The organism is Gottfriedia sp. NPDC057991 (assembly GCF_042886615.1).
In the GTDB taxonomy this organism is placed as follows: Bacteria; Bacillota; Bacilli; order Bacillales; family Bacillaceae_G; genus Gottfriedia.
On sequence record NZ_JBHVQN010000005.1, the window covers coordinates 110,494 to 168,164 of the forward strand.

Annotated in this window: 47 protein-coding genes and 2 riboswitches (1 of these 49 running past the window's edge); of the genes, 14 read left to right on the plus strand and 33 right to left on the minus strand. The window is 32.7% G+C overall.

Features of this window, described 5'->3' with window-relative positions; translation table 11 throughout:
* The 3 genes from ACFVR2_RS17180 to ACFVR2_RS17190 all read right to left on the minus strand — a co-directional run.
* Positions 1-2,137, minus strand: a 2,137-nt coding sequence (locus ACFVR2_RS17180) for a DUF4430 domain-containing protein (protein ID WP_387364226.1), incomplete at its 3' end; no start/stop codon positions are given.
* A 276-nt stretch (positions 2,138-2,413) separates the two neighbouring features.
* Positions 2,414-2,608, minus strand: a riboswitch (cobalamin riboswitch).
* 217 nt (positions 2,609-2,825) lie between these two features.
* Positions 2,826-3,020 (minus strand): hypothetical protein, encoded by a 195-nt coding sequence (locus ACFVR2_RS17185; RefSeq protein WP_098861503.1) that lies wholly within the window; start codon positions 3,018-3,020, stop codon positions 2,826-2,828.
* A 165-nt stretch (positions 3,021-3,185) separates the two neighbouring features.
* On the minus strand, positions 3,186-4,091 hold the full coding sequence (locus ACFVR2_RS17190) for a phosphotransferase enzyme family protein (protein WP_387364231.1): 906 nt from the start codon (positions 4,089-4,091) through the stop codon (positions 3,186-3,188).
* A 139-nt stretch (positions 4,092-4,230) separates the two neighbouring features.
* On the opposite strand from ACFVR2_RS17190, the gene ACFVR2_RS17195 reads away from it, so the two are divergent.
* Positions 4,231-4,473 (plus strand): DUF2584 family protein, encoded by a 243-nt coding sequence (locus tag ACFVR2_RS17195; protein ID WP_387364234.1) that lies wholly within the window; start codon positions 4,231-4,233, stop codon positions 4,471-4,473.
* Between the two features lie 190 nt (positions 4,474-4,663).
* On the opposite strand, the gene ACFVR2_RS17200 is transcribed toward ACFVR2_RS17195, so the two are convergent.
* The 3 genes from ACFVR2_RS17200 to ACFVR2_RS17210 are packed head-to-tail and all read right to left on the minus strand — an operon-like array spanning position 4,664 to position 6,926.
* Positions 4,664-5,260, minus strand: a complete 597-nt coding sequence (locus tag ACFVR2_RS17200; protein WP_387364237.1) for a GDSL-type esterase/lipase family protein — start codon at positions 5,258-5,260, stop codon at positions 4,664-4,666.
* 5 nt (positions 5,261-5,265) lie between these two features.
* Positions 5,266-6,741 (minus strand): sodium:solute symporter family protein, encoded by a 1,476-nt coding sequence (locus tag ACFVR2_RS17205; protein WP_387364240.1) that lies wholly within the window; start codon positions 6,739-6,741, stop codon positions 5,266-5,268.
* Positions 6,738-6,926, minus strand: coding sequence for a DUF3311 domain-containing protein (locus tag ACFVR2_RS17210; protein WP_056471680.1), 189 nt, complete (start codon positions 6,924-6,926; stop codon positions 6,738-6,740). Before ACFVR2_RS17210 ends, ACFVR2_RS17205 begins: the two co-directional genes overlap by 4 nt.
* 138 nt (positions 6,927-7,064) lie before the next feature.
* On the opposite strand from ACFVR2_RS17210, the gene ACFVR2_RS17215 reads away from it, so the two are divergent.
* On the plus strand, positions 7,065-8,426 hold the full coding sequence (locus tag ACFVR2_RS17215; protein ID WP_387364243.1) for a sigma-54 interaction domain-containing protein: 1,362 nt from the start codon (positions 7,065-7,067) through the stop codon (positions 8,424-8,426).
* Between the two features lie 76 nt (positions 8,427-8,502).
* Here the strand turns inward: ACFVR2_RS17215 and ACFVR2_RS17220 are convergent, their stop codons facing one another.
* The 7 genes from ACFVR2_RS17220 to ACFVR2_RS17250 all read right to left on the minus strand — a co-directional run bounded on the left by ACFVR2_RS17220 (position 8,503) and on the right by ACFVR2_RS17250 (position 14,538).
* Positions 8,503-9,597 carry a tartrate dehydrogenase gene (locus ACFVR2_RS17220; RefSeq protein WP_387364246.1) on the minus strand — a complete coding sequence of 365 codons (1,095 nt, stop codon included), beginning with the start codon at positions 9,595-9,597 and terminating at the stop codon, positions 8,503-8,505.
* A 24-nt stretch (positions 9,598-9,621) separates the two neighbouring features.
* Complete coding sequence (locus tag ACFVR2_RS17225) at positions 9,622-11,064, minus strand: aldehyde dehydrogenase family protein (RefSeq protein WP_387364249.1); 1,443 nt, start codon at positions 11,062-11,064, stop codon at positions 9,622-9,624.
* Entirely contained in the window at positions 11,064-12,149 is a 1,086-nt protein-coding gene (locus ACFVR2_RS17230; RefSeq protein ID WP_387364252.1) for an aromatic ring-hydroxylating oxygenase subunit alpha, read from the minus strand. Before ACFVR2_RS17230 ends, ACFVR2_RS17225 begins: the two co-directional genes overlap by 1 nt.
* Before the next feature lie 340 nt (positions 12,150-12,489).
* Complete coding sequence (locus tag ACFVR2_RS17235; protein WP_387364255.1) at positions 12,490-13,035, minus strand: 2'-5' RNA ligase family protein; 546 nt, start codon at positions 13,033-13,035, stop codon at positions 12,490-12,492.
* Positions 13,036-13,057: 22 nt separating this feature from the next.
* Positions 13,058-13,558, minus strand: a complete 501-nt coding sequence (locus ACFVR2_RS17240) for a GNAT family N-acetyltransferase (protein WP_387364258.1) — start codon at positions 13,556-13,558, stop codon at positions 13,058-13,060.
* Between the two features lie 201 nt (positions 13,559-13,759).
* Positions 13,760-14,062, minus strand: a complete 303-nt coding sequence (locus ACFVR2_RS17245; protein WP_387364261.1) for a hypothetical protein — start codon at positions 14,060-14,062, stop codon at positions 13,760-13,762.
* 182 nt (positions 14,063-14,244) lie between these two features.
* On the minus strand, positions 14,245-14,538 hold the full coding sequence (locus ACFVR2_RS17250; RefSeq protein WP_387364264.1) for a hypothetical protein: 294 nt from the start codon (positions 14,536-14,538) through the stop codon (positions 14,245-14,247).
* Positions 14,539-14,972: 434 nt separating this feature from the next.
* Here ACFVR2_RS17250 and ACFVR2_RS17255 point away from each other — a divergent pair, with 434 nt between their 5' ends.
* Positions 14,973-16,298, plus strand: a complete 1,326-nt coding sequence (locus ACFVR2_RS17255) for a C40 family peptidase (RefSeq protein ID WP_387364267.1) — start codon at positions 14,973-14,975, stop codon at positions 16,296-16,298.
* Between the two features lie 448 nt (positions 16,299-16,746).
* Here ACFVR2_RS17255 and ACFVR2_RS17260 read toward each other — a convergent pair whose 3' ends face one another.
* From ACFVR2_RS17260 to ACFVR2_RS17275, 4 genes are all read right to left on the minus strand, one after another.
* Positions 16,747-17,313: a 5' nucleotidase, NT5C type gene (locus ACFVR2_RS17260; RefSeq protein WP_387364270.1), complete on the minus strand. Its 567-nt coding sequence runs from the start codon at positions 17,311-17,313 to the stop codon at positions 16,747-16,749.
* Positions 17,314-17,328: 15 nt separating this feature from the next.
* Complete coding sequence (ribD, locus tag ACFVR2_RS17265; RefSeq protein ID WP_387364273.1) at positions 17,329-18,426, minus strand: bifunctional diaminohydroxyphosphoribosylaminopyrimidine deaminase/5-amino-6-(5-phosphoribosylamino)uracil reductase RibD; 1,098 nt, start codon at positions 18,424-18,426, stop codon at positions 17,329-17,331.
* Entirely contained in the window at positions 18,419-19,180 is a 762-nt protein-coding gene (locus ACFVR2_RS17270; protein ID WP_387364275.1) for a GTP cyclohydrolase II, read from the minus strand. Before ACFVR2_RS17270 ends, ribD begins: the two co-directional genes overlap by 8 nt.
* Positions 19,181-19,270: 90 nt before the next feature.
* Positions 19,271-20,365: an FAD-dependent monooxygenase gene (locus tag ACFVR2_RS17275; protein WP_387364278.1), complete on the minus strand. Its 1,095-nt coding sequence runs from the start codon at positions 20,363-20,365 to the stop codon at positions 19,271-19,273.
* A 177-nt stretch (positions 20,366-20,542) separates the two neighbouring features.
* On the opposite strand from ACFVR2_RS17275, the gene ACFVR2_RS17280 reads away from it, so the two are divergent.
* A complete protein-coding gene (locus ACFVR2_RS17280) occupies positions 20,543-20,857 on the plus strand; it encodes a winged helix-turn-helix transcriptional regulator (RefSeq protein WP_025671317.1) in 315 nt (104 codons plus the stop codon).
* A gap of 160 nt (positions 20,858-21,017) precedes the next feature.
* Here the strand turns inward: ACFVR2_RS17280 and ACFVR2_RS17285 are convergent, their stop codons facing one another.
* The 6 genes from ACFVR2_RS17285 to ACFVR2_RS17310 all read right to left on the minus strand — a co-directional run bounded on the left by ACFVR2_RS17285 (position 21,018) and on the right by ACFVR2_RS17310 (position 38,253).
* Positions 21,018-22,268: a CynX/NimT family MFS transporter gene (locus ACFVR2_RS17285; RefSeq protein ID WP_387364281.1), complete on the minus strand. Its 1,251-nt coding sequence runs from the start codon at positions 22,266-22,268 to the stop codon at positions 21,018-21,020.
* Positions 22,269-22,437: 169 nt separating this feature from the next.
* On the minus strand, positions 22,438-23,007 hold the full coding sequence (locus tag ACFVR2_RS17290) for a helix-turn-helix domain-containing protein (RefSeq protein WP_387364284.1): 570 nt from the start codon (positions 23,005-23,007) through the stop codon (positions 22,438-22,440).
* A gap of 282 nt (positions 23,008-23,289) precedes the next feature.
* Positions 23,290-27,429, minus strand: coding sequence for a S8 family serine peptidase (locus ACFVR2_RS17295; protein WP_387364287.1), 4,140 nt, complete (start codon positions 27,427-27,429; stop codon positions 23,290-23,292).
* Positions 27,430-27,960: 531 nt separating this feature from the next.
* Positions 27,961-32,100, minus strand: a complete 4,140-nt coding sequence (locus tag ACFVR2_RS17300) for a S8 family serine peptidase (RefSeq protein WP_387364290.1) — start codon at positions 32,098-32,100, stop codon at positions 27,961-27,963.
* A 394-nt stretch (positions 32,101-32,494) separates the two neighbouring features.
* Entirely contained in the window at positions 32,495-36,661 is a 4,167-nt protein-coding gene (locus tag ACFVR2_RS17305; RefSeq protein ID WP_387364293.1) for a S8 family serine peptidase, read from the minus strand.
* Positions 36,662-36,996: 335 nt separating this feature from the next.
* Positions 36,997-38,253, minus strand: coding sequence for a helix-turn-helix domain-containing protein (locus ACFVR2_RS17310; RefSeq protein WP_387364295.1), 1,257 nt, complete (start codon positions 38,251-38,253; stop codon positions 36,997-36,999).
* A 324-nt stretch (positions 38,254-38,577) separates the two neighbouring features.
* Between ACFVR2_RS17310 and ACFVR2_RS17315 the strand changes: the two genes are divergently transcribed.
* A complete protein-coding gene (locus ACFVR2_RS17315) occupies positions 38,578-39,480 on the plus strand; it encodes a LysR family transcriptional regulator (RefSeq protein ID WP_387364297.1) in 903 nt (300 codons plus the stop codon).
* A 117-nt stretch (positions 39,481-39,597) separates the two neighbouring features.
* Here the strand turns inward: ACFVR2_RS17315 and ACFVR2_RS17320 are convergent, their stop codons facing one another.
* Positions 39,598-39,741, minus strand: a complete 144-nt coding sequence (locus ACFVR2_RS17320) for a GGIII-like transmembrane region-containing protein (RefSeq protein WP_387364300.1) — start codon at positions 39,739-39,741, stop codon at positions 39,598-39,600.
* 265 nt (positions 39,742-40,006) lie between these two features.
* On the opposite strand from ACFVR2_RS17320, the gene ACFVR2_RS17325 reads away from it, so the two are divergent.
* Positions 40,007-41,464, plus strand: a complete 1,458-nt coding sequence (locus ACFVR2_RS17325) for a BglG family transcription antiterminator (protein WP_387364303.1) — start codon at positions 40,007-40,009, stop codon at positions 41,462-41,464.
* A gap of 40 nt (positions 41,465-41,504) precedes the next feature.
* Here ACFVR2_RS17325 and ACFVR2_RS17330 read toward each other — a convergent pair whose 3' ends face one another.
* Positions 41,505-42,518: an alpha/beta hydrolase gene (locus ACFVR2_RS17330; protein WP_387364306.1), complete on the minus strand. Its 1,014-nt coding sequence runs from the start codon at positions 42,516-42,518 to the stop codon at positions 41,505-41,507.
* Between the two features lie 118 nt (positions 42,519-42,636).
* Complete coding sequence (locus ACFVR2_RS17335; RefSeq protein ID WP_069032911.1) at positions 42,637-42,918, minus strand: DUF3892 domain-containing protein; 282 nt, start codon at positions 42,916-42,918, stop codon at positions 42,637-42,639.
* Positions 42,919-43,140: 222 nt separating this feature from the next.
* Between ACFVR2_RS17335 and ACFVR2_RS17340 the strand changes: the two genes are divergently transcribed.
* The gene (locus ACFVR2_RS17340) at positions 43,141-43,353 is read left to right on the plus strand and encodes a hypothetical protein (RefSeq protein WP_387364309.1); all 213 of its coding nucleotides are present in this window, start codon (positions 43,141-43,143) and stop codon (positions 43,351-43,353) included.
* Between the two features lie 282 nt (positions 43,354-43,635).
* Here the strand turns inward: ACFVR2_RS17340 and ACFVR2_RS17345 are convergent, their stop codons facing one another.
* Positions 43,636-45,615, minus strand: a complete 1,980-nt coding sequence (locus tag ACFVR2_RS17345) for an acetoacetate--CoA ligase (protein ID WP_387364312.1) — start codon at positions 45,613-45,615, stop codon at positions 43,636-43,638.
* Between the two features lie 371 nt (positions 45,616-45,986).
* A riboswitch (purine riboswitch) is annotated at positions 45,987-46,088 on the plus strand.
* A gap of 399 nt (positions 46,089-46,487) precedes the next feature.
* Between ACFVR2_RS17345 and ACFVR2_RS17350 the strand changes: the two genes are divergently transcribed.
* Positions 46,488-47,114 carry a dienelactone hydrolase family protein gene (locus tag ACFVR2_RS17350; RefSeq protein ID WP_387364315.1) on the plus strand — a complete coding sequence of 209 codons (627 nt, stop codon included), beginning with the start codon at positions 46,488-46,490 and terminating at the stop codon, positions 47,112-47,114.
* A gap of 237 nt (positions 47,115-47,351) precedes the next feature.
* Complete coding sequence (locus ACFVR2_RS17355) at positions 47,352-47,816, plus strand: hypothetical protein (protein WP_387364317.1); 465 nt, start codon at positions 47,352-47,354, stop codon at positions 47,814-47,816.
* Positions 47,817-48,112: 296 nt separating this feature from the next.
* On the opposite strand, the gene modA is transcribed toward ACFVR2_RS17355, so the two are convergent.
* Entirely contained in the window at positions 48,113-48,922 is an 810-nt protein-coding gene (modA, locus tag ACFVR2_RS17360; RefSeq protein ID WP_387364320.1) for a molybdate ABC transporter substrate-binding protein, read from the minus strand.
* A gap of 156 nt (positions 48,923-49,078) precedes the next feature.
* Between modA and ACFVR2_RS17365 the strand changes: the two genes are divergently transcribed.
* A complete protein-coding gene (locus ACFVR2_RS17365; RefSeq protein WP_387364323.1) occupies positions 49,079-50,014 on the plus strand; it encodes a substrate-binding domain-containing protein in 936 nt (311 codons plus the stop codon).
* Between the two features lie 121 nt (positions 50,015-50,135).
* Here the strand turns inward: ACFVR2_RS17365 and ACFVR2_RS17370 are convergent, their stop codons facing one another.
* Positions 50,136-50,441, minus strand: a complete 306-nt coding sequence (locus tag ACFVR2_RS17370) for a LysR family transcriptional regulator (RefSeq protein ID WP_387364326.1) — start codon at positions 50,439-50,441, stop codon at positions 50,136-50,138.
* Positions 50,442-51,024: 583 nt separating this feature from the next.
* Between ACFVR2_RS17370 and ACFVR2_RS17375 the strand changes: the two genes are divergently transcribed.
* The 4 genes from ACFVR2_RS17375 to ACFVR2_RS17390 all read left to right on the plus strand — a co-directional run bounded on the left by ACFVR2_RS17375 (position 51,025) and on the right by ACFVR2_RS17390 (position 53,403).
* Positions 51,025-51,174, plus strand: coding sequence for a hypothetical protein (locus ACFVR2_RS17375; protein WP_179887080.1), 150 nt, complete (start codon positions 51,025-51,027; stop codon positions 51,172-51,174).
* A complete protein-coding gene (locus ACFVR2_RS17380; RefSeq protein ID WP_387364329.1) occupies positions 51,171-51,986 on the plus strand; it encodes an SPFH domain-containing protein in 816 nt (271 codons plus the stop codon). The genes ACFVR2_RS17375 and ACFVR2_RS17380 overlap by 4 nt, the downstream gene beginning before the upstream one ends.
* 488 nt (positions 51,987-52,474) lie before the next feature.
* Complete coding sequence (locus ACFVR2_RS17385) at positions 52,475-52,810, plus strand: hypothetical protein (protein ID WP_387364332.1); 336 nt, start codon at positions 52,475-52,477, stop codon at positions 52,808-52,810.
* 17 nt (positions 52,811-52,827) lie between these two features.
* A complete protein-coding gene (locus tag ACFVR2_RS17390; RefSeq protein WP_387364335.1) occupies positions 52,828-53,403 on the plus strand; it encodes a VanZ family protein in 576 nt (191 codons plus the stop codon).
* An 83-nt stretch (positions 53,404-53,486) separates the two neighbouring features.
* Here the strand turns inward: ACFVR2_RS17390 and ACFVR2_RS17395 are convergent, their stop codons facing one another.
* From ACFVR2_RS17395 to ACFVR2_RS17410, 4 genes are all read right to left on the minus strand, one after another.
* Positions 53,487-54,959: a sodium:solute symporter family protein gene (locus ACFVR2_RS17395; RefSeq protein WP_387364338.1), complete on the minus strand. Its 1,473-nt coding sequence runs from the start codon at positions 54,957-54,959 to the stop codon at positions 53,487-53,489.
* Between the two features lies 1 nt (position 54,960).
* On the minus strand, positions 54,961-55,155 hold the full coding sequence (locus tag ACFVR2_RS17400; protein ID WP_387364341.1) for a DUF3311 domain-containing protein: 195 nt from the start codon (positions 55,153-55,155) through the stop codon (positions 54,961-54,963).
* Positions 55,156-55,267: 112 nt separating this feature from the next.
* Positions 55,268-56,443, minus strand: a complete 1,176-nt coding sequence (locus ACFVR2_RS17405) for a M20 family metallopeptidase (RefSeq protein WP_387364344.1) — start codon at positions 56,441-56,443, stop codon at positions 55,268-55,270.
* Positions 56,444-56,457: 14 nt separating this feature from the next.
* On the minus strand, positions 56,458-57,671 hold the 3' portion of the coding sequence (locus tag ACFVR2_RS17410; protein WP_387364347.1) for a Zn-dependent hydrolase. Its footprint extends 16 nt past the window's final position; only the last 1,214 of its 1,230 coding nucleotides appear in the window; its start codon lies off the right edge, out of view — the gene reads right to left on this strand; the stop codon is at positions 56,458-56,460.

The following is a 57,671-nucleotide window of genomic DNA, read 5'->3' on the forward strand; positions in this document are numbered from 1 at the left end:
CTGAAACTACTGCTGCTTCATCTGATAATGTAATTGTTGTCGGTAACTCATTTATTTTGTTTATTACTGAATCGATTAGTTTAGCTTCGTCTTTTAATCTATTAATTTCTGTTTCTGCTTCAACTAATTTATTCAATACAGCTTCCGTTACTTTCTCTTTTTGAGCTTGTGTTAGACCATCATATGCTTCACGGGATGAAACTACTGCTGTTTCATCTGATAATGTAATTGTTGTCGGTAACTCATTTATTTTGTTTATTACTGAATCGATTAGTTTAGCTTCGTCTTTTAATCTATTAATTACTGATTCCGCTGCAACTAATTTATCTAATACAGTTGATGACACTAATCCCTTTTGTGCTGCTGATAATCCATCATAAGTCGTACGAGCTGTCACAATATCAGATTCGTTTGAAATTGTAATTGTTGTAGGCAATGCATTAATTTGATTTGCTACCAAAGTTACTGGAGCATCCGTCATTTTATAAAGACTATTTTCTCCTTTTAGAAACCTGTCATAAGATACAAGAGCGTATGTTGCTTGATCAGTAGCCATTCCATCCGCATTTCCAGTTAAAACATGCTTGAATCCTCCACCATTTACATAAAATCTAAGTAGAGCAGTCACTAAGTTTCCATTTGGTTTTACAAATCGACTGTCAGTTGCTGGATTTACCCCTACTGCTGTTAAAGCTACGATAACTTGTGAAATACTTTCGCTAGAAGTCGAACCGAATGCAGTAAATCCTCCATCTGCTTTTTGAATAGTTGAAATCGCTGTTAATGCACGATTAATTGCTGCGTTTACATCTGGCATAGATTGATATGGAGCCAATGCCTGTAATGCCATTGATGTAATGTCGGGATCTGGTGTTGTGCCAAATAATGCAAACCCTCCTGCTTGGTCAGTTCCCTTTTTTACTTCTTTACTTAATAGATAATTAATATATTTTTCTCTTGTTGCTTGTTTTGCAGAATCTGTAATAGTAGGGATCTGATAATTATTTGTATCAAGTGCAATTAAGGCAAATATACCACCGTTAATCCCTTGGCTGACTGTCTTATCATAATCTGCAAGTGGTGTTAGTAAATTGTAACCACCTACATCAGTAGAATCTTTACCTAGTGCACTAAGTGCTAGTGTTAACCTAGCGTATTCTGTATTCTTTGATGTGGACAAAACGCCGTTTGCTGACTTTACTGTATCGACAACTCGATTATAGTAATTAACAAAATATTGATCAGGTACATTATAATTACCTCTCGCTAGTGACAGAACTGACCATTCACCTGAACCTGTTCCAAAACTAGGATTAGGTACTTTATTCAATATATAGCCTAAGGAATCATTTAATTGTGTACTTATATCAACATTGTTTAAAGCATCATTTAAAGTAGTTAACGCGTTATTAACAGTTGTTTGATCAACCGTTAAATTACTAAGTGTTGTATTTGCATGATCATAAGCAGTTCGAATAGATGACTTCGCCAACAAAGCTTCTTTATCAGGTGAAGAATTTACTTCAGCAACTTTTTTTAATAAAGAATCTTTATTTGCAGCTGTGTAAAGAGCTTTATCTCCACCAAAGCTTGAATTGTCTTGTCCTAAATCTGAGCCGTATCCATAAAGTGTAAATTGCCATCTACAAACATCCCCATCTTTCGGCAACTTATCGGAAGCCCCAACGTTCGGAAACTCATTATTGACTGAGTACATCCAGCCGGACATATTAAAATAGTCAAATTCTCCTAAATATCCTGCCTTTTGAACTCCATTAGCAATAATTTCTTCATTATTTAAGTTCATCGCATTTTTTATAACTGTAGGAATATTAACATCAATATTCCCATTTTCCAGTTTAACTTTGGACAAATAAAATCCAGAATTCAATGATCCATACCTATCATAATTACTTGTCCCATTTAAAAATCGGTCAATAACCTTTGCATAATTTTCTCCCTCATAAAAAGGAACTTTAACTGGCTGACGGATTAAACCAGCACCTAAAGTATTTGCTTCAACTGACATCGTCACATAGCCAATCGGACTATCAGCGTGTACAGAAACGGACTTCGTTGGAATTGTTATTGAAAAAACTAAAAAAATTGCTAGTAATAACCCTACTATTTTTTTCATCTAAATAATCCTTTCTTTTCACTCAATATTAAAAACGATCAATCTTAGAAACTGCCATTCTCCCTCCCTTTTCACTGCGAATTTTCCGGTGTTTTTAGTGACAAAAAATCTATATTGCCAACAAAAAAAAGAGCCTTGCCTAATTGGCAAGACTCATAGTTATCCAAAAATTTAACTGCTCCAACAGCATACTAAAAAACGCGCGTCGCAGCGCTCTTATACATCTTTTAGCATAAGAACGGAATTTTTCTGATAACAAAACTTCCCTCACCGAAAGACTTGTATAAGCAAATGGCAGGTCTCCTGACTTAAAGCTTCAAGCCTACTCCATTCATCTTCCCAGTTTCCCAGTGATTAAAGTGCGGGTTGCACTCGAATGTTTCGTAGCTTTTTACAGTAGATGTGAGCTGTTTTGGTATTTCACCAAATTCCCTATTAATGCAAACTGCAACCATATACTTTTTCATTTTAACAAATAGTATACATCTGTACAAAGTTATTTTTAATTTTTCTAATATTCTATAATCTTTTTTCTATAAAAAAATAAATCCATAATTAAGCTTACTTTAATCTTAAATTGAAACAAGTGACTTTATCCTCATTAAAAGTGAACCTTTTTATTCTCTTCTATTTAATGGTTACATATTAAAAGTCTACTCATCACAGGAGTAATTTTAGATCATTATTTCTATCTCCGCTGCTTCGACCCTCTTACATAAAGGATAATAATCGCAAAAATAATCATTCCACAAACAATAAAAGGCATTAAGCCTGAACTGTAAACCATATATACTCGAATATGACGTATTGCATTTACAACTATAAAAAGCACCATGCATAACCATAAAATTACAATAAGAGCCGCATTCTTATTTCTTCGCATAAACATCAGCCCCTTCCAATAAAGCAACTACAAAAAATACTGTTTGTTTTAGTATATAGTCGAATTAGCGAATCAATGACCATACGTTTTTGAGTATATGTAAAAGTTTAAAAAAATTAAAAGGATAGCTAGGTTATTATAACTAGAGCTATCCTATGGCTTCCATTATTGATAAATCGAAAAATCTTTCATATCTGCATATGGCACATCATTTTTAATCTTATTTTCTAAATCAATAAGTGTATATTTTTGCCACTCCTCTAATCGATTCATTTCCCATTTTTGGACAAATAAATGGTGCAAAAATATTTCTCTCAATTTAAGAAAAATCGGGATTTGTTTTACTATGTCATTATGAAGTAAGTTTTCTAGTTTATAGCCTTTAAAGAAGTTCACTATAAAAGTCTCAATAAACTGTTCACTTATTTTATTAAAAGAGTTCTGTTGCCAATACGCATGATAAAAAGCTGTAGCAATATCCTGTGCGAACCAATTAAATGCACAATCATCAAAATCGATCGTAAAGAGAGTATTACCGACTAAAATTATATTCCCTTGATGAAAATCATTATGAATAATTCCAAATGTATCGGTTGTCACACTAAATTCTGAGAGCTTTTTCATGTGTTTATCATAAATCACTTTCATATTAGGAACTAACTGATCTCTAATTCCAAAAACATCAAAGTTATCAAGTGACCAGACAGGACGATGAACCATATTTAATTTATAACGCTTAGCTAAAGAATGCATCTTCCCCAATTTTTTACCCCATTGTTCAAAGAGATGTATATTCCAAAGGTTAGGGTTTGTAACATCAATTTGTTCGCCATCAATATACTCAAAATAAGTTATGACTCTTCCATCTACTTCTCCTAAATTACGATCTACTCTAGGAACATTTACCCCTTGCATATGTAAAAAATTTATAAATTCAATTTCCTGTAACACCATTTCTTTTGTTCTACCTAATTTAGACTGCCTAACTACCCTATGATAATCTTCATCATAAAATACATCATTTTGAAGTCCGCCGCTTAAACGGACTTGATTATTATGCTTCTTATTCATTGAGAGTCCCTACTTATCATATAAAATTTTATTCACTCCCCTTTTTGTGTTTAGAACAAAAATATATTAAGATATTTTCAAGGGTTATTCTTATCTATATTAAATATTCTATCTATTCAATTTAAGGAGTTTTCAAAATATGAGTATGCCATTTGAATTTAATTGGTTAATTGTGACGAACGATCACGCCGTTAGACAAGAAAACAATCTATTCACGCTAGAACAAATCGGATACCATTTATATCCTATTGACACACCAATCAATGTCTCGAGAAAGACTGATGAAAAACCTTTTGGAGTAGCTGTTATACAGAAAATCGAATGGAGAAATAAGAATACTTATATTGTTTATGAACTAAAAGCAATTGATACAGTTAATTAAAAAGACACCACTACTTATATTAGAACCTAAAACGACTGTCAAAAAAATACAGTCCTTTTTTTAGTTAAAATAAAAAAAATTTGAATTAACAGCTAAGAAAAAGATTGTTGTTTGCGCAAATTTGCACATTATTTTGTAGGTTCAAATAAACGGATAGCTTTATTTCGCTATCCGTTCATTTGAAACCTTATTAATAATCATTATTTAACTGTATAATCGTTTGATATGCTTGTTTTGCTAAAGCATTATGTCCAAGTTCGTTTGGATGTACTCCATCAGTGCCTTCAAAAAACTTTGATTTTAGATTCTGATGATGTTGAAATGGAATTCGAAAATCAATAAGTTTAAATTGATTTACTTTTACCATTTGCTCGATTCGATTGGCTAACTCTTGTGCCTTCAACACGAATGTTTCAAAACCAGAAATCGGTTCCCATACTTCTTCATGATTGATAAGATCTATGTGAATTGGTGGATGGATTGCTACAATAGGTTGAATTCCATTGTGAATTGCTTGTTTTACCATCGAATAAATATTTGAAAGTATATATTTTATTTCAACTTCCCACCACAAATCATTTCCACCTGCACAAATAATAACATGTGATGGATTGTTTAATACGACATCATGGTAAAATCGTGACAACATTCCAGTACTTGTATCACCTGAAATTCCTTTATTAATAATTTCAACTGATAATTCGCTTTGAAGAATATTCGGCCATGCGACAACTTTTGATACTCCTAAACCTTCTGTAAGACTATCACCAATACATACAATTTTCATCTATCTCACCATTGTTCCTTTATAGCTTCTTGACCTACTCTTGGTCTTATTTTTACTAAATAAGTAATTCCACTAACACCAAACATAAAGACAATATTAATCGTGAATGCAATAAAACCTGAATCAAAATCTTTCAAAAATTGCGGTGCATGAGGGAATAATGTCCCAAATGTTGTATTTTTTATTGTTACGTATGCAACTGTAGTAAGTCCAGATAGTATCCCTGCTACTGCTCCAATTTTTGTGACCGGATTACGTTTTAAAAACGTAACAATTAATGCAGGGAACAATTGTAAGACAAAACTATATGCCATCAATAAAAGAGAAAGCATTGTCTTACCACCATAGAACGTAAAGACTAATGCTATTAAAGCTATGATCGGAACTAAGATTCTTGTAAGTCCCGCTAATTTCGCTTCACTTGTATCAGGTTTTATTACTTTATAAATATTTTTAGAAAGTAATGTTGAAGCCGTTAATAATAACAACGAACTAGGAACTAACGCTGCAAGTAGACCAGCTGAACCAATTACACCAATAAACCAAGGTGGAAGTGTCGCTTTAGCAATTTCGAATAAAACTAAATCAGTTCGTCCTCCTGGAATATGTGGCATTTGTAAAAGTGCAGTAAAGCCAATAAAAAGAATAAAAACCATCAGAATTTGATAAAGAGGTATTAGTGCTGCATTTTTACGTAATGTTTTTGAATCTTTTGATGATAAACTCGCACCGAAAACATGTGGCCACATATATTGACCGAGCGCAATAATTAAACAAACTGACACATACCAAGAAATACTATAGCCAGCCTTAGGTAGTAATAGGAAACCAGGCTTAGCAGCATCTAACGTTCTAAACATCGGTTCTACACCACCGTAATAATGGAAAGGTAAATAGATCCCTAAAAACAAAATCGTTATGAGCATCAAAATATCTTTTAATATAGCAGTGAATGCTGAACCATGAATTCCTGAGATATAAACAAAGATTGTCACAACAATTACACCAATCCATACTGCTAAATTTGGAGAAATAGCGCCGTATGAAGCTTCAGATACAATAATTTTTATACCATTTAGTTGAAGTACCATATATGGAATAATGGAAACTACTCCAACTATTGCAACGATCAGTCCTAAAGATTTACTATTATATTTTTTAACAAAGAAATCTGGTTGAGTTAATAAATTATGTTTTTTCGCATAACGCCAAATATGAGGTAAAATCCAAAATGGAATAATATAAGTAACAGCACAGAAAATATAGATTACTGGTCCCCCCATTGAATAGGAGGCACTACTAGCACCTAGGAATATAAAAGTTGTAAACATTTCACCAGCCATTAGGACAAACATAATAATACTACCAAAATTTCGATCTCCCACTACCCATGATTCCAAATTCATTTCTCTTCCTCTTTGGGCACGTATACCTAAAAAAAGTGCTAACAGAAACGTAATTCCAATTAATAGAATGCTCATTGATTTTCCTCCTGCTTCTCTAAAATTGCATTACTAATAAAAAGGCAGACAGATGTAATGACTAACCAACTCGCTGACCAAAATACAATAAACGGTAATCCTAATATGTAAGGCTCCACCCGATTCACAATAGTTAATGATCCTATGAAAGCAAAGATAGTTAAAAAAATTGCAAAATATTTCATTCTATTTCCTCCTTACCTCTCAATCGGTTGATTTTTTACAAAATTCTGTTAATAATTCATAGACTTATGTTAAACTCGTTTTATAAAATAGTAAAATATTAGCCTCTTATTGTAAGCGCTTAAAAAGGAGCATACATTATGAACAGTTATTCTAATCTTTCAGAAATACTAGAATTCGATAAAGAAGTGTTGTTAAACATTTTAAATTATTCTTCTGATGAAATTTATATTTTAAACCGAAATCTTGAAATCATTTATGTTAATAAAATGTGTGAACAACATTACGGTTTACGACAAAACGAGATTATAGGAAAACATAATGAAATTTTTTTGGAAAAAGGATATTGGACCCCTTCAATTATTCCAATTGTTTTAGAGAAAAATAATACAGTTACAATTAATCAAACCACACATACAGGTAAAGAATTAGTCACAACTGCCATTCCGATTTTCAATCCTATTAATAAAAAATTGGATTTCATTTTCATTACATCTCGCGAAAAAAATTATATTTCTATTATTCATAATAACACTCATGAAATGCCAAATTTGAAAGAACAATTTGATTCGCATGGATTTTTAACAATTGATGAGGAAATGACCAATATCATTGAATTTTGTAAAAAGATTGCCCCTGTTGATACAAATATTTTAATTCAAGGTGAATCTGGCACCGGAAAAGGTGTACTTGCTAAATATATTCATGATTTAAGTAACCGGAAAAACGGTCCTTTTCTTGCCATTAATTGTGCTGCAATCCCAGAAGATTTATTGGAATCTGAGCTATTCGGTTATGCTACTGGTGCATTCACAGGAGCCTTAAAAAATGGAAAAATCGGCTTACTCGAAACTGCAAATAAAGGTACAATTTTCTTAGACGAAATCGGGGAGATTTCCTTAAAATTTCAAGCAAAATTACTCCAAGTATTACAGGATCGCAGCTTTTTTTCAGTAGGAGGCAGAGAATTAAAAAAAGCAGACGTTCGTATAATAACGGCAACGAACCGTAATCTTTTGGAAATGGTAAAATCAAAACAGTTTAGAGAAGATCTATTTTACCGTTTAAATGTAATTGATATTCAAATTCCACCGCTTCGAAAAAGAAAAAAAGATATTCCTTTATTAGCGAATCATTTCTTAACTAAGTTCAATCATAAATACAAAGTTAACCGTTCATTTTCATCAAATGTAAAAAACGCTTTTGAAGCTTTTCAATGGCCAGGTAATATAAGGCAGCTTGAAAATATTATTGAGAGACTTGTAATTACTAGTGAATCAGTCATCCGATTATCTGACTTGCCGTCACAATTAATTCCTGATGATGATACAATCACAATCCAAGAGGAAAGCTCATTGGAAAATATTTTAGAAGAAACTGAGAAAAAAATGATTATCGAATCTTACGCGATTCATAAGAGCTCTCGAAAAGTTGCAAAAGATCTTGGTTTAAGTCAAACAAAAGCGAACAACTTAATCCGAAAGTATTGCAAAAGCGAGTAAATATAGAATAATTAAATTAAAAGGGAGATACTTCTGTAGTATTTCCCTTTTAATTATTAAACCCTATTACCATTCGTTAATTCTTGTGTGTCTGTAATACATTTAGTTTAGAAGCTATCAATTCGACGATACGATTCCCTACTTCTGATGTAGTTGATTCTCCACCTAAATCAGGTGTTAAGAATTTTTTTTCAATTAATAGTTCTTCAATTGCAGTAAGAATTACCTTACCATACTGTTCATAGCCTAAATAATCAAGCAATTGGCTAGCGGACCAAATTGCTGCAAGTGGATTCGAAATCTGTTTTCCTGATATATCTGGTGCTGAACCATGAATCGGTTCAAACATTGAAGGATATTCTCTCTCGGGATTTATGTTTGCTCCAGCTGCAAGACCCAAACCTCCTGCGATGGCTGCACCTAAATCAGTTAAAATATCACCAAATAAATTAGAAGTCACTACTACTTCAAACCGTTTCGGGTCTTTAATCATAAGCATAGCAGCTGCATCAACAAGATAAGAGTATGTTTTTACTGAAGGATATTCTTTGCTCACTTCTTCAAATATTTGATCCCAAAATACCATAGAATAGTTTAAAGCATTACCTTTACTAATACTTGTTAATGTTTTTCCTTGTTTAAGGGCTACTTCAAATGCATAACGTATAATGCGCTCAGTACCTTTGCGTGAGAAAACACTATTTTGTAAAACTACTTCATGTTCTTTTCCTTTATATAGCCAATCACCTGCTCCTGCATATTCACCTTCTGTATTCTCTCGGATAAATAACATATTAATGTCTTCGGTTACCATATTACTTAGAGGACACGGTGCTCCTTTTAATAGGGTTACAGGACGTATATTTACGTATTGATCAAAGCTTTTACGAATTTTTAATAACAAGTCCCACAATGAGACATGATCAGGTACACCAGGAAATCCGACAGCTCCTAAATAAATTGCTTCAAACTCTTTTAATCTTTCAATTCCATCATCATCCATCATTTTTCCAAATTGAGCATAGTATTCACATCCCCAAGGAAAAGATGTAAATTCGAATTTAAATGAATCATCGAGACTAGCAATTTTATTTAATACTTTCACACCTTCATTAATCACTTCTGGACCTATTCCATCTCCTGGGATAACTGCTATTTTATGTGTTTTCATACCCAATCTCCTACCTTACTTAATTCAGTTTTGATTCCAGACAATTAGCTTCAACTCGGTCATTTCTTCTACTGCAAACTTTATCCCTTCTCTTCCAGTACCACTTTCCTTTACACCGCCATATGGCATATTATCAACTCGAAAAGTTGGAATATCATTAATGATGACCGCACCTACATGAAGGTCTTTTGAAGCAAGTAGTGCATTCGATACGCTATCAGTATAAATTCCAGCCTGTAATCCATAGCGTGAATTATTTACTTTAGAGATAGCTTCCTGGATTGATTTCACTTTGTTAACTGTTACAATTGGAGCGAAAACTTCCTGACATGAAACTTTTAAGCTAGATGTACAATCAGCAATTATTGTAGGCTCTAATATATTCCCTTGCGCTTTACCACCAGTAAGTATATTTGCATTGCTTTGTTTTGCTTCTTCAATCCAACCTAACGCCCGATCTAATTCAACAGGTGAAATTAATGAAGAAAGATAGGTTTCATGGTCAAATGGATTTCCAAGCTTTAACTTTTTAGTTGCCTCTACGAATTTGTAAGTAAACTCATCGTAAATCTCTTCATGCACAAAAACTCTCTGCAATGAGATACATACTTGACCTTGATTTGAAAAAGCACCCATTATACAGCGATCAATAATTTCATCGACATTAATATTTTTATCAATAATGACTGCAGCGTTTGATCCAAGTTCAAGCGTTGTTTTCTTTAACTTTGCTTTATTTCTAATATTAATCCCAACACTAGTACTACCGGTAAATGTAATCATGTTTACTCGGTCATCTTCTACAATCGTGTCTCCAACCGTGCGACCTGGACCCGTTACAACATTTAATACTCCGTCTGGTAAGCCAGCTTGCTTGAATAGCTTAGCAATAAAAAGTGCTGAAAGTGGTGTTTGAGAAGCCGGTTTTAAAACTACCGTATTGCCCGACGCAATAGCTGGCCCAACTTTATGTGCCACTAGATTCATAGGAAAATTAAACGGAGTAATTGCTCCTATGACACCAATCGGATTTCTCACTGTATATCCTACTCTTCCTACACCGCCAGAAGCAGCATCAAACGGAATTGTTTCTCCCTGGATTCGTTTTGCTTCCTCCGCTGCAAATTTATATGTTTCTATTGTTCTTGTTACTTCTCCCCTTGAAAACATTATTGGTTTCGCAGTTTCCTTTGTAATTATTTCAGCAGCTTCATTAAAATTATCTTTTAATAACTGAACAACATTTTCAAGAATTTGTGCCCTCTCAAATGCTGGCATTCTAGCAAACTCATCTTTTGATTGGTATGCTGCTTCAATTGCCTGTTCTGTTTGTTCTTTAGTTGCAACAGCAATCTCTGATATTACTTCTCTAGTATAAGGAGAATACAAGTTTGAATACTCATTTGTTTGTACTTCTTCTCCACTAATAAATAAATATTTTTTTATCGGGCTTATTTTGTTTATCATCATTCTTCCTCCAGTGCCTTTAAGACCGTCTCATGGAACTGAACTATTGCTTTCTCTGAAGATGAATAAAAGCCTTTATTAAATGCTCGTGAACGAAATCCAACTTGTTCTAATTCAACAAGTTCAACATCTTCATTTCGTACTACTTCAGCAAATTCAACTAAGTCTTTTTCTTCCTGTGTTAAATTTTCATCTCTAAAGTAGTAAGTGTAGATTCCAATTGTTGTCTCATGATCGATAGGGACCATTTGGATTGTAGCAATATTTCCTGGGCCAGGATAAATGGTCATCATTAAATTTGGCCATAGCCAATAGAACGTGCCACCTTGCATTTCTACTTCATTAAAGTCTATTGAGCCCATCTTCTTATTTGCTTTCACAACTGATCCTTGAACAGAATAATTCTGACATGTAATAATTTGATAGTCTTTCATATCTAAAGTAGCAACAAAACTTGGGTGAGCTACATGACAGTGATCACATTCTAAATAATTATCAATAAATGCTTTCCAGTTTGCTTTAATAATTCTAGTTTTACTGCTCGTTCTTTTTAATTCACTTAAAAAAGGAAATTTACTTAGCTTTTCAAAAAAGTCACCGTATGTCTCAATTAATGAGGTAGCATGATCATCTAAATTAACGAAAATAAATGACTCAGCAATTTCCATCCTTACAGATCGTAAACAAGCATTTGATACACAGGCTAAATCTTCCCCTCTAAAATTAGGAGCTTTATTCAATTTACCATCTAAATGAAAAGTCCATCCGTGGTAAGCACATTGTAGAATTTTTTTATTTCCACTTTCATTTTTCTCTAGCTTAGTTGCTCGATGTGGACAAACATTATAAAAAGCTTGAATAACCTCATTCTTATCGCGTGTTACAATAATCGGTTCACCAGCTACTTCGGCTGTAAAGAAATCCCCTATATTTTCTAACTGACTAACATGTCCAACTAACTGCCAAGACTTTGAAAAGATCTTTTCTTGCTCTTGCTCTAAAACCTTTGGATCAGTGTATAAATCATAAGTTAGCGTTCTCTCGAAATTTTCAGTCGTTGCATTTTGTACTTTGTTAAAAGTCATTTGTTTTAACCCCTCTCATTTCCCTATTTTCTACCCCTGTATCTTTTATATAGCAATATCCATGCCAAAATTTAAAAATACCTATAAATCAACATTTACTGATTCAAAACGACTCGAGCTAATAAAATAATCGAACTGAAAACAACTCGAATGAGTTGTTTCCAGTTCGATTATTTGAGTTTTTTTCACTCACTCTTCGAACGATTATGAGTAAGACTATTTAAAAATAAGCATCTGTTGTCGTTAATAGTTGATTTTCGGGCAAAAGAAAACCACCTTTTATAAAGGTATTAATAGAGCCAAAAATAAAAAACTCGTTATTTTTTACGAGTTTTTCAGCTTATCTTATTGGGTTTAAAGACTTCGAATATATGATTGGCGCATTATTATTACTTACCATTTCGATAATAGCAATCTTTTGTAATTTCCCAACAATCGTATCATTTCGATATAAACAATAATTATACGCTTCTACTAGTTTATCCAGTGATAATCTATTAGCTAAAGTACAATGTGGTACCCACTTTTCAGGAAGATATACAGACTCTGGATTATCATTAAAATGTTTAAACTGAATATGAAAATTCTCATGAAACTCAATCAAATTTTTTGTAACATTTGGTGAAAAATACAATATGCCAGTATTTAAAAACGATCCAATTGAATGAAAACGAATATCTATTTCCGGCTTATTTTCATAAAAATCATCTAATTGTTCAATAAACTTTAGCTTATCTAAACTATGATAACTTGCTAAAGTAATATGCGGTTTACGATCTACTACTTCATCAGCATAGAAAGAAATCGATTTTTCTCTTAACTCTGTCCAAATATCTTTAATGATTTGTTCGGTTTCTGCATCAAATAACGCTACAACTCCATACATCATCTCTTCCTTCTTTCTAAACTTAAACTAGTTCCATATGCAGAATAAAGAGCTCACCTTTTCTCCCCATTACTCTAATTCCTTTATCAATAAATCCACTTTTTAAATAAACATGCTGTGCAGCAATATTTTTATGATTCACGCCCAAAATAATTTCATCTCGCTTGGGGAAATTCTCTTTTATAAAAGAAGGCAATAGATTTAAAGATTGTTTCGCAATCCCTTTTCCTTGAAAATTTGTATCAACAGAATAAGCCCTTAATAGAATTGCATTTTTATTATCACTATATTGACTAACGCCATCCCAACCATGCAAAACAAAAAATCCTGCAACATCATTATTACTCAAAATTAAAATCGCATGACGATCAGCCTCTATTGCACATTTTTCTATATTATCTATAGGTAGACCAGTAAATTTAAGATGTTCATCACCAAGAAAATAGTTTTTTAATTGATCATCATATTTATCATTATAAAATTGTAAAGAAATAGTATTTGTCGGTAATAAAGAATTAGACATGAAAATATCCTCCAATAAAAATAGAATTATAAGAATAGTACAACAATTACCATCGTATTTCCATATTGTTTTTTTACTAAATTATTACGATTCTTAATCAACTATTTTGAATTCATGGAGGGTTAAAAAATAATATGTACTCATTTTATAAACAAAAAACCACTTCTCTAGTGGTTTTTCCTCGACAGTTTTCTTTAAAACCTATATTTGCTCAAATGGTTCTGGATACTTTTGCTGAAAATACAATAATAAATCGCTTTTCTTAAGAAGGAGATTTAAACAAATTTGCTGGCTAATCGCAGATTTAAATACAAGTTTATTGCAAAACTGACACTTTTCCTTTTCAATAAATGCATGTTTAATAGACAAAGGGAAAATCGTCTTTTGTTTTCCAGCTAATAATATGTAACCTTGATGATTAACGAAAAAGCTTATTTTATAACCGTCGTATCCTCCAAGCTTACTAATTACCACGTTTTGAATATCTAAGTCTTGAATCACCATGTGATATAGCACCTCCGTTTTCAACAAAATATATGACGAAATGCTATTTTTATGACTCATTATCGTTAAATATTTTCATAAAAAAATAAAAACTACCCAAAAAGTAGTTTTTTATCACGATTTCTTTATTAATTTATTATTTTACTTAGGTCGACGATTGTCAAAAACCATTTTATAGCTGATTAAAATTGTTCAGAATAATGTTCTTGGAAATAAGCTAATATTTCATTTCTTCTATTAAACAATGTTGGACAAACTTGTTGACTAATATTTGATGGAAAAACTAGTTTATTGCAAAGCTCACATGTTCCTTTTTCATTAAAAGTGTGAATTAGAGACAAAGGAAATAATATATTTGTTTTACCGACTAAAAGTACATACTGTTGTTGATTAATTGTAAATCTAATTTTATAGCCTTTATAATCCGTATGTTTTGCAATTTGTATGTTTTGAAGATCAAGTTCAAGCTTTGTCACTTTGACTAGCACCTCCAATTAAAGGGTAGGATTAAGATTTTAATAGACTTTTTTACGCTTGTATTTCCTGACAACTTGTATAATCTATATTATTAGTTTACTTAACAAAACTTTCATAAAGCAATAATCTTATCTGTATTTACTGAAATAAAAAACTATTACGTTTTTTCACAAGTTGCTGAATAGTGAAAATATCTTGCTTCTTCTTGGTTTTTTTTAATAAATTTTGAACTAATTTTACTTTTCCGGAAAAATTTGACACTAAATAAGTGAAGACATCTATGTACTTATGTTAGAATTTAAACTAAATGTGATCTCACATTCTAAATAATTTAATTACCAAATTCATGTAATCTAAGATTTGCCCTTACTATCAAAAGAGGTAAGGGATTTTTCTTTGTTATTTCTGTTATTGGTTAGAGGGAAGGTTAGTAATGAAATCAAAATCAGCAAGTACCTTAATTAAGTTAAATTTGAAAGGAGAAAGAAATAAAAAGCGAGCATTAAACTCAATGGCATTAGTTGGACTTGCATCAACATTAACAATTCAAATTCCATATAATACTACTGCAGCTGCAGCCTCTATTGATTCCAAGAAAACTCTGCAATCTAGTAAACTTTATTCAAATAATGAAATTAGTACATATAAATCAATCGGTAATGGTGTCCACGTAAGATCAGGAGCTGGTACCTCTTATAAGATTTTAGGTAGTGTTAATAAAAACCAAAAACTTGATATAATTTCATTGTCTAATGGTTGGTATAAGATAAAATTTAATGGGTCAACAGGATATATTAGTGCATCTTTTGTTGGAAAAGTGACCGAATCGAATAATAGTAATAATAATCAAGTGGTCAGTTCGGGGAACTACATTTCTACTGGTAATGGTGTCCGCATTAGATCAGGGGCTGGAACTTCTTCTCAGATTTTAGGTAGTGTTAATAAAAATCAAAAACTTGATGTAATCTCATTGTCTAATGGTTGGTATAAGATAAAATTTAATGGGTCACTAGGCTATATTAGCGCATCTTATGTTGGAAAAGTTACCGAATCGAATAACAGTAATAATAATCAAGTAGTCAGTTCGGGAAACTACATTTCTACTGGTAGTGGTGTCCACATTAGATCAGGGGCTGGAACTTCTTATCAGATTTTAGGAAGTGTTAATAAAAATCAAAAACTTGATGTAATCTCATTATCTAATGGCTGGTATAAAATAAAATTTAACGGGTCAACAGGATATATTAGTGCATCTTATGTTGGAAAAGAGACAGGTTCAAATAATACTGATTCAAATAAGGTTGATTCTAATCAGGTAGATTCAAGTATGTCAGATTCAAATAAGACAGATTCTAATAAAGTAGATTCTAATAACTCTCAGTCGTTTGATGTCCAAACTTTAATCAACTTATCGAAAAAGTATTCAGGTGTACCTTATATTTGGGGTGGAGCAACTCCATCTGGCTTTGACTGTAGTGGGTTTATTTCTTATGTATTCAAAGAATCTGGCATGTCACTTCCTAGAACAAACGTTGCAGGTTATTGGTATAATAATTCAAATTTAAAAACCGTAGATGACTTTCAACCTGGAGATTTAATCTTTTTCGAAAACACTTATACTTATGGACCGTCCCACATGGGTATAGTGATTAATAGTAATGAGTTTATCCATGCAAGTAGTAGTTCAGGAGTAACTATTTCTAAAATAAACAATTCATATTGGAACCAACACTTTTTAGGATATAAAAGATTTAAATAAGTTTTCAACATCTTACTTGAAAAAACACCTATCATGGGTGTTTTTTTTTTCGGCTTGTCGACATAACTTTCTCATAACGGGTTCATGAGTATCTATCATTGAAAATGTTGATTTTTCCTTACTCAAATCTTATTTGACCCACAAACTGATTAATAAACACCTGTTAGGATACTCTAAGTAAAGGCTATTTGATTAGGTTTTATTGAAGATTGTTTTTTGATGAATTAGTTGATTGGAACGAAAGGGGTGCTCGACTCCTAAGGGATTAGCGGGAAGGCTGAGACCCCGCAGGCTTCCAGGAGGCTAAAGAATCTCGCCCCATGGAAAGCGAGCATCCTGTATTGGAAATCAACATCACTCTACTCCTTTTACGAAAATTTGGTAATTTAATTGACTAGGTTGTTTTTCAACACCGTGCAAAAAAACACCTTTCACAGGTGTTTTTTTATTAATTACTCTCAATGATCTCTTTTAATTCAGACCAACACGTAATACGTGGGATGTCCAACCCTCGATTATATGAAGTGTCTTTCACATATGCTTTTAAAGTTAATTCTGAGAGTGTGTTCAATATTTCTGGTTTATCATCAAAATAATAATCTAAGCCTAATTCTTTTATAATATGAATTTTTTCCAAATCTTTCATACCGCAATAAAATCGATCTTGATGAATTGGAAATCCATTTTTTAATAGCCATTCTTTTGTTCTTTCACCATATTCTTTATTTCTAGCTGTCACATAATAAATTTCGTGCCCCTGCTTTTCCAATTCTTGTAATGTTTCAACTGCATATGGAAATGGAGGACAAGTCGTAAAGTATGTCTCTTCTAGATTACTCTTCCACATTTTGCTTCCTTCTTCTGCCGTTAAGCCAAAAGGTTCATGAATTTCAACAGTTTTTAATTCATTGTAAGCTTCTATAGGGATATTTTTATTTAATTTTTTATTATAAATGTGAAAAGCATGCTGTCTTAAATCAATTAAAGTATCGTCAATATCGAAACCGAATTTCATTCTAAAAGTCCTTCCTCATGAAGTAATATATTTTGGATAGCCTATGAATTTATAATCAGGACCAATTTTCGTTAATTCAATCTCTTCAAGTTCAATCGCTTGTCCCATTTTATCAAGCCCAGTACCTTCTAAAAATGTAGGTGCATTTTTTCCACCTATTAATTTAGGAGCTAAATAGACAATCACTTTATCAACTAAATTTTGATTCATAAAGGAAGCATTCACTTCTCCACCACCTTCTACTAATAAAGAAGAGATTGAATGATCACCTAGAATTTTTAGCATTTCGTTTAAATCAACTCGACTTAGATCGCTCGTAACAAATACTTTTACACCTAAGTTTTCTAATTCTATTCTTTTTTGTTCAGAGTGTTTTTGACTTGTAAATATCCATGTTTCTGCTAGTTGATCAGTTACAACTTTTGATTCTAAAGGAATCTTTAAAGTTGAATCTAGTATCACTCTAACTGGATTACGCCCGTTTGGAATTCTAGTTGTTAATTCTGGATTATCTTTTAATACTGTGTTTACACCAACTAATATCGCACCAATTTCATTTCTTAATTGATGAACATCATTTCGAGCTTCCGCTGAAGTGATCCATTTACTATCAGAAGAATGGGTAGCAATCTTTCCATCTAATGTAGACGCTGATTTCATTACAACAAAAGGAATGTTTTTAACAATATACTTATTAAATACTTCATTCATTTTGATGGATTGCTCTTCACAAACTCCGATGATTACTTCAATTCCCGCATTTTGAAGAATTTTTACTCCTCTTCCTGCAACTAGCGGATTTGGGTCAAGTGTAGCAATTACAACTTTTTTCAAACCTGCACGTACAACCGCCTCTGCACAAGGACCAGTTCGTCCATGATGAGAGCATGGCTCAAGGGTTACATAAATTGTTCCACCTTCAGCTTTATCTCCTGCCATTCTAAGTGCATTAATTTCAGCATGAGGTTCACCAGCTTTTAAATGAGCACCAATTCCAACAATCCGATTATCATTTACGATTACAGACCCTACTAATGGGTTTGGATCGGTTTGACCTTTCGTAGCCATGGCATTTTGAATAGCTAAATTCATATAAAATTCATGATTACTCACTTGTACGTCCTCCTTTAAAATGACCAGAACGAACAATTTTAGTTTCTAAATACTTTTCGTTATATTTTGATTTGTCTCCCCATAATTGAATTCTTCCAGATACATTAGCTCCAGAGCTTTGAAGAGCATCCAATTTTCTTGGGTTGTTTGTAATTAGAGTAACTGGTTTTGAACGAAGTGTTTTTAATACTCGAATAGCATCTTCGTAGTTTCGTGCGTCATCTACGAAACCTAGCTCTTCATTTGCTTCAACAGTATCAAATCCTTGCTCTTGAAGTACATAAGCCATTGCTTTACTGAATAAACCGATTCCTCTTCCTTCATGGTTTGCTAAATAAAATAATGCACCTGATTCATTTGAAGAAATCATTTTCATTGCTTCTTTTAATTGGAATCCACAGTCACAGCGTTTACTTCCAAATATATCACCCGTATGACAAATACTATGCATTCGAATTAGAGCGTCCTCTGAATTTTCAAAGTCACCATAAACTAATACGCTTGATTGTTGCATTTCTGCTAAATTTGATGAAGCTAATTTACTAATAATTTTTTCAGTGTTATATGATCCATCGCTACAAAAATCTCCTTCGATATCCTCACAGCGTAGCCAACAATACCATTGAAAAATGACTGTTTCTCCATCTAAATTTACTGGTAGTTTAATTGGTCCAACTAAATAAATTGATTTATCGTTATTTTTTATTACATTAATTTTCTCTTTTAATAAAGAAACTACTTTTTCGTTGATCATGAGGCTTCCTCCTGTTTACTTACACTATTTCTTATTGATAATATATTTTTAAATTTTTACTTGTCCATCTTTAAACGTTTAAGGCATTCTTTATATAGTCACATCAAAGTGATGTTTGAATGTACTTTCCTGTGTTAGTTGTTGCTTTTGTAAGCTTTCAACTTCTCCTCGTCTAGCATATTCAAATTTCTTTAACACTATTGTACTAGTATCTTTGTTTTGAATAGCATCTTGAATGATTTCTGCTAAAGTATCCGCATCTTTCATTGCAATATTTACACCAAGCGCAGCAGTAGGACTCATTGTGTGTGCCGCATCACCCATTATAATTAAGCCGTCTTTTACCCATGTTTTGCTACGGCTACTTTGAACATTTAATAATACAAAATCGTTCCAAGATTTTATATTATCTTGAACAGTTTCAGTCAGTTCTGGAAATGCTTCAATTAACTGATTTACAAAAGGATTGAAAGATTTACTTCTTAAGTTCGGAAAAGAACCTTCCTCTATGTTCCATCCAATTTGAATAAACCCTCCTGCTTGAGTAAACAAAGCCAATTGTTGTTTATTAATCAATGTTAATCTAACTGTTGGATCCCAACTTGCTGGTCTTGGTACTTTAGCCCAAAGTAGATCGTACCCATGTTTTATAATATCCGTGTGTATATTTGCTAATTTACGAATCGTTGAAAATCGACCGTCGGCACCAATTATAATCGAGCTATTAATTGTTATTTCAGTACCATTCCTTATTGCTTTAACACCAATATAGCGACCATTTTGATCTTCTATTAATTTAGACACACGTGTGCCCATTACAAGTTTAAAGTTTTCATATTTATTTGCTTCTTTTAAAATAACATTTAATAAATGATTTTGTGGAACATGAATACCAACGTGTTTTGAACCTTGTGATGGAAAAATACTTTTTATTATTTTATTATCATTCCAATATTCAACACGATCCATTAGCAGGAGTCCGTATTCTTTAACTTTTTCATAAAGATGATGTTTTTTTAATATTTGTTCACCTTGAGAATTTAGATGCTCCCCCCTAAATTCTTTATCAATTCCACTATGTCGTTCCACAAGAACAGTTGAAATATTATTTTTTGCAAGCAAATATGCTAGTAGTGCACCACCTGGTCCTGCACCAACAATACATACATCTGTATTCATATTCATGTTGTTTTGCCACCTATTTATAGACATTTATTATTTTTCTAAAAAAATTATTTAGTTACTTTATGTAAGTAAGTTTAATTTAGTAATAAGCTTACGTCAAGTAATAAATTTATGTATCGTAATCTTGTTATTAATACAAATTTAGTTATAATATGGATATAGGTGAGGTGGTTTTAAATGGATTTTTCTTTATTATGCCCTCGGTTTGAAAAAAGCGTAGAGTTAATTAGTAAACGCTGGGCAATTCTTATAATTTTTCAACTGCTTTCTGGATCACAACGATTTTGTACAATCGAATCAACTTTGCCAATTAGCGGGCGCGTCCTTTCAGAAAGACTTAAGGATTTAGAACAAGCAGGTATTGTAAAACGAGATGTATACCCAGAAACTCCAGTTCGAATCGAATATTCTTTGACAGAAAAAGGACTGGCTTTAGAACCAGTTATTAAGGAATTAATGAAATGGTCGCAAGATTGGACAACAATCGATTAAAAATGGTTTTTGTTTTTTGCTTCGCCTTTTAATTATTTTTTAGAATTCAATTACAAATAAAGGGGATGTCTTATAAGTTAAATTTCTAACTTGTGGACATCCCTTTTTTATTTTGGCTCAGTTTTGATTTTTTTGAGCAAACGATCATTTCATTTCCAATTTATACGTTTTCCTTTTGGGCAGAACCAATATATTGCGCTTTGGACGCTCCAAGACCAAATATAAAGAGTAGAATCGATGCACCAACTAATATTAAAAGTGGAATCTTCCAGCTATTGGTTACATCATGTATAAACCCAAATAGGGTTGGGCCAATTGCCGCAAGCAGGTATCCAATCGATTGGGCCATACCAGATAACTCCGCAGCCTGTTGCGCATTCCTTGTACGTAAGCCAAAAAACATCATGGCTAGGCTAAATGCGAATCCTCCTCCTATGCCTAAAGCGCTGATCCACAAGACGATTAAATTTGAACTACCGTATAGTAACCCAAACATCCCAATTAAAAATAAAATTGCTGCAATAGTCACTAACGAACGTTGACTGGACATGCGCCCTGCGATGACTGGGACGATGAAGGTAAATGGCAGCAAAGCCACTAGCATAACAGAAAGCATCAAGCCAGACTGACTTGAATTCAATCCCTGTTGTTTAAGAATTTCTGGCAGCCAGGCGACAAGTACATAAAAGATCATTGACTGCAGTCCCATGAACAAGGTTACCTGCCACGCTAGTGCCGAACTCCACAAATTCACATGACTATTAGCCGTTTTATTATGAACAGTATCCCTTTTCGCGTTAAGATGTTTCAACTGTGGTAACCAAATTAAAATAGATATAAAGCTTAAAATCCCCCAAATTACCAGTGCGCCTTTCCATCCAAATCCCACTCCAAGTGCAATGGGAACACTCACACCAGAAGCTATTGCTCCAAATAAGTTCATAGAAATGGAATACACGCCCGTCATCAAGCCAATTCGTTCAGGAAATTCACGTTTAATCAGGCCAGGTAACAATACATTACCAACGGAGATAGCCAAACCAAGAATAGCCGTACCTATATATAAAGCAGTAACGCCTGATAGAGAACGTATAGCAATACCAACAGTCAAAAAGACAATAGAACCAAAAATTATTCGTTCCACCCCAAATTTTTGCCCTAATTTAGGTACAATAGGTGAAAAAAACGCAAAAGCTAATAATGGCAACGTAGTAATCATTCCTGCCAATGTATTTGAAATATCCATATCATTCTTAATAAGACCAACAATTGGTCCTACTGAGGTTAAAGGGGCCCTTAAGTTAGCAGCAATAAATACAATACCGACAATCAATATCCAAACCGTTGATTTGCCAACAGTTGAAATGGCCCCTTTATTCTCCTTTTTAATTACTTGATCCATTGAATTCATCCTATTCCTCCTAGCTTTTAAAAAATTCATGTATTGTAGTTTGTTCAATATGTTTTACTGTAAAGACGAGTTTCTATCTATCCATGAAGAGAGAACTGTTTTAAATTAGTAAAGGAATACCTAATCTATTAAGTTGATTGAAGTATACCTTAGGTTAAGCTATAGAAATTCAAATTCTATATTTTAATATAATATGGAGAACAGCGACATCGTTGGTATGATTGGCATATGAATGAGTGCCGTTTGTAGAAAAACTAATCGAATCATATTGATTTAGTGTAAATGTTTCATTATTGTCTGTAATTGTAAGGGTTCCAGACATAACAGTTGCGATTTCTGTTGAATTCTGATGATGTTTTTCCGGATGGTAGGTGCTATTTGGCTGTAAATAAGCACGATACATTTCCATATTATTAATTACATTTTGAAACATCGGCTCAATTGCCCAGTTATTTTCGTCCCCAACAATTCGTAGTCCCTCACCGGCTCTAGATAGATTCACATTACTTTCAGATGAGAATAAAGCCATGAGTGGTATGGATAAGCTATTTGAAATTTTCCATAACATTCCTATTGTTGGATTTGTTTCTCCGCGTTCAATATTTCCTAGCGTAAGCTTACTCACACCCGATAATTCTGATAAGTTTTCAAGACTTAAACGCCTTTCTTTACGAAGTTTTTTTAGTACTGTTCCTACTTGTAAAACAACTTGTCTTTGATCATCAGCTTCTAAATTCATTTTGAGCCACCCTTTGCAATATCATGGGAAAATATAACGTAAAATAATTATTAACGTTTTACATATTATAGTGAATAAAATAATAATAAACAAACCACTTTGTATATTACAATATATTAAATTTATAATTTAATCTAATAAAACATACTTTTTTACAACATTTTTCTTTCTATTCTACTGTACAGTATCCTTTTCGAACTTAATTTGATCTCTTGTTTAGAGAAAACGCACAAAAACCACAAGGAAGAAAATATTCCTTGTGGTTTTTCCTCGGCACCCTAATTATTGAATGCCTAATTCACTCTTAATCGTATCAATTGTCTTACCTTTTGATTTCTTAACCGGTTTTGGCGCATTATCTACAGCTGGGTTTTGCATTAAGTAGTTCTTCTCAACAAATGCAAAGTCTTTCGCATCTACCGTTCCATCAAAATTGATATCTGCTGAACGTTTGTTTGTTCCCCAATATGTTTCAATTGCTAGAGCATCATTAATATCAATTACATTGTCTTTATTGATATCTCCTGCAGTTGCATCATCAATTGTTTCTACACCGATTCTCTTAGCAATACCGTACATAGAACCATCCATCGTGTTATAAACTCTGTCAAATTTGCCGTACGTATTAAAGTGTCCAGGAATATCTGTGATGACTGTAAATGCGTCCTTAGTAATCGGTAATCCAGGAATATAAAATTGTCCAATACTATCCATTGTACCTGTGTAAGATTTTCCATTACGATCAACAATCGTTACATTTGCTCCAATTTTTGTATAATCCGCTTTTTTCAATGTTCCATCTGCATTTTCGAAGCTTTCAGGATGAATATAACTAGTTACACTTGAGAAATTTGGTAAAACTGCGATTGGTGCAATATAAGTTAATGGTTTCGTCACCATATTGTCAACACCTGTAAAAGTTGATGTAACAGTTCTAAAGCTAGAAGAAGAAATAACATCTTTCATTTCTGGAACTTTAATTGTGACGTCAACCATTGGAATATCACCTGATACATCTTGTGAGCCATCAAATGTTACATTCACATCAGATTTAACGGTCGTACTAGATGGATTTGTCGTTGTTACATTTAATTGTCCACCAAGTTTTTTGGCTGCTGGATTTAATGCAATACTTACGATATCAGTATCAGCTGTTTTCGTAGTAAAACTGTATCCTGCTTGCTTTAACTTATTCGCATTATTAGCAGTAAGTGTAATTGTATTTGTATCACCAGGATGTGTAATCAGTTTGTTTAATCTTGTTTTAGAGTTTGGTTGACCGTATACATACTGAGTACCTTCTTTAACGAAGTAGTATTGCTTGTCACCAAACAAGTTTGAAGCTTGGTCGCCTGCAACGAAACGAAGAGAAGATGCTGCAATACTCGGTACCATTTCAATTTCATCATTGGCAGAATTTCCATTTTCGTCTAAAGTAAGTTTTCCACCCATGAAAGGACTATTATAGTAATAGCCAATTGTATTCTTAGACTGATCTGCATTTATACCTGCTGCCTTCATGATGTCAACTGACTTGTCATTGATTGAAGCAGTATATGGGACGGACTTTTGATCTGCTTTATATTCAATAAATGGATTTCCTTCTTTCTCGCCTTCTACGTGAATATCGAATTTATTTGGCATCGTATTATCAACTAATAAATCCTTTGCTATCGTATATGCCTTACCAGCATCATCATATCCAATTAATTTCACTTTATATAATCCTTCATTAGCTAAAACCGATTTTGAACTAATTGGATTAGTAGGGTCATCTGTAAAAGGATAATAAACTCCTACTCCTGCCGAAAATTGATATTGTACACCTTCATCAAATCTAACACCATCGTAACTGTTCATTAACCCTAAGTCCTGACCTGTCACTGCATCAGTTAGAACTACATCGATATATCTCATGTGTGACTTTAACGAGAATTTAGCGAATATATATGGGTCAAATAATGGATTACTTAAATTATTACGGTCAGTTGAAATAGACTGGCGTAGTAGACTCATATCTTGGAATCCTTTTTCCACAAAATGTACGCCAAATGGTACACGATATGTTTCAGATGAATTATCTTTATTTGTATAAACTACATATCCTTCGTAAATTCCTTTTTCAGCTGTTTTAGGAATGTTTAACGTAATGTTTGTTTTCTTTTGACTTATTCCTTTAAGTGTTACTGAAGATGGAGCTTGAACTGTTACACCATTGGCTGCTGCATCTTTTGAACCGCGTAGATTTGATTGGAAATTAACTTTCACATCAAACGTTTTCGTCTTTTCTCCTCTGTTCATTAAAGTGACAGAACGTGAATCTGAGAAGTCTTTTCCGTCATATGCTACATTACCAAAACTTAGTGCTCCAGTATCCTCATTTATTTGTTTTTCTTTTCCATTGATAATCATTGGTGTTTTTTCTTGTACTTTAATTTCAATTGTGGAATGAATTGCATTATACGGATCAATTCGTCCTGCACCTTGTTCAAACACGCTGTATGGCTTGCTTAATGAATCTGCTGAATTCATTAAAATTGCTTTTATATCTTCTGGTTGTAAGCTATGGTTAGCTTGTTTTAATAATGCGGCAACCCCCGTTGTAAATGGAGTAGCCATTGATGTACCTGACATACGCTGATACGCATTTTTATAATCTGTAGGGTTATTTGGGTTGTTAATAAAGCCTGGTACTGTTGAAAGTACGCTCACACCTGGAGCAGTAATTTCTGGTTTAATATCATAAGTTAATCTTGCAGGTCCTCTTGAACTGAAGTCTGCTAATGTGTCGCCTTGTGTTTTTACTTCACTCATATCTGAGATCGTAAAGTTAGCTGAACCTGTTTGTAGTTTTTGTTTTAATGCAAGTCCTTCTGCATTTGATAAAGAGAAAGATGGAATGAAGTTTACGCCTTCTCCTAAATAACTTGGAATTAACCCTTCAGTTGGATTATCATTGTACATTAGAACTGCAACTGCACCTTGTTGCTTAGCTACAGCTATTTTAGAATCCAACGTATAAGTTCCGCGGCTCATTAAGACAATTTTACCTTTAACATCTTTTCCCGTATATGCTTCTCCTAAATTCACATCTACTACTGGTAAAGTTTGCCCTTTTAGTTTTGTAATGTCATCACCGTAGCCACTTGCCATTAATCGTAAATCCGCAGATACATTATCCATCGAACCTTTAGCAGACATCGTTGTAATTGGAACATCACTTGCTCCAACTGTTAACGCTAAAGCTGCAGTTCCTGGAGATCCTAATGTATACATTTTATTTCCTGAGTTTCCAGCAGCAACAACTGCTGTTACTCCATTTAGTACTGCGTTATTAATCGCAATACTTTCGGCAATTAGTGGGTCATTGTAATCAGCTCCTAGTGAAAGGTTCATAACATCTATTCCGTCAGCTACAGCTTGGTCAATACCTGCTATGATATTTTCAGTCGTACCACTTCCACCTGGGCCTAATACACGGTACACATAAAGATCAGCATCAGGAGCTATACCAGTTGTCGCATATTCACTTTCATTTTTCCCTTGACCTACAATTGTACCTGATACGTGAGTTCCATGTTCTGTTACATAACTTGCTGCACCTGAAGTTCCTCCTGGCTTACCAGCTTTTACCCAATCAGCATAACTAGTTTCCATCGGATCATTGTCATTATCTACGAAATCGTATCCACCTTTAAATGCTGCCTTAATGTCTGGATGGTTATAGTCAACACCTGTATCTAGAACTGCTACCTTTACACCCTTACCTGTATAACCTTCTTGATGTAATTTATCTATTTTAAGATAAGTTCGCTCGTCTGCCATTCCTTTACCAGTCGATTTCTCTGAAACATCTTTTCCTTCAACCGGAAGCTCAGATTTTACAGTTACATCACTATAAATTGCTTGTACAGCTGATGATTTCATTAATTTTGATAGTTTATTTGCTGGCACTTCTAGAGCTACACCATTAAAAGCATGTTTATATTCTCGTTTTATTTTATAATCGCCATCAGATTTCGTTTTAAATAAAGCACCCAAATCTTCTTTAAAAGTTGAATGTTCAGCATTTGCATTACTTTGTGCTTTTTCTTCTGATAAGACTTCTCCTTTTAAAGCTGCTTCTAATACAGCAATTTTTTGTGGCTTTTGTTTAAATGAAACGATTACTGAAACATTTTCTGCACTATTCAAGTTCACGCTCGAATCTAGAAAAAGCCCTGTTTGATCAGTACTTGAAAGCTTTTGTAATGCCTCTCTTTGTTGTTGCGTTAATTTAGCTAAAATTGATTCTGCAGTTGAAGCATTTTCAGCTTTCGTTACATTTGATACATGACCTAATGAACCTAACACAAAACTAGTTGATAATACTGCAACTGATAGGCTTTTTACTAGTTTACGATTACCCGTTCTTTTTAACATGCTCTTCCCCCAAATATTCTAGTTATCAAATGAAGTTTCTAATGTTAGAGTTATATGAATCTAAAATGATCTGTTTTTATATTCGAATATCGCTCTTCATTAAATGATTCCTTTGTAAAACTAATTATCTAGAATATTCTAATAATTAACAATCGGGTTATTAAATGCTAATAAAATCAATACTTTTACAACTCAGGCCATCTTTTCGACAATTTTCTACTAAAAATTCGGTTAAAATTTGGCATTTTATTACCTTTTAATGATTTAATTTAAAGCTTAATTGATTTTCAGAAAAATATTTTTGCACTTTTCTATAAAAAAACGATTTAACAGTACCACTTCAGTGTCAATCTTTCAGTGTAATTTATGAATATATGTTACTATTTTTTCAATAGAAAAAAACACAATTTGAGAACTAATTATGAAATCTATAGAGAAGTAGGTTTCTATACTGAATGACGCGAAACTTCAAAGGCTAAACAGTTAAAGTAAAAAGCCTGTCCAAAATATGAACAGGCTTTTACATTTTTATTATAATCCTAATTGACTCTTAATTGACTCTAATGTACTTCCTTTATAATTTTTAACTGGTTTTGGTGGTGCTGGAACCCAAGGATTTTGCATTAAGTAATTCTTTTCTACGAATGCAAGGTCTTTCGCGTCAACAGTTCCATCGAAATTGATATCAGCACTACGTTTATTTGTTCCCCAATAAGTTTGGATTGCTAATGCATCGTTTAGATCGATTACATCGTCTTTATTTACATCTCCTGCAGTTGCATAAGGAGTACTTTCTACACCTACTCTATATGATACACCGTATACACCGTCATCTAAACCAAAGTATGCGTTAATTCTCGAATATCGCGTTGTAAAATGACCCGGTATATCTTGGATTAAAGTATAATCATCTTTTGATGGATCCAGTCCTGTAATATCAAATGACCCATTTTTTGCAACTATATTTGTTTTGACTACTTTACCATTACTATCAATTACTGTTAAAGTTGGCGAAATCTTTGAGTAATCCTTTGAATAATCATAGTTACCTTTTGCATCTAAAAATCCTTGAGCATGAATATAACCTTGGAATTCAGTTTGATTATTTAAGATACCGATTGGCGAAACGCTTGAAAAAACATTAGTTGATACATTATTTATATCTGTAAATTGTGATGTTACTGAGTTAAATGAATAAGCATTTTTCGGATCTAGTGGATTTGGAATTTCAATTGTTAAATCAACCATTGGTAAGTCCCCATCTATTCCTGAAGTTCCGTTAAAGTTAACAGTAACATCTGATGAAGTTGTACTTCCCGATGTAGTTTGTTTAACATCTAGTGTTCCACCAAGTTTTTGTGCAGCAGGATTCAATGAAATTTTCGTAATTTTTGTCCCTGGAGTATCTGAGAACTTATAATTTGCCTTCGCTAGTTTACTTACATTATTTGCATTTAATGTCATCGTAAAAGTTTCACCTGGTTTTACAAAAGCTGCATTAAATTTTGTCGGTTTATTTGCTTCAACAGAAACATATGGTGTATGTTCATTTACAAAATAGTATTGTTTTTGAAGATAACCATTTGTTGCTTCGTCCATCCCTTCAAATTTAACACTTAGAACACTTTGGCCCGGTAACATAGCAATATCATCGGATGCATTACCCTCTTTATCTAGCTTCAAGTTACCATTTGGTAACCAAGAGTTGTAAGAATAGTAAATTTGATTTTGTGTTTGATCTGCAGCCATACCAGCTGCTTTTTTTACATCTACATTATCATCAGTAATCTGAGCTGTTACACCTAAAGTATCCTGACCATCTTTATACTCAACAATTTGTTTACCCGGTACTTCCCCCTCCACATGCATATTCCATTTAGGTTTTGTACCATCCACAAATAAATCTTGACTAACAGTATATTGTTTTCCATTATCATCTGTACCAATCATTTTTAATACATATTGCCCCGCTTTTGGTACGACAAGATGATCTTGGTTTGTATCAATTGGATTTTCTGGATCATTTGTAAATGGATAGTAAAATCCAAAATAGACGAAAGGAAGTGAAATATCTACACCTTCATTAAATGCTACTCCATCATACGAATTAACAACACCAAGGTCTTTGCCAGTTTTTGCATCTGAGATAACGACATCAATTGATCTCATATGTGATTTTAAGGCAATGTTAGCCGCATCTGTTCGATTCCATTTTTGACTGCTCTGACTAAGCGATTCAGGTACTGATTGTTTATACAGTTTGAAGTAATCAAATCCTTGCTCAACGTAGTGAACGCCAAATGGAATACGATATGTTTCTGATGGATTATCTTTGTTTGTATATACTACATATCCTTCGTAAATTCCTTTTTCTGCTGTCTTTGGAATAGTTAATGTAATAGCTGTTTTCTTTTGGCTAATTCCTTTTAATGTAACTGTCGATGGAGTTTGAACAGTTACACCATTTGCTGCTGCATCCTTTGAACCACGTAAGTTTGATTGGAAATTAACTTTCACATCAAATGTTTTTGACTTTTCTCCTCTATTCATCAAAGTGATTGTGCGGCTATCTGAATAGTCATTTCCATTAAATGATACATTTCCGAAGCTAAGTGCACCTGTTTCTTCATTGATTTGTTTTTCTCTTCCATTAATGATCGTTGGTGTTTTTTCTTGCACTTTAATTTCAATCGTTGAATGGATTGCATTATATGGATCAATACGTCCTGCACCTTGTTCAAATACACTGTATGGCTTACTTAAAGAATCTGCAGTATTCATTAAAATCGCTTTGATATCTTCTGGTTGTAAATTATGATTCGCTTGTTTTAATAATGCTGCAACACCTGTTGTAAATGGAGTAGCCATTGATGTACCTGACATACGCTGATATGCATTTGAATAATCTGAAGGATTATTTGGGTTGTTAATAAAACCAGGTACTGTTGATAATACACTTACACCTGGAGCTGTAATTTCTGGTTTAATATCATAAGTTAATCTTGCAGGTCCTCTTGAACTGAAGTCAGCTAACGTATCTCCCTGAGTTTTCGCTTCACCTATATCAGTGAATGTAAAGTTAACAGAACCTGATTGTAGCTTTTGCTTCAAAGCAAGTCCATCTGCGTTAGATAATGAGAACGTTGGGATGAAATTTACACCATCTCCTAAGAAGGTTGGGATTTGTCCTTCAGTTGGATTGTCATTATACATAAGAACTGCTGCAGCGCCTTGTGATTTAGCAACCGCAATTTTAGAATCTAATGTATACGTTCCACGACTCATTAGAACAATTTTACCTTTTACATCTTTACCAGAGTATGCTTCTCCTAGATTTACATCTACAACCGAATTCGTTACACCTTTTAATTTTGAAACATCATCACCAACGCCTTTTGCCATTAAAAGTAAAGATGCAGTTGCATTGTCGATCGCACCTTTCCCTCCAAGTGTCGTAATTGGTACACTACTTGCGCCTACTGTTAACGCTAAAGCTGCCGTTCCTGGTGAACCTAGCGTATACATTTTATTCCCTGCATTTCCAGCAGCAACTACTGCAGTTACACCATTTAGTACAGCATTATTAATCGCAATACTTTCAGGAAGTAGTGGGTCATTATAATTTGCGCCTAGTGAAAGATTCATAACATCCATTCCGTCTGCAACTGCTTGATCAATACCCGCAATGATATTATCAGTTGTACCGCTACCACCTGGTCCTAATACTCGATAAACATAAAGATCAGCATCTGGAGCAATACCAGTTGTTGCATCTTCACTTTTATTTTTTCCTTGCCCTACAATCGTACCTGATACATGAGTTCCATGTTCAGTTACATAATTTGCTGCGCCTGTTGCTCCATACGGTTTACCTGCTTTTACATAATCAGCATAAGTAGTTTCCATTGGATCATTATCATTATCGACGAAATCGTATCCACCTTTAAATGCAGCTTTAATGTCTGGATGGTTATAATCAACACCTGTATCAATAACAGCTACCTTTACTCCTTTACCTGTATAGCCTTCTTGATGTAATTTATCAATTTGTAAATAAGAACGCTCATCTGCCATTCCTTTACCTGTTGAATTTGTAGATGAATCTTTCCCTTCAACTGGAAGTTCCGATTTCACTGTTACATCGCTATAAATAGCTTGTACAGCTGTTGATTTCATTAAATCATTTAGTTTATTTGCAGGGACTTCTAAAGCTACCCCGTTAAATGCATGTTTATATTCACGTTTTATTTTATATGAACCATCAGATTTTGTTTTAAATAAAGAACCTATGTCTGATTTAAACTTAGTATGATCTGCATTTGCATTGCTTGCTGCTTCTGAATCTGATAAAGCTTGTCCTTTTAAAGCAGCTTCTAATACAGCGATTTTCTGTGGTTTTTGTTTAAATGAAACAATTACTGAAACAGTTTCAGGACTATTTAGATTTACATTTGAATCAAGAAAAAGACCTGATTGATCAGTCGTTGAAATCCTTTGTAAAGCATCTCTTTGCTGTGGAGTTAATTTAGCTAAAATTGTTTCTGCATTTGAGACAGCATCGGCTTTTGTTACATTTGAAACATGACTTAAAGAACTTAAAATAAAACTAGTAGATAAAGCAGCTACTGTAAGGCTTTTTGCAATTTTACTTTTACTCGTTCTCTTTAACATACTCTTCCCCCATTTATAGTAAGATTCGCAAAATGAAGTTATTAATAGTAGAGGAACTTTGAATCTAAAACTCTAGCTTTTATATTCTAAAAATCCATCAACCTAATAATCACTCCCTAATACTAATTATTAAAAATATTCGAATAATTAACAATCGGGTTATATTTGGTGGATTACTTCAATGTTTTTCCTTTTCTTTTACTTTTTTCGACAATATTCGTAAAAAAAGTTTATAAACTTTTGATATATTTATAAGTATTTCTTATATTTTTATAGATTTGATTTGTCGAAAAATTTAGTTTTTTGTATGTTTTTCAGCTTTTTTAGGGATTCCAACTCGTATTACTTTATATAAAAAAAAGAGAAGCCGATATCAGCTTCCCCTCATTCTTTGTTATTGTAATCCTAATTGAGTTAATACATCATCTAATGTAACACCTTTATAAGCAGTTTTTGCTTTTGGCGCATTTGATACAGTCGGATTTTGTAATCCAAAGTTTTTAACAATATAATCCATATCTTTTTTATCTACAACTTTATCAAAATTAAAATCTGCAGTTGCTTTGTTTGTACCCCAATATGTTTGGACAGCTAATGCATCTAGAATATCGATTACATTATCTTTGTTTACATCTCCTGCTGCTGCAGTTGGTAAATTAAAGGCCAATCTTTTTCCTACTATTTCACCACGTACATTATTAGATAAAACAATTTGTTTGTTCATAGTGAAATGACCAGGTACATCAACAGTTAAAGTATAAGGTGTTACGTCAGCTTTTAGGCCTTCAATGATATACTGACCGCTCTTATTTAAACTTGACGGAGTAGCTGTTGTTTTTCCATCATAAGAAGTAACTTTTACATTTGCCCCAACCTTACTTAAATCAATTGAATAAATAGATTGACCTGAGGCATCTTTTGCCCCTTCAACTTGTACTGACCCATCTAATCTTGAATACGTTGGTTTATATTTGATACTTTCCATGTAAGAGTAGACATTATTAGTCTCTACATTTGATTGATCAATCGTAGAGGCTGTCATTGTATACCAATTGAATGCAGACCCTCCATAAAGTCCATCCGTAAACTTTTTAGCCGTTTTAAGGTCGAAATTAAATAATTGTAAGTCTTCTGGTAATGTTTTGTTCCCTGAATAAGTGAATGTAATTGTATAGTTCGTATTAGACGGATTTGTTTGAACAGCAGCTACAGAAACTTGCGCATCACCATACTGCTTAACTGCATCATTTACTACTACATTCTCAATTGAAGCAAGGTTAGGATCAACTGGTATTGTAATTTTAGATGTTTTTAAGTTTTTAACATTATTTGAACGAACACTATAATTTACTGTGTCTCCATTTGATACGATTTGTTTATTTGCTTTTAAATAGTAATAAGGTAAATTGTGATCCACAAACACTACTCTTAACATATTAAAAGCATTTCCTATAACGTTTCTTGCATAATCCATTCCATAAAACTGAACTTGTAAAGGTGCAGCTTGTTTTCTAACTACAAGTTTATCTGTGTAATTCCCATTTTTATCTGTATAAATTGGTGCTTTCGGCCATGGACCATTATAGAATGTAACAACTGAATTGTCTGATTGATCAACTGGAAAACCTAGTTTACTTGCTTCTTCTGTTTCAGGATCATTTAAGTTAATGTTAAAGTCATATAAGAATTGTCCATTTGAATCAAATTGACTATCATTAGTTTCAATTACTTTTTGATCTAATGAATCAAAGCTAGAAGTCATAGTTGGCGCACCTTGGTCATAGATGAACTCAGAAGATTTTGTAAATGTTTTACCTTGTTCATTTGATCCAACCATCTTTATTTTATAGCGTCCTGGTTGTGCAATTTCTGGTTGATAACTAATTGGATTCTTTGAATCACCAGTAAATGGATAATATGATCCCGTAAATCCTTTTGTAACATAATAAGTTTGATTTTCGTTCAATAAAATTGGACTCAAGGAGCCTAATAAACCTAGATCTTCACCTGTTATAGCATCTTGTAAAATAATATCTAATGTTTTCATATGCGATTTTAATGAGAATGTAAACGATTCGAAAGGCCAAGCATTTTCCGGCCATGCTGTATCAGTTGAAAACATTGGTAAGGCGTCAACTGAATCAATGCCTTCATTTATTACTCGTCCACCAAACGGAATTTGATATGTTTCTGATGAATCTTGAGTATTCGTAAACGTAATATACCCTTCATACGTACCTTTTTCAGCTGTCTTTGGAATGTTTAAGTTAAATTTAATTGATTTTTGACTAATACCATTTAATTTAACTGTTGAAGGACCTAATAAAGTTACATTGTTCTGAGCTGCATCCTTTGAGCCTCTTAAGCCAGTTTGGAATTTCACATCTACATTAAATGTTTTTGCTTTTTCGCTACGGTTTTTTAATGTTACAGTACGTGAATCAGCAATATCTTGATTATCAAATCCAAATGATCCAAAACTCATTCCACCTGTTAATTCTTGAATTGATTTTTGCTGTCCATTAATAATCGTAGGTGTCTTGTCTACTACCTCTAATTCTACATTTGAGTGAATTGCTTCAAAAGCATCTACTCGTCCACTTCCTGCTTCAAAAACACTATATGCTTTTGAAAGTGGGTCTGCTGTGTTCATTAAAATAGATTTAATATCTTCCGGTTTTAAATCTTTATTTGATTGAAGTAATAATGCAGATACGCCTGCTACATAAGGCGTTGCCATTGAAGTACCTGATAAACGCTCATACGCATACTTGTAATCCTCTGGTTTTGATCCATCAACTGTTTTGTCGTTTACATAGAATGGTACAGTTGAAAGAATTGACACACCAGGTGCAGTTACTTCCGGTTTAATATCATAGTTCACTCGAGATGGACCTCTAGAACTAAATGACGCTAATTCATCTGAAGCAGTCTTTAGTTTTGTGAAATCACCAAATGTAAAGTCTGTTTTTCCGGCTTTAATTGCAGCAGCGATTGTATTACCTTCATCATTTGAAACTGAGAATGCAGGAATCGCATCGACTGATTCACCAAGGAATGATTGTATTGCACCTTCTGCTTTATTCGTTTCATCGTTATACATTAAAACGCCAGCAGCACCTTTTGCTTTTGCATTTTTGATTTTGTCTATCAATGCAATTGAACCACGTTTAATGAACGCAATCTTACCGTTTAGATCTTTTCCATTAAAATCTGATGGATTAGCTAGTCCAACATCAACAAGTTGATATGTTTTACCTTTTAATGTTGTTAAATCATCTTTATAATTTCTTGCTAATTGTCTTAATGAGTAATTTTTATCATCTTGTACACCTGCGTATTGATAGATATCAAGTGCGATAGATGATGCACCAACTGTTAAAGCTAATGCTGCAGTACCAGGTGAACCAACCGTGTACATTTTGTCCCCGCTATTACCCGCTGCAACAACTGTCGTTACTCCACTTAATACTGCATTGTTTACCGCAATTGAAGTCGCATATAGTGGGTCATTTAACGTTGCACCTAATGACATATTAATAACATTCATACCGTCTTTTACTGCTCTGTCAATTCCTGCAAGAATTGCATCTGTTGTCCCGCTACCGTAAGGACCAAGTACTTTATAAGAATAAATATCCGACTCTGGAGCAGCACCAACAGTTTTATATTCACTATTCGCTTTACCACGACCACCAATGATTCCCGCTACATGTGTTCCATGTTCAGTATAATATGCACTGCCACTTATGAATTCTGATTGTCCTGACTTTTTCCAATCTGCATAGGTTGTTTCCATTGGGTCATTATCATTGTTTACGAAATCATATCCACCTTTATATGCATCTTTCAAATCTGGGTGGTTATAGTCAATCCCTGTATCTAATATCCCTATTTTAATTCCTTTACCCGTAAAACCTTCCGCATGCAAACGATCTAGAGCATCATAAGGTGTATAGTTTCCAACATTCGCTTCGTCTGCTTTTAATTGTTTATTGTCCGTAGGGGGATCAATTGAAAAAGTTTGGTTACTCCAAACTGTTTTTACAGCTTTTGATTTTAATAGGTTTTTAATTTGATTTGCTGGTAGACTCATAGACACACCATTAAAGGCATTTTTATATGAACGCTTTATCGTATAATCTACTTTTTTTGTTTTGCCACTATCTAATACTTGCCCAACATCTTCAGCAAATGTCTCATGATCTTGATCGACTAAATTTGCTGCCTCTGATGCAGTTAATGATTTACCTTCTACACTTGCTTCGATTTGAGCAACTTTAGCAGGTTTATTTGCAAACTCAACAATAACACTTATTTGTTCCGTTGAGTTTAAATTAATATCTGAAGAAATTTGCAGACCTGATTCTTCATTAGTCGAAAGCTGTTCTAGTGCTGCTCTTTGCTCTGAAGTTAAGTTTGCTAAAATATCTTCTACATTTCTTGGACTTGCTGCTTTTGTATTATTGGTTACATGACCAAGTGAGCTCAAAATAAAACCCGAAGTTAAAGCTAAAACGGTAAAGCTTTTTAAAAACTTTTTCTCTGTCTTTCTCCCCATTTCTCTTCCTCCTAGATAATTTACAACAAGGTAGATTTCTACATTGTAGTACAAAAATTGTTATTCTTTGACAAAACTCTGAACTATTTCCCAAAAAATAAACAAACAATTTGTCTATTTATTTAAGTTCATTATTGTGAATTTCCACTCTTTTATCAATCGGGTTATCGAGTCCCTATATCACAGGGTTTATAGAATAACCCGAGCAAATTCCGACAATTTTCTTGTCTGAAGTTTATAAACATTTGTTATAAATTTTGATATTTTGAAATAAATTCCATTTACTGATAACAAAAAAAGTCTATAGACAACGAATACTCGTTATCTATAGACTTTTAATTTAAAGCTTTATGCATCAATTTAAAGTTTTTGTCTACTTCAATTGCTTTTTCATATTCTTTTTGCTCGATATAGTGATTATATAAGATCTTTCCATACTGCTCAAAAAATGAGGTATTATTAGTATCTATAAGCTGTGGCACCACTACTTCAGCTAAAAATTGATAATATTGACTTGAATTTTTTTTACTTTTCAAAGCTAATAATTTATACAGATTAAAATAGATTGGACATGATTTTTTAGCTAACTTTGTCCCTGTTTCTATTTTTTCTAAAAGAATTTTTTTTTTCAATAACTTTGCATCTAAACATGCTTCAGTAAAATGATATAATCGCCTTAAATATTTTATTGATGATTTATCAGTTAGTAAAAATGCTTCTTCAAAGTAACTAACTGCTTGGTCAAATTCATTTCTTTTATAAAACTCTTCTCCTAAGTTAAATAAAATATTTATTTTACTTTCATGAGCACCTAAAATGAAACAATTATGAATCAAATCCTTATAGTTTTCTACTAACACTAAAAAGTCAATGTCTCTTTCACTGTCCAATTGCATTAGCATTAAGATTTGAGCATTCATTGCACTCACATGATTATATGTTTTATTAAAAAATTGAAGAGCTTTTTTTGCATATGTAAATGCGGATACTTTCGCTTTTGCATGATGATATGCTACTGCTAAGTGATAGTAATACTCTTCATTATTATACTCTGCTATTTTAATTTGTTTTAAAAGGTTCACAGCAGTTTGACATTCTTCACCGTGGGCAGTTCTAAATGTACTGATACAGTATATTCCTTTAATGTGTAGAAGAACATTCTTCTCATAATTAGATAATGTCTGAAACTCTTTTTCTACGTAATCAATTATATTTTTTGCTTCTGTAAACATATTTTTATGAAGATAATATCTCCCTTTTAATAGCAGATAGTTTGCAGCATGTTTAGAAGCCAGAATGAACGGATTTTGATCTAATACTACTTTTACTCCTTCAATCTGTGGTGTTCTTTGCATAATAATTGCTTGATTCCACTCATTTAAATGCTTCTCTATAAGATAAAATGATTCAATTTCTTTGTTTATATCAATTTCTAACTTTTGAGCCAATTTGTAAATAATTTCTTCTGACAAAGTAACTTTTCCACTTTCAAATCGACTAATATACGCTTTACCACAAATTCCTTCACCTAAGTTAGACTGACTAATTCCTTTTTTCTCTCGATAATATTTGATGATTTCCCCAACTAACATATTTAGCCTCCTCTATATTAGGCAGCGTTCAAATTAAACAAAAATGTATCATTTATTGTAAATTTTTCTAAATATAAGAAAGCACTTGATAAATCTAATGTTTTGATTCAACATTAGAACGTATTATTTTTCAATTACATTAGACTCAATCGCGAAAAATAGAATAATACTATTAGTTAAACCCAATTCTATATTTGCAAAATGATTAAGTAAATTTACAATTTTTAAATATAACTTCACGATTTGTAATATAAAAACTGAAATAAAAATTCTATATTGGAAAAGTTTTAGTTCGTGTATGAAAGCATAAAGGTGGTCAATGGAATGCATTTAGAAAAACTAGAGATTTTAGTAGAAGTCGCTAAAACGGGGTCGATTTCAATCGCTGCAGAAAATCTTCATGTGAGTCAATCCGGTATAAGTCAAGCGATTACTAAAATCGAAGAAGAGCTAGGAATAAAAATCTTCAATCGATCTAGATTAGGCGCTAGATTAACAGTGGATGGGGTACAAATCGTGGAAAAATCACAAGAAGTACTCTTAAAATACGCAGAATTAAAAGAAATAGCACAGAAAAGTAAAGATACCCAACTCAGTGAACTTAGAGTTTCCATGGTACCTGCTTTTATTAATTACTTATTAACACCGTTAGTTGATTTTAAAAACCAACATTCAAATTTGCATATAGACATATTAGAAAACACTACTGAACGTACAATTGAAATTGTTAAAAAAAATCAAGTAAATATAGGAATCATCTGTCTTTACGAAGGCATTATGAAAGAATTAGAAGAATTTCATTCCGAAGGATTAGTACCTGGAATGATGAAAGTATATGCAAAAAAAGATTCCCCTTTTGCCATCTCGAAAAAAATAACACCTGAAGAAATTCTTCAGCAAAAATTCGTTCTATATAACGGTGACTATATAAGATGGTTTACAAATAACTTCCAACACAATATTGGAAAATTAGATATTTTATTTTCTTCCAACCATCCTGAAGAGTTATTACGAGCAATTTTAAATGGCAATGCCATAACATGGGGACCAAATTTTTCATTAAAAAATCATCCATATTTATCGAATGGTGAGCTCGTTGAAATTGATATCGTAGATTACGAACCTGTGAAGTCAGAACTTGTGGTAATCACTTCAAAAAAGAAAAAGTTATCGAAGGTTGAAAAACAATTTATCAATTTCTTGAAAACTGAAATCATTTCATCTTAATAAAAAAGGCAACATTTCACAATGTAGAAATGAGCCTTTTTTATTTTATCAATATATCATTTACTTTAAGATTAATTACTTAAGGCATCGGATTAATCCAATTCACTCTTTCAAAAATCATTCATTATTATTCAATTGTTCTTTTTCCTTCTTTCTTTTTAGGAAAACAATTAACCCAATGATCCCTATTAAAAGTAATAATCCGCCTCCAATATAAATCCAATAATGATTATTTTTAATTCCAACTGCTTTATTATTCAATTCTTTTGCTTCTCTTCTTTTCCAATCGTAAATAATTCAGTTTCAACGATGTCATTATATCGTTGTTATAAAGTCATTCCCATTATGTTTTTTACCTTTGTTTTAGGTAAAAATAATACTTTGTCTTCAAAAAAAATTCACATTTAACACAAAAAACCCCATTAAAAGGTGCTTCTCGATCTGTGAAATTAATTTTTTCTGAATTAAGACAGAACATTAGTAGCAATAATAGTAATAAAATGGACAAAATTTATGGGGATATTGAATGGATAAATCAACTAAACGGAAATTACAAATAATCAATATTTTAAGTAAACAGGATAAGTGGTTTAAAACAGGAGAATTAGCAAGTGAGTTATTATGTACTGAAAAAACTATTCGAAATGATTTACAGTCAATTAATTCGAGCTTACCTTCAGGATGGCAAATAGAAACAATAAAAGGTAAAGGAATTTATATTAATAAACCAATTTCTTCATCAATTAATCAAATTCGTTCAATTTATGTAAAAAGCTCATTGAGTTTTCAAGTCATTATGCTCATACAATTTAAACAAATTACAACTATAGCAGAATTAGCAAACGCTCTTTTTATACAACAACCTGCTGTCTATTCTATACTTGACCGAGTTGAAGAATTATTGGGGGCCTATCATCTAAAATTAAAACGTGGCCCACTTGAAATAGTAGGAAGAGAATTTGAAATTCGCCTATTATGCCGTGATATTCTTGATGCTTTATACGCTCATTCAAATCAAGAATGGCCAATAGAATCATTTACATTCCAAGATATAAAAGAAATTGTTATAGCCACTACAGAAAAATTTAAATTATTTTTATATCCTTCAACAACTAAAAAGTACATCTATTTGTTAGGAACAATGTTATATAGAATAGATAAAAAAATGCAAATTGAACTAACTGATCAATCGATAAATAAAATTTTAGATTCTGTATTTTTTAAGATTTCTAATGAAATTTGTGATCAATTAGATCATCAATATAAACTTCATATTTCAATGAATGAACGAATTGCGTTCTCTTTATTAATGTCAACGCTTCCTTTTTACAGTTTTGATATTATGGAAAAAAATGAATTTTTTTACTTATATCGAAATCAAAATACACGATATTATAAGGAACTTCACAATTTAATTGAAATATTAGAGGAAAAGACAGGTATATCTCTAAATGAAGATGAAGAATTTCTTTACACATTTCAAGACCAATTTAAAAGGAACTTTCTAATTTTTAACTCAATCGATATAAAAGAACCATCATATTCAATCGACCGATATGTTCAAAATCAGTATTCTGAATTATATAGAAATGTATCAGATGCCTTACAAATCTGGACTAAAAAATATTCCTATCCTGAAATTACAAGAGATCGGATTGCAAAAGTTACATTAAATGTTCAAGCTTCCAAAATTAATTTCTCATCTTCAAGGAAGAAGGTTTTATTATTAACAAGTAATGGTCCAGGAGTTCATCGTTATATAGAAACGAAATTGGTTACTGCTTTTGGTCATAAAATTGATTTTATTCGTCCTAAATTAGGTGAGTTTGAATCAGCAATTATAAATGAACTAAACATTGAATTAATTATTTCTGATTTCTTACTCGAAGGAGAAATCATTCATTCTGTCATTATAATTGATCCTGTACTTACAGAAAGAGATATTGATCAAATTTCAAACTTCTTAAATTCAAACTCGACATAAAAAAGTAAGGCATGATAAGCCTTACTTTTTTGTATTTTGACTATCTATTCTCCAAGTGGTGTTTAATAAACTGTGCAATCTCAGTATTCGCTTGTTTACTAATATTCGAAGCATTGTCCATTAATTGAAAATCATGGAACATCCCTCTCCAAACTTTACATGTAACTTCTACGCCTTTAGCATTTGCTTTTGCCGCATATGCTAAAATATCATCGATTAACTCTTCCCTTGCGCCAGCATGGATTAGCATTGGAGGTAAACCTCTTAAATCACCATATAGTGGTGAAATTAAAGGATTTTCCCGATTATTATTACCTACATATGTATCAACAATATTGATATCATTTCCATGATAATTTGCATGAATACTATCAAAATCTGATGTATATAATTGACTTTCTTTCGTTAAGTCTGTCGCTGGAGAGATTCCTACAACAGCTGTTGGATCGATTCCATTTGAAGCTTTTATTTTATTTAACAAAGCAAATGCTAAATTACCACCAGCACTATCTCCTACAATAACAACTTTTGACTTTAGTCCATTATTTTTTACTAAATAATTATAAACTTTCTCCACATCAGTTAAAGCCGCTGGAAATGGGTTTTCTGGTGAAAGTCTATACTCTATCGTAAGTACTCTATAACCTGTGTCTCTTGCTAAAATCGTTCCTAAATTTCTTGAAAATCCTAACCCACCTCTAGACCAACCTCCACCGTGTACATAAAAAACAATCTTATCTTCTGGAGAACCATCTGGAATTAACCATTCCACCTTTGTTCTTTCAATATTTTCTCCTTTCATTTTAATATTTGAAGGAGTTGGCACTATTTGTTTTTCAATCTCGATTCGTTTTTGCTCTAATGATCCCGTTCTTCCTTCTTTTACTTTTTTTATATTTAATGCTCTAAGAGCTTCTGTTACTTTGTCAGGTTTCTCATTTTGATAAATAAGGGAAGAATTACTTTCACTTTTTACAGTTTTATTTGAAGCAACTAAATAATTTCCGATTAACAAACAAATCACTAGTGAAAGAAATAATAAAGTTTTTTTCAATTTTGCTCCCTACCTTACTGGTATTTTTTGTCTTCTAATATTAAATTTTCCATTTTATCATTAATTACTCGGAAATAAAAAAGGTGCACATAACTTGTGCACCTTTAGCGTGTAGACATTAAAAAGTAGGTAAATTACTTAAATTATTTGTAGGGTCACCGTCAGGATAAGAACGAAGTGTTTTATGTGGATTATCTCCACGAGTTAGACCGGTGTTCACATCCTCAATTTGTTCAAGTTCTGCCATCGCAATGGCTTGCTCAATCCCAACTATTTCACCATTTTGAAATTTTACATCTGTAATATCACCATCGCCATTTTTTCGTACTGCGACGATATGTAATTTATTTGGATCATCTTGATGTTCAGGATGTCCGATACCACGATTTTGAAACGACATACCAACACACCTCCATTTTTTTGACACAAAAATAGTATGGCGGGATGAAAATATGTTTATCCTTCCAAATTCTTACAAGACGAATTATTAAAGGAAGATTCAACTAGAATCACATTAACTTTGTTAAACTTTTCACAAATTATACACAGACAAAATTGAACAAACAATATACGATAGTTATGTAATCATTAATCCAAACAACTTTCGAAAGAAGGGAAAAATATGACAAGCGTTTTAGGCATGACAAGAGAAGGCAGATTAATTCATAAAATTGGAGATGGTTATTTCCGATATACAAAATTAAATAAAGACGAACTAAAAACATTAAATACACTTGTCAGTGAAGGTATGGCGACTGTCGTAAAAAAAGGTATTGGTTATGCGGCACTCATTAAACTGACTGATCAAGGTAAAATTATTAATAATGAGTGTTAACTTCAATTGAAATATATGAATTAATACAACCTTTAAAAGTCTTAATCGTTAAAAACCCCCGTTATATATTTTTTACCCCTTTAATTAAAAGCTGATATAAACTTATGTTTAAAATTAAAGGGGTCTTTTTTATGAGACAACTATGTTTTTTGTTTCATTCTTTGGTGAATCATTTGTCTATGCAAATGGCATAATAGAATTTATAACGCTTGTTACGATAGCAAGTTTCTATAAAAAATTAAAAACGCTATCTCATAATGAAAATAACGTTTTAAACTGATTTCAACTTTGTTCATTTAAAACTTGTGCCAACCCAGTGAAAAACTTTAATGACTCTGGATTAGCCATCGAACCTTGGTTAACTACTTTTTCAGGAGAAAAACCTAATAATATTTTACGGATTGGAACTTCTAATTTTTTGCCACTTAATGTTTTTGGAATTTGCTCAACTTCATAAATTTCATTAGGAACAAATCGCGGTGAAACCTTCTGCTTAATTTCTACTTTTATTTTTTCCTTTAATTCATTTGTCAAAGCAACCCCATTTTTCAGTACAACAAATAATGGCATAAATGACTGACGGCCAAGTAGTTCTAAATCAATCACTAAACCTTCCATTATCTCATCAAGTGATTCAACAACTCGATAGATTTCACTTGTACCTAGACGCACTCCATGTCTATTAATAGTTGAATCTGATCTCCCATAAATTACACAACTACCTTTTTCATCAATTTTAATCCAATCTCCATGTCTCCAAATACCTGGGTAATTTTCAAAATAACTTTCAAGATAACGTTCATTATTCAAATCACCCCAAAAATAAAGCGGCATGGAAGGCATAGGAGAAGTAATCACTAGTTCCCCTACCTCATTAATTACTGAATTTCCCTCATCATCAAATGATTGTACATGAGCTCCTAATGAACGTGCTTGTATCTCTCCAGCATAAACAGGAAGAATTGGTGAACCTCCAACAAATGCTGTACAAACATCGGTACCACCACTAGTTGAAACAAGCCAGATGTCATTTCTTATATTTTCATATACCCAAGAAAATCCTTCCACTGATAGTGGCGATCCCGTTGAACAAATAGACTTTAATTTAGAAAAACGATGTCTATCTTTTAGCTTTATTGCGTGCTTTTCACAAACGCTTAAGAATCCTGCACTTGTACCAAAGAATGTTACACCTACTTCTTCTGCAAGGTCCCATAATACATGTAGACTAGGATAAGAAGGGCTTCCATCAAACAATAAAATCGTACTGCCAGATAACAAGCCTCCAACTAATTGATTCCACATCATCCAACCAGTAGTAGTAAACCAAAAAATTACATCATCTTGATTTATTCCTTGTTCAACTACTAATGTCTTAAGTTGCTCAACTAATATTCCACCTTGACTTTGTACAATTGGCTTAGGCAAACCTGTTGTCCCCGAAGAAAATAAGATCCATAGTGGGTGATCAAAAGGAACATTTTCAAAAGTAAGTTCACTGCTTCCCACTAATAATTCATTCCAAAAAATTGTTTCGTTTTCCATTTTGTATTTATCAAAATTCACATATGGTACTAAAATTGTCTTCTTTAATGTAGGTAATTCAGACTGTAGCTCTTCAACGCTTGATAACCTATTTTGAACTTTTCCATTATAAGAATAACCATCCACTGCAATTAAAATAGTCGGTTCGATTTGTTTAAATCGGTCAATTACACTACTCGTGCCAAAATCTGGTGAACAGCTTGACCAAATTGCTCCAATGCTTGCACAAGCTAAAAAGGCAATAATCGTTTCAGGGATATTAGGCATATATGCTACAACTCGTTCCCCAGGTTTAACACCTAATTCTCTTAAAGAATTTGCGACCAAGCCTGTCTTTTCCTTAAGCTCTCTCCAACTTATTTCTGTTTTTGGAGTAATTTCTGATTGAAAAATTAATGCAGATTGGTCTCCTTTATCATTTCGAAATACATGTTCTGCATAATTAATTTTAGAGCCGGTAAACCAATTTGCGCCTGGCATTTTTCGCTCTTCAAGGACTTGATCATATGGTGCATGTGAAATTACATTACAATATTTCCAAACGCTTTCCCAAAAGGACTCTAATTCATCGACTGACCATTGCCATAACTCACTTTGTTTATTGAAAAATAGATTTTTTTCATTTTCGAGCCAGTTCATAAAATGGCTAACTCCAGCATTTTCAATTTGCTGCCTAGTTGGTTCCCATAATAAAGCACCTTCAGTAATCGCTTTCATTATTACTCCTCCTAAATTAGCAATCTACTTATTTTAATAAGACAGTAACTACTTATAGCTCGAACCTTTCAATGAAAACCCTTATAATCTTTCCTTTATGTATTAGCTAAAACCTTTTTTCTAAAAATACTTAATATTTAAAAATTAACTATTATACTATTACACACTAAATTTACTGTCAATATCGAAAATGAATTATCGTTCAACTAAAAGCACACTTTATTACTGTATATTTAACTATTAATATGTGAAATTAACCCAAAAAACTTCATACTATATCCTCATAGAGATACCGTTGATATTTAATTTGATTAAATGTAATATATTAATTGATAATCCTTTAGGCTATGATTTTCAACTTTACCATTATATACCATAAATATATTATAACTCGTATATACCCAGAAATATGGTCTGGGAGTCTCTACCTAATTCCCGATAAGAATTAGACTACGAGGTAATTTTTACTTTATTAGTATAAAAAGCTAAATTTAATAAAGGTTAACTATGTGCCTTTGAATAGATAAACTTACTTTTAAATATTCTATTAATCATAGAATATTTAAAAGTTCGTATTCTTCACCTATTTGAAGGACTTTTTCTACCTTTTAAATTTCAACTTTTTTTGCGAACCAAGATAAAGTAGGACTTATCTCTTTAGTGGAGAATACGTCCTACTTTATCTTGTTTTTTTTATGTCACTTAAATGTTTTCTTAAATTAAAGTTTATAGAAAGGGTTTATTGATAAGTAATAACTCGTATTGATCCAGATGCAAGTAAAAATCTATTTTTACTGAGTATTTATAGGTTGAATGATAGGAATAGAACAAAATTCTATTCCTATTTTTTCTAAGTTAGAGGTGTTTAAAGATTGAATAATTGCGAGTTTCATAATACCACCATTTTAGTTGTTCATGAAATTTATGGAATTAACAAACATATAAACGATATTTGCGGTAGTTTAAATAAGTTGGGATTTACAGTTGTATGTCCAAATTTATTAGGTAATATAAAAAACTATTGCTATAAAGATGAGAACAAAGCTTATAACCATCTTGTTCATGAGATTGGGTTTGAGTTAGCTACTAATAAAATCATCACTCTTGCAAAAGAACTTCGAACTAAGTGTACTAATTTGTATATTTTGGGGTTTAGTGTAGGTGCAACGATTGCATGGTTATGCAGTAAATATGAGGGGTTATTTGATGGAGTAATTGGATTTTATGGTTCGAGGATTAGGGACTACTTAGAGGTTAGTCCAAAATGTGAGACCTTACTAATTTTCCCAACGAAAGAAAAATCATTTGATCCCGAAATTCTCGTAACTAAATTGAAAACAAAAGATATGATTCAAATCATTAAAGTAGAAGGAAGTCATGGTTTTACCGATCAATTAACTTCTAATTACGATCAGTATTCTACTGAACACTGTTTTCGAAAAATGCGTGATTTTATTATGAAACAAAATCATCAAAAAAATAAATTTTCCGAAACGTGAGGAATCAAATGACCGGTCAAAGATGGTTGTCTTTACAGTTTTTTAAGTTTTTCTTCACTTTCGTAAAATACTCTAGTAGCTTTATATATGTTTTTAATGTTTAGGAAGAAGAATGAATGGTGGGTTTACTTAATCCAATAATTGTTCCTTTGTGTCTATTTTTGGAAAGAATAGGAAAAACTAAATTGAGATTCGATATAGTAAACTCTTGTTCAAAATAGAAAGTAGGTATAAAACATGAATGAAGATTTTTTTGCTGATTATGAAAAATTTGTTGTTCCACCTTTATATCAATACAAAGGTGAGAAACGAAAATTTAATCCTAAAGACTTTGCATCGTATTACATCTTAACAGTCTCATTATATGACTCTCTCATATCAAATTGGAACGATGCGGCTAAATATAAAATTGACGTCCGAAACTGTATAGATCACGTATTAAATGATTTTAATGAAAAAAAAGGTGGTAAATATCATCTTCAATTACTTGAATTTGAAAGTGATAAATCCTATTTTGTCATTGCATTGTCTATAAAAAATAAAATTGAAAAAGAAAAAATCAATGGAATTATTTCAAAATATATTGAACAGCTTGTATCAAACTCTTTTTATATTGGACAGAGCTGGTACTGGCTAATTGGTCAAAAAGGAAAAAGAGACCGAAAACTCTTCAATATATCAATAAAGGAATACATGCACTAGCCTAATAATTATTCGGCATTTTATTTTTCTTTTATCTTATAAAAGGAATTTATTTGATATAATTTTTTCTACCCAATTCCTTTCCCATTTTTATTATTTAAAATAATATCCTCCTTTCTTAAATTTCCCCTTCTAAACCAGCTTTAACAAATCCACCTGAACGTTCTTTATACAGAACGGACGAATCCTTGTATTTATTAAAGATGTATTTCCACAAAAAGAAAAATGAGCCAATCAACTAATCGGCCCATTTATTGATTTCTGTTACTCAAAAAACTTAAGTCAACTAATATAAGTTAATTTAGTCCTTTAAACCCATACTTCTCCAATATCTTCATAGACTTGTCATTTTGAAGATACTCATAGAATTGTTTAGCTTCTTTAGGTTGCTTGCTATTCTTTATAACGCCTAACGGATAAATAATTGGATCATGTGTATTTTCAGCTGCTGTTGCTACAATCTTAACCTTTGTAGATGTAATGGCATCTGTTTTATAAACAATCCCTGCGTCCACATTATTTGTTTCTACATAAGAAAGAACTTGTCTAACATCCTTACCGTATACTACTTTTCCTTCAACCGCTTTCCAAACATTCAAATTTTCCAATGTTTCTTTACCATATTGTCCTGCTGGTACAGCTTCTGGCGTACCAATTGAAATTTTATCTGCTTTCGCAAGATCTTCAAAAGTTGTAATTTGTTTAGTTGAATCTTTTGGTACTACTAAAACTAATTCATTTCCAACTACATCTTTGCCTTCACTCTTATCAATCAGACCTGCTTGTACTAAATTATTAAATTTGTCCTCTGCAGCCGAGAAGAATAGATCTACCGGTGCTCCTTGAGAAATTTGTTGTTGTAATGCTCCCGATGCTCCAAAGTTAAAGTTTATTTTCACATTAGGATTAGCTTTTTCAAAGTTTGCTTTAATATCATTTAGTGCATCTTGTAAACTAGCTGCTGCTGAGATTGTCAATTCCACATTCTTTTGGGACACTTCTTGTTTCTGTGTTGTTGATTTTTTAGCTTGTTCATTTGTTGAACAACCAGATACAACTAGTCCTAATAACATCATTGAAAAAAATAAAGAAAAAAGTTTTTTCATTCCTCATCTACCTTTCATATTAAAATATAACTAATCATATCTAATTATATTTAGTTATAACTAAATAAGAAATATTTTTTTAAAATTTACATTAAATTTATTAGGAATATGCTTTTTAAAAGCCATTGAGTTAAAATAGAGAATGGAGGGATATAAATGACGATGGAACTTTCCTATACAATTGAAGAAGTGTCACAGTTTTTAAAAGTATCGAAATTAACCATTTATGATCTTGTCAAAAAAGGTGAATTACCTGTATTCCGTGTTGGAAGACAGATGAGAATAGCAGCAAATGACTTGGACAATTACATAAAAAACAATAAAACAAATCAGAACACCATATTGCCTGCCTCTGTTTTTAAACCTCGCAGAAGCGATCCAAAAGAATCTAATCATGTTGTTATTAGTGGACAAGATTTAGTTTTAGATATGCTTGGTAAACAGATTGAGAAAAATTCAACTTATAAATCATTAAGATCTTTTACTGGGAGCTTAAACAGCCTTATCTCTATGTATAATGGAGAATGTGATATCGTTAGCCTACACCTTTTTGACGGGGATACAGGTGAATATAATCTACCTTATCTTAAAAAAGTTTTAGTGGGCCATTCATTTATTTTAATCAACCTTCTATCTAGGAAAGCTGGTTTATACGTTAAAAAAGGTAACCCTTTAAAGATTATCACTTGGAAAGATTTAGAACGTGAGGATATAAAGATTGTCAATAGAGAGAAAGGTTCAGGCGCACGTATCCTTCTTGATGAACAACTTCGTATCAACGAAATTTCATCTAAAAAGATTAACGGATATGAGCATGAAGAGAGCAATCATTTAAGCGTGGCCTCCGCTGTTTCTACTGGGGTAGCAGATGTTGGGGTCGGAATTGAAAAAGCTGCTAAAATTGTTGGAATTGATTTTATTCCACTGATCACAGAGCAATATGACCTCGTTATTTTAAAAACTCCTGCAAATGAACGACTAATCAGTATTGTCAAAGAAATTTTATCTTCAAATCAGTTTCAATTAGAAGTTGATTCTTTAGGAGATTATGATACTTCTATGACAGGAAAAATTATATATGAGACAAATTGAAAGAAGGCTACTGAAATTGCAGCCTTCTTTTTTACTGTTTGTTGGCAAAGTAAGAGTCATTCTAAAAAGACCAAATCAATATGATTTGGTCCTAAATATTAAAATACTTGACTATAAAGAGTTAAAACATGCTCACATCATACATTGTATTAACAGAAGATTTTATATGTAAGGATTTAATTTCTTCCTCAATTTCCCGACATTTCATTACAATTTCCTTTACAATTGAAATAATTTGTAAACATTCAAATGAAGGTACCAATTTAGATTCGTCGTCACACTCAATTAGCTTGATGCCAAATTCAATTTCTAAACTAATGATTGATTCTTTCATGTCAGCTTCATTAATAGAAAATTTCTGTGCTGCAATCGTAAAGGAACCACTCTCTATAACCTCACAAAGATGACTTAATTGTTCAATATTCATTTAGTTCCCTCCATACTCCACGATGTTCCTTTTCCTGTTCTAGTTTTATTATATTAAGTGTTGATGTGATTTTAATTTTGATAAAAAGTATCAATATTGGTTTTTCTGATTAAATTGTGATTTTTCGTATATAAATGGGTATGTTATCTCCTTCCTAAAAACCAACTGACCAAATTCAATTGATTCCAACTCCAATAAAAGAAACATTCTACAATTAAAATTGATTTCCCTTTGATTTAAACTTGGGTTATTTTTGCCTTGATATTATTGAATTTTCCCGTTTGATACTGATAATTTCAGAAGAAATCTATGTTAAATAGGCCAATATTATATTATTCAAATAGAAAAACCACCTATAATTGGTGGTTTTATTAGGGATTCTTTATTCTTGAAATCTTTTTAACTCTTAATAGGCATTTGGGGTAATTTTGTTAATTGCTATTAATTTTTCCAACGAAACCTGATAACACACTAAATTTCTAAGCAAAATTTAATTATTAATACAGCTTAAATCAATCTATAATTGCATATAAGAAATTGTAGAAAGATAGTCAATCTAATTTGCACATTCGGGGGAATAACAATGGTTTTCTTTTATCAATTCGGAATTTTAGTTGTTATTATTGGAATCGTTCTCTTCTTACTGTTTTATAAGGTCTTTATCAAAATAGGTAGATTATTTAATAATCATATTAAAAACATTAAAAAAGAAATTGGGAGAGATGAAGAGTGAACGGATTAAGAAGTCTGATTGCAGGCGGAGTTATTATAATTGGAGGTATTATTTATGCAATTGGTGGTATGTCGCATATTAGTGTCGGTAGTATTGGTATTGAGAAACATATGAGTGGAGAAATTACTGAAGTTCCCCAAGGGTTTCATTGGACTGGTTGGGGAGTTTCAGTACAAGAATATCCTACATATACACAATCATTAGTTTTATCAAGTGACAAGCACGAAGGTGGTAATTCTGATCAAGAATGGTCAGTAGGTACCGGAGATCAGCAAGAACTACCTGTTAATACAAACTTAACATGGAAAATTTCAACTAAAAACGTAGCTAATCTTTATCAATCAGTAGGTGGAAAAGATATTAGTTACATCAAAAATAACATCGTCAAACCTACAATGAAAAATGTTGTTAACAAAATTACTCACAAATATAGTTGGAACGACATTAAAGGTTCAAAACAAGCTGATATTACTGAAGAAATCAATACTGCACTAGATAAAGAACTTGCAAAACAAGGTATTGAAGTCGGTACTTTTGGATTTACACACGTAGGCTCTCCCGCAGGTATGGCACAGTCACAAGCACAATTAGCAACTTCTGAATTGAACGTAAAGAAGGCATTAGCTGACCAAGAAAAAGCTAAGATTGAAAATCAAACAAAAATCCTAAATGCGGAAGCAGATGCCAAAGCAAATAAAATTTTATCAGACTCACTTTCTCCAGAATTATTAAAGAAAATGGAAATGGATGCACGACAAAAGTGGGGTTGGGTTACTGTTCAAGGTGGGACACCTCTAGTTCAAGCAAAATAAACAAAGAACAATCTGGAAGCATCTCTAAAGTGATCATAATGTTCATGAATCTTAAAATATTTTAATAGACATCTTAGGTTATAGAATTTGATTTGTTAATAGAATGCTATTTTAAGGGTTATTTCACCCACGATGTAAAGACTAAGCCATTTAAGACATTTTATCTCTCCAAAACTTTTTATAAATGAAAAATAATAAAGTACAATCCTCTCCGCAAATAAAAACACTTTCTATATTTTTAGGAAGGGTTTTTATTTATTTTAGATTCATTAAGTTACTTCCTCAGATGCTAAAAAAATTTGTTGGTCTAATTAAACTAATTTATAAGTTTCTAAAATTTCACATAAAAATGATGAAGAAAAACTATACAAGTATGATATTCTCTAGATGTAATAAAAACGATTGGAAACGAAAGTAAGTATTGTGAGTATTATTAACAGAACAACAAGCAAAAAAATAATTTCTCAATTATTTTTTGTACGCTTATGATGAGTCCCTTAGCAGTACAAGCTGCAACGAAAAATTTTACTTTTAGTATGACACATCAACTTTCCATTGGAACCTACAAATCTACAAAAGGAAGTGTAACTGGTAAGGTTACTATGAAATCTTGGGAAGGTGACAATTACTTCACCATTCATGTATATGAAGTAAAAGGTGGGTCAAGTGTATTAATCACTAGATTAGGATTTGAAAAGTCCAGTATTGGTTCCCCATATGTAGATACCGATAATTCAGTCATTACTGGTCACACATATACTTATGAAATATGGAAAAAGAATTCAAGGTTCAGGGTCTCTAAATTATTAAGTCTAGTAATATGAAAGGCTGGTACAATTGATTGTTAAATTTCTTATATCCTAGCATAATTATTTCTACTTTTTTTATCCTATTTTTTGGATATCAATTTCTAAAAGGTTCAATAACTCTCCTAAAATTTCTTTATTGGCTAATCTTTGGTATTTACTTTACATGTCTCATTAATTTCACTTTATTTCCTTTCCCCTATCAAAAATATTTAATTCAAGTAATGATAAAAGATCAGTTGGGATTTAATCATAATTTTATTCCCTTTAAATCGATTGTGGATACCGTCAATTATGGCTCAATTTCAATTGTTCTAAAGCAAATTGCTGGTAATGTTTTATTATTCATACCACTAGGATTTGCGATCCCTATTCTATTTTTTAAAATAGCAAACAGAAAAACGATTTTAATAGGTTTTACATTAAGTTTAGCAATAGAATTAATTCAAGCTACTTCTGGACTGTTCCTTGGCTATAACTACAGATCATGTGATATTGATGACCTAATACTAAATACAATTGGAACAATTATAGGACTAGCTATTAATAAAGCAAGTTCTAGGTACTTTAAAAGTTTTGAAGAATTCGTAGATAAAAAACATACTTCGTAAATCTCCTATATTTTTAAAAATGCCTACACAAAAAATAGGGGTTGTTAAAGTAATCAACCCCTTTGTTACAAAATAATTCTTAATTATGCTACAATTTCCTTTTTGCTTTGAACCGCTACATTTTTAGTAAGTAAGCTAACAACGACTAAAAATACTAGATTTACAACTAAGCCAATAACACCGATATTCAAATCTTTAATATATTGAGGCAGTGCTGGGAATAATGATCCGATTGTTGTATTACTTATAGTCACATAAGTAACTGTTGCAACTCCAGTAAAAATACCAGCGAATGCACCTTGCTTCGTTACAAAGTTCTTTTTCATTAAACTAAAGACAAGTGTTGGGAACAATTGAGTAACTAGACTGTATCCCATTAAAAGCAGAGTTACTAATGTAGTTCCACCATTAAATGTGAAAAAAACTGCGAACAAAGCCACCACAGGAACAAGGTATTTAGCTAAAACAGCAACCTGCTTTTCTGTAGCAGATGGTACAAACACTTTATAAATATTTTTTGATATTAAAGTTGCAGATGCCATTAGAATCATCGAGCCTGGCACGATTGCGGTCAATACCCCTGCTCCACCAATGATTCCAACAAACCACGGGTTAAAAGATTGTTTACTTAATTTTAATAAAGACAAATCCGCATCTGGACCTTGTAGTCCAGGTACTTGAAGAATTGCTGCAAACCCAACGAAAAACACAAAAAGCAACACAAGTTGGTATAAAGGCATGATAATCGCATTTTTACGAAATACATTTTCACTTTTTGCTGAATAAATGGAGCCAAAAGTATGCGGCCACATGTAAAAACCTAAAGCTGTTAGAAGTACCGTAGAATTAAACCAAGATACACTTAATCCCTCTTTTGGGAGACTTAGAAAGCCTGGTTTAGCTTTATCGACTGCTTCAAACATCGCTTGGAATCCACCATAATAATGAATTGGAAGATAGATTCCTAGAAAAAGAACAACACCAAGAATCATAATGTCCTTTAATGCTGCAGTCCATGCAGATCCATGGATACCAGATATCATTACATAAATAGTCACTGAAATAGCACCTATCCAAATCGCAAAAGTTGGTGAAATCATTCCATAAGATGCCTCCGAAACGATGCTTCCTAATCCTTTTAATTGTAGAACTAAGTAGGGAATTACAGCAGATACACCAACTAGTGAAACTAAAACGCCAAGGGTTTTACTTTTGTATTTACTTGCAAAAAAGTCCGGTTGAGACATTAAATTATTTTCTTTAGCATATTTCCATATTTTTGGAAGTAACCAATATGACATAATATAAGCAAGTGCACCGTAAGCAGTGATGTAGTAGGTTGGACCTCCTTTTCCATATGCCCAGCCACTTCCACCTAGGAAAGTAAAAGTTGTATAGATTTCGCCAGCCATTAAGAGAAAGACAAAAATAGTACCAAATCCTCTTCCTCCAACACTCCATTGCTCAAGATTCATGTCTTTTCCTTTCCTAGCTTGTACCCCTAGAAAAATCGATACTGCAAGAAAGAGAAAAATTATAATTAATGCACTATTCATCTTATCTGTCCCCCTTATTAGCCGAATCTAATTTATAGATAATCCACATAACTGGTGTTGAAAAAACTGTCCATAGTACAACCCAAAAAAGGAGAAAAGGCATTCCTAATACAAATGGCTCAACGTGGTTTGCCCAAGATGAAAAGCCCAGAATAGCAATAAATGGAATAAGTGCTAATAAATGATAGATTTTCAAAAATTGTTCCCCACTTTCAATTTATAATTTATATTAGTTTAAATATTCAGAAAATATAAGTTTAGATTAAGTAGATCCTTGTAAAATAAGGGTCTACTTAACCATGAGTCTATTAATCTAAAAGCTTAAATGTGGCATGAACAAATAAGTTTACACCAATTTCCAAAGCGTCCTCGTCTATTGTAAAACGAGCATGATGATGAGGATAAGAAATATCTTTTTCTTTGTTTCCTGCTCCCACATAGAAGAAAGTGCCTGGTGCCTTTTGTTGGAAAGCAGAGAAATCTTCACCACCCATGTTTGGTTTCATAAGGTCGAGAGTCTTTTCATCAAACACTTCTAGAATAGTTTCTTCAATAGCCTTCGTAATATGCTCATCGTTGATAACTGGGCGATATCCAAACTCATAATTAAATTTGTATTGTGCACCATGAGCTTCAGTTATACCTTTAATAACTCGTTCCATAAGTTCAGGAACCGATTTCCTAAGGTCGGCGTTGAAACTACGAACGGTACCACAGATTTCAACTGAACCTGGGATTACGTTATGAGTTGTACCCCCAATAAACTTGGTAACAGAAACTACTAGATTATCAAGCGGATCAGTATTTCTAGAAACGATATGTTGAAGATTCGTTACAACTTGGGAAGCTATAGCAATCGAATCGATCGTGTCATGTGGAAGTGCTGCATGTCCACCCTTACCTTCAACAGTAATATAGAAAGTATCCGGAGCAGCCATCATCGGTCCATAAGCTACACCTACTGTACCTAGTTTCATAGGAGCCCATAGATGAGCACCAATTATCATATCAACTCCATCCATTACTCCTGCTTGTACCATTTCCTCTGCACCACCAGGATACAACTCTTCGGCATGTTGAAACAAAAAGCGAACTTCACCTTTGATCTTATCTTTTAAACTAGTTAGAATTTTAGCTGTGCCTAGAAGCATTGCTGTATGACCATCGTGCCCACAAGCATGCATTACACCTGGATTTTTAGAGGTAAATTCAAAAGTGTTTTCTTCCTCGATCGGTAAAGCATCCATATCTGCACGAATTGCTAGCACCTTGCCGGGTTGAGAACCAATCAGACGAGCCATAACACTCGTCTTTGTTGGACGAGATATCTCTAAATTCCCGAAAGATTGAAGTGTATCATACACATATTGAGCTGTTTTTTCTTCATGAAAAGATAACTCCGGATACTGATGGAAATGCCTTCTCCACTTAATTACTTCTTCTTTTGTTTGCTCTACTAAACTATCAAATGATATTGTTTGCATGATTGTATCTCCCTCTATTCATTATTAGATAACTGAAGTACAGTATGATAAAGTACATTAGCACCGTCTGTACAATCTTCCTTTGAACTCCATTCAGCAGGATTATGGCTTATTCCATCTTTTGAACGGATAAAAAGCATCCCTATAGGACATAGACTTGTAAGCTGCATGCAATCGTGCCCAGCTCCACTTGGGAGAAAAAATGGTTCCATGCCAATCTTTTCACTAGCCAATTTTGCAAGATCCTGAATTTCACTAGAGCATAAAGCTGGTTTAATACGTTGCAGAACTTCAATTTCTAATCCTACACCACGTTGTTCACATAAAATTTTTGATCCTTCTAAAATTCGATTTTCAACCTCATCACGAATTGCTTCATTAACATCGCGAAGATCCAACGTAAATTCAACCTTCCCGGGTATAATATTGATTCCACCAGGAAACAGCTGCAATTGACCAACTGTTCCAACCGTTGAACCTGTCTTAGCTGATTCAGTTTCAATTAGTTGAACAATCTGGGAAGCAGCAACTAAGGCATCATTACGGTCATTCATTGGGGTTGTCCCCGCATGTCCTGCTTTGCCTTCAATTGTGAATTTAAGCCATAACGGACCAGCGATTCCTGTAACAATACCTACTGATAAATTACCGTTTTCAAGCACCTTTCCTTGTTCAATATGTAATTCTACATACGCTTTTACTGATCCTATAGGTCTGACTGACTGATCAATTGAAAGTGGATCATATCCTGCATCGCTCATCGCTTGCGCTATAGTAATCCCTTGTTGATCCTTATTTTGAAGATGTTCTAAGTTGAGTGTTCCAGCAATTCCTCGGCTCCCAATCATACCAAAGCTAAATCTAGCTCCTTCTTCATCTGTAAATACAATCACTTCAATTGGATTTACTGTTGTGATTCCTTGCTCATTCATCGTCTGGAGTATTTCAATCCCCGAGAGAACGCCAAGTGGTCCGTCAAAATTCCCGCCGTTATATACAGAATCAATGTGTGAGCCTACTAGAACAACTGATGCGTTTTGATTAGTTCCTTCTTTACGTCCTACAAGATTTCCAACGGAATCTTCGTAAACTTTTAATCCTGCTTCAACCATATAGGAAGTAACTAATTCCTTAGCTTTTCTCTCATTTTCAGTAAAGGACAAACGAGTAATTCCACCAGACTCTTGTTTTCCTATGGATCCTAATTCCATAAGGCGATTCCACAATC

What these genes read in the sequence shown, in the direction of transcription:
- ACFVR2_RS17375 (WP_179887080.1), top strand. Translation starts at nt 51,025, where the DNA reads ATGGTTTTCTTTTATCAATTCGGAATTTTAGTTGTTATTATTGGAATC.
- ACFVR2_RS17200 (WP_387364237.1), bottom strand. Translation starts at nt 5,260, where the DNA reads ATGAAAATTGTATGTATTGGTGATAGTCTTACAGAAGGTTTAGGAGTA.
- ACFVR2_RS17235 (WP_387364255.1), bottom strand. Translation starts at nt 13,035, where the DNA reads ATGTATGGAGTTGTAGCGTTATTTGATGCAGAAACCGAACAAATCATT.
- ACFVR2_RS17300 (WP_387364290.1), bottom strand. Translation starts at nt 32,100, where the DNA reads ATGTTAAAGAGAACGAGTAAAAGTAAAATTGCAAAAAGCCTTACAGTA.
- ACFVR2_RS17255 (WP_387364267.1), top strand. Translation starts at nt 14,973, where the DNA reads ATGAAATCAAAATCAGCAAGTACCTTAATTAAGTTAAATTTGAAAGGA.
- ACFVR2_RS17290 (WP_387364284.1), bottom strand. Translation starts at nt 23,007, where the DNA reads ATGAATTTAGAAGCTGATGATCAAAGACAAGTTGTTTTACAAGTAGGA.
- ACFVR2_RS17190 (WP_387364231.1), bottom strand. Translation starts at nt 4,091, where the DNA reads ATGAATAAGAAGCATAATAATCAAGTCCGTTTAAGCGGCGGACTTCAA.
- ACFVR2_RS17215 (WP_387364243.1), top strand. Translation starts at nt 7,065, where the DNA reads ATGAACAGTTATTCTAATCTTTCAGAAATACTAGAATTCGATAAAGAA.
- ACFVR2_RS17260 (WP_387364270.1), bottom strand. Translation starts at nt 17,313, where the DNA reads ATGAAATTCGGTTTCGATATTGACGATACTTTAATTGATTTAAGACAG.
- ACFVR2_RS17275 (WP_387364278.1), bottom strand. Translation starts at nt 20,365, where the DNA reads ATGAATATGAATACAGATGTATGTATTGTTGGTGCAGGACCAGGTGGT.
- ACFVR2_RS17385 (WP_387364332.1), top strand. Translation starts at nt 52,475, where the DNA reads ATGAGTCCCTTAGCAGTACAAGCTGCAACGAAAAATTTTACTTTTAGT.
- ACFVR2_RS17305 (WP_387364293.1), bottom strand. Translation starts at nt 36,661, where the DNA reads ATGGGGAGAAAGACAGAGAAAAAGTTTTTAAAAAGCTTTACCGTTTTA.
- ACFVR2_RS17245 (WP_387364261.1), bottom strand. Translation starts at nt 14,062, where the DNA reads ATGGTGATTCAAGACTTAGATATTCAAAACGTGGTAATTAGTAAGCTT.
- ACFVR2_RS17195 (WP_387364234.1), top strand. Translation starts at nt 4,231, where the DNA reads ATGAGTATGCCATTTGAATTTAATTGGTTAATTGTGACGAACGATCAC.
- modA (WP_387364320.1), bottom strand. Translation starts at nt 48,922, where the DNA reads ATGAAAAAACTTTTTTCTTTATTTTTTTCAATGATGTTATTAGGACTA.
- ACFVR2_RS17310 (WP_387364295.1), bottom strand. Translation starts at nt 38,253, where the DNA reads ATGTTAGTTGGGGAAATCATCAAATATTATCGAGAGAAAAAAGGAATT.
- ACFVR2_RS17185 (WP_098861503.1), bottom strand. Translation starts at nt 3,020, where the DNA reads ATGCGAAGAAATAAGAATGCGGCTCTTATTGTAATTTTATGGTTATGC.
- ACFVR2_RS17365 (WP_387364323.1), top strand. Translation starts at nt 49,079, where the DNA reads ATGACGATGGAACTTTCCTATACAATTGAAGAAGTGTCACAGTTTTTA.
- ACFVR2_RS17225 (WP_387364249.1), bottom strand. Translation starts at nt 11,064, where the DNA reads ATGATAAACAAAATAAGCCCGATAAAAAAATATTTATTTATTAGTGGA.
- ACFVR2_RS17270 (WP_387364275.1), bottom strand. Translation starts at nt 19,180, where the DNA reads ATGATCAACGAAAAAGTAGTTTCTTTATTAAAAGAGAAAATTAATGTA.
- ACFVR2_RS17325 (WP_387364303.1), top strand. Translation starts at nt 40,007, where the DNA reads ATGGATAAATCAACTAAACGGAAATTACAAATAATCAATATTTTAAGT.
- ACFVR2_RS17280 (WP_025671317.1), top strand. Translation starts at nt 20,543, where the DNA reads ATGGATTTTTCTTTATTATGCCCTCGGTTTGAAAAAAGCGTAGAGTTA.
- ACFVR2_RS17240 (WP_387364258.1), bottom strand. Translation starts at nt 13,558, where the DNA reads ATGTCTAATTCTTTATTACCGACAAATACTATTTCTTTACAATTTTAT.
- ACFVR2_RS17345 (WP_387364312.1), bottom strand. Translation starts at nt 45,615, where the DNA reads ATGAAAGCGATTACTGAAGGTGCTTTATTATGGGAACCAACTAGGCAG.
- ACFVR2_RS17230 (WP_387364252.1), bottom strand. Translation starts at nt 12,149, where the DNA reads ATGACTTTTAACAAAGTACAAAATGCAACGACTGAAAATTTCGAGAGA.
- ACFVR2_RS17355 (WP_387364317.1), top strand. Translation starts at nt 47,352, where the DNA reads ATGAATGAAGATTTTTTTGCTGATTATGAAAAATTTGTTGTTCCACCT.
- ACFVR2_RS17205 (WP_387364240.1), bottom strand. Translation starts at nt 6,741, where the DNA reads ATGAGCATTCTATTAATTGGAATTACGTTTCTGTTAGCACTTTTTTTA.
- ACFVR2_RS17405 (WP_387364344.1), bottom strand. Translation starts at nt 56,443, where the DNA reads ATGCAAACAATATCATTTGATAGTTTAGTAGAGCAAACAAAAGAAGAA.
- ACFVR2_RS17210 (WP_056471680.1), bottom strand. Translation starts at nt 6,926, where the DNA reads ATGAAATATTTTGCAATTTTTTTAACTATCTTTGCTTTCATAGGATCA.
- ACFVR2_RS17340 (WP_387364309.1), top strand. Translation starts at nt 43,141, where the DNA reads ATGACAAGCGTTTTAGGCATGACAAGAGAAGGCAGATTAATTCATAAA.
- ACFVR2_RS17295 (WP_387364287.1), bottom strand. Translation starts at nt 27,429, where the DNA reads ATGTTAAAAAGAACGGGTAATCGTAAACTAGTAAAAAGCCTATCAGTT.
- ACFVR2_RS17315 (WP_387364297.1), top strand. Translation starts at nt 38,578, where the DNA reads ATGCATTTAGAAAAACTAGAGATTTTAGTAGAAGTCGCTAAAACGGGG.
- ACFVR2_RS17370 (WP_387364326.1), bottom strand. Translation starts at nt 50,441, where the DNA reads ATGAATATTGAACAATTAAGTCATCTTTGTGAGGTTATAGAGAGTGGT.
- ACFVR2_RS17220 (WP_387364246.1), bottom strand. Translation starts at nt 9,597, where the DNA reads ATGAAAACACATAAAATAGCAGTTATCCCAGGAGATGGAATAGGTCCA.
- ACFVR2_RS17335 (WP_069032911.1), bottom strand. Translation starts at nt 42,918, where the DNA reads ATGTCGTTTCAAAATCGTGGTATCGGACATCCTGAACATCAAGATGAT.
- ACFVR2_RS17285 (WP_387364281.1), bottom strand. Translation starts at nt 22,268, where the DNA reads ATGAATTCAATGGATCAAGTAATTAAAAAGGAGAATAAAGGGGCCATT.
- ACFVR2_RS17395 (WP_387364338.1), bottom strand. Translation starts at nt 54,959, where the DNA reads ATGAATAGTGCATTAATTATAATTTTTCTCTTTCTTGCAGTATCGATT.